The sequence below is a fragment of the Halomonas ventosae genome, from assembly GCF_004361885.1.
Lineage (GTDB): Bacteria > Pseudomonadota > Gammaproteobacteria > Pseudomonadales > Halomonadaceae > Halomonas > Halomonas ventosae_C.
The window spans coordinates 1-48,152 of record NZ_SNWH01000019.1 but is presented as its reverse complement, the minus strand read 5'-3'; the positions used below and the strand labels follow the sequence as shown (position 1 = coordinate 48,152).

Annotated in this window: 38 protein-coding genes and 1 pseudogene; 6 read left to right on the top strand and 33 right to left on the bottom strand. The window is 57.0% G+C overall.

All coding sequences use genetic code 11. The features are described 5' to 3' along the window. Positions 1-137: 137 nt before the first annotated feature. Complete coding sequence (locus DFO68_RS12520) at positions 138-1,208, bottom strand: IS3 family transposase (RefSeq protein WP_243726512.1); 1,071 nt, start codon at positions 1,206-1,208, stop codon at positions 138-140. Here DFO68_RS12520 and DFO68_RS15530 point away from each other — a divergent pair. Then, a pseudogene (locus DFO68_RS15530) lies at positions 1,179-1,388 on the top strand (IS3 family transposase); the annotation flags it as partial. The gene DFO68_RS12520 and the pseudogene DFO68_RS15530 overlap by 30 nt on opposite strands. Before the next feature lie 158 nt (positions 1,389-1,546). Here DFO68_RS15530 and DFO68_RS12515 read toward each other — a convergent pair. The 15 genes from DFO68_RS12515 to DFO68_RS12445 all read right to left on the bottom strand — a co-directional run bounded on the left by DFO68_RS12515 (position 1,547) and on the right by DFO68_RS12445 (position 18,239). Beyond that, entirely contained in the window at positions 1,547-2,341 is a 795-nt protein-coding gene (locus tag DFO68_RS12515; protein ID WP_133483975.1) for an enoyl-CoA hydratase/isomerase family protein, read from the bottom strand. Continuing rightward, positions 2,338-3,210, bottom strand: a complete 873-nt coding sequence (locus DFO68_RS12510; RefSeq protein WP_133483974.1) for a MaoC/PaaZ C-terminal domain-containing protein — start codon at positions 3,208-3,210, stop codon at positions 2,338-2,340. Before DFO68_RS12510 ends, DFO68_RS12515 begins: the two co-directional genes overlap by 4 nt. Positions 3,211-3,228: 18 nt before the next feature. Continuing rightward, positions 3,229-4,146: an SDR family NAD(P)-dependent oxidoreductase gene (locus DFO68_RS12505; RefSeq protein WP_133483973.1), complete on the bottom strand. Its 918-nt coding sequence runs from the start codon at positions 4,144-4,146 to the stop codon at positions 3,229-3,231. A gap of 30 nt (positions 4,147-4,176) precedes the next feature. After that, positions 4,177-5,151 (bottom strand): NAD(P)H-dependent flavin oxidoreductase, encoded by a 975-nt coding sequence (locus DFO68_RS12500; protein ID WP_208107425.1) that lies wholly within the window; start codon positions 5,149-5,151, stop codon positions 4,177-4,179. Between the two features lie 15 nt (positions 5,152-5,166). After that, a complete protein-coding gene (locus DFO68_RS12495) occupies positions 5,167-5,619 on the bottom strand; it encodes a MaoC/PaaZ C-terminal domain-containing protein (protein WP_133483972.1) in 453 nt (150 codons plus the stop codon). Between the two features lie 19 nt (positions 5,620-5,638). Next, entirely contained in the window at positions 5,639-7,246 is a 1,608-nt protein-coding gene (locus tag DFO68_RS12490) for an AMP-binding protein (protein ID WP_133483971.1), read from the bottom strand. Between the two features lie 15 nt (positions 7,247-7,261). Further along, positions 7,262-8,467 carry an acetyl-CoA C-acetyltransferase gene (locus tag DFO68_RS12485; protein WP_133483970.1) on the bottom strand — a complete coding sequence of 402 codons (1,206 nt, stop codon included), beginning with the start codon at positions 8,465-8,467 and terminating at the stop codon, positions 7,262-7,264. Between the two features lie 37 nt (positions 8,468-8,504). Next, positions 8,505-9,836: a short-chain fatty acid transporter gene (locus tag DFO68_RS12480; RefSeq protein WP_133483969.1), complete on the bottom strand. Its 1,332-nt coding sequence runs from the start codon at positions 9,834-9,836 to the stop codon at positions 8,505-8,507. A 279-nt stretch (positions 9,837-10,115) separates the two neighbouring features. Then, entirely contained in the window at positions 10,116-11,783 is a 1,668-nt protein-coding gene (locus DFO68_RS12475; protein WP_133483968.1) for an electron transfer flavoprotein-ubiquinone oxidoreductase, read from the bottom strand. A gap of 94 nt (positions 11,784-11,877) precedes the next feature. Next, positions 11,878-12,804, bottom strand: a complete 927-nt coding sequence (locus DFO68_RS12470; RefSeq protein WP_133483967.1) for an electron transfer flavoprotein subunit alpha/FixB family protein — start codon at positions 12,802-12,804, stop codon at positions 11,878-11,880. Between the two features lie 14 nt (positions 12,805-12,818). Continuing rightward, positions 12,819-13,568, bottom strand: a complete 750-nt coding sequence (locus DFO68_RS12465; protein WP_133483966.1) for an electron transfer flavoprotein subunit beta/FixA family protein — start codon at positions 13,566-13,568, stop codon at positions 12,819-12,821. 438 nt (positions 13,569-14,006) lie between these two features. Then, positions 14,007-14,822, bottom strand: coding sequence for an HpcH/HpaI aldolase/citrate lyase family protein (locus DFO68_RS12460; protein WP_133483965.1), 816 nt, complete (start codon positions 14,820-14,822; stop codon positions 14,007-14,009). 17 nt (positions 14,823-14,839) lie between these two features. Further along, complete coding sequence (locus tag DFO68_RS12455) at positions 14,840-16,045, bottom strand: CaiB/BaiF CoA transferase family protein (protein ID WP_133483964.1); 1,206 nt, start codon at positions 16,043-16,045, stop codon at positions 14,840-14,842. A 185-nt stretch (positions 16,046-16,230) separates the two neighbouring features. Beyond that, complete coding sequence (locus tag DFO68_RS12450) at positions 16,231-17,394, bottom strand: acyl-CoA dehydrogenase family protein (RefSeq protein ID WP_133483963.1); 1,164 nt, start codon at positions 17,392-17,394, stop codon at positions 16,231-16,233. Then, entirely contained in the window at positions 17,394-18,239 is an 846-nt protein-coding gene (locus DFO68_RS12445) for a hypothetical protein (protein ID WP_133483962.1), read from the bottom strand. The genes DFO68_RS12450 and DFO68_RS12445 overlap by 1 nt, the downstream gene beginning before the upstream one ends. Before the next feature lie 659 nt (positions 18,240-18,898). On the opposite strand from DFO68_RS12445, the gene istA reads away from it, so the two are divergent. Both istA and istB read left to right on the top strand, forming a co-directional pair. Then, on the top strand, positions 18,899-20,422 hold the full coding sequence (istA, locus tag DFO68_RS12440; protein ID WP_432206844.1) for an IS21 family transposase: 1,524 nt from the start codon (positions 18,899-18,901) through the stop codon (positions 20,420-20,422). After that, the gene (istB, locus tag DFO68_RS12435; protein WP_133483961.1) at positions 20,415-21,188 is read left to right on the top strand and encodes an IS21-like element helper ATPase IstB; all 774 of its coding nucleotides are present in this window, start codon (positions 20,415-20,417) and stop codon (positions 21,186-21,188) included. Before istA ends, istB begins: the two co-directional genes overlap by 8 nt. A 380-nt stretch (positions 21,189-21,568) precedes the next feature. On the opposite strand, the gene DFO68_RS12430 is transcribed toward istB, so the two are convergent. The 10 genes from DFO68_RS12430 to DFO68_RS12385 all read right to left on the bottom strand — a co-directional run bounded on the left by DFO68_RS12430 (position 21,569) and on the right by DFO68_RS12385 (position 39,361). Then, complete coding sequence (locus DFO68_RS12430; protein ID WP_133483960.1) at positions 21,569-22,459, bottom strand: LysR family transcriptional regulator; 891 nt, start codon at positions 22,457-22,459, stop codon at positions 21,569-21,571. 176 nt (positions 22,460-22,635) lie between these two features. Beyond that, positions 22,636-26,406 (bottom strand): helicase-related protein, encoded by a 3,771-nt coding sequence (locus tag DFO68_RS12425; protein WP_133483959.1) that lies wholly within the window; start codon positions 26,404-26,406, stop codon positions 22,636-22,638. A 15-nt stretch (positions 26,407-26,421) separates the two neighbouring features. Beyond that, positions 26,422-28,122: a DUF262 domain-containing protein gene (locus tag DFO68_RS12420; RefSeq protein ID WP_133483958.1), complete on the bottom strand. Its 1,701-nt coding sequence runs from the start codon at positions 28,120-28,122 to the stop codon at positions 26,422-26,424. 29 nt (positions 28,123-28,151) lie between these two features. Continuing rightward, a complete protein-coding gene (locus DFO68_RS12415; protein WP_133483957.1) occupies positions 28,152-28,838 on the bottom strand; it encodes an RNA ligase family protein in 687 nt (228 codons plus the stop codon). Then, positions 28,831-29,373, bottom strand: a complete 543-nt coding sequence (locus tag DFO68_RS12410) for a hypothetical protein (protein WP_133483956.1) — start codon at positions 29,371-29,373, stop codon at positions 28,831-28,833. Before DFO68_RS12410 ends, DFO68_RS12415 begins: the two co-directional genes overlap by 8 nt. Continuing rightward, a complete protein-coding gene (locus tag DFO68_RS12405) occupies positions 29,370-30,764 on the bottom strand; it encodes a DUF3696 domain-containing protein (protein WP_133483955.1) in 1,395 nt (464 codons plus the stop codon). Before DFO68_RS12405 ends, DFO68_RS12410 begins: the two co-directional genes overlap by 4 nt. A gap of 12 nt (positions 30,765-30,776) precedes the next feature. Continuing rightward, positions 30,777-33,968: a DUF1156 domain-containing protein gene (locus tag DFO68_RS12400; RefSeq protein ID WP_133483954.1), complete on the bottom strand. Its 3,192-nt coding sequence runs from the start codon at positions 33,966-33,968 to the stop codon at positions 30,777-30,779. Between the two features lie 122 nt (positions 33,969-34,090). Next, complete coding sequence (locus DFO68_RS12395; protein WP_133483953.1) at positions 34,091-34,723, bottom strand: DUF7680 family protein; 633 nt, start codon at positions 34,721-34,723, stop codon at positions 34,091-34,093. Positions 34,724-34,732: 9 nt separating this feature from the next. Continuing rightward, positions 34,733-37,999 (bottom strand): DUF499 domain-containing protein, encoded by a 3,267-nt coding sequence (locus tag DFO68_RS12390; RefSeq protein WP_133483952.1) that lies wholly within the window; start codon positions 37,997-37,999, stop codon positions 34,733-34,735. Positions 38,000-38,131: 132 nt separating this feature from the next. Further along, positions 38,132-39,361 (bottom strand): DUF4236 domain-containing protein, encoded by a 1,230-nt coding sequence (locus DFO68_RS12385; RefSeq protein ID WP_133483951.1) that lies wholly within the window; start codon positions 39,359-39,361, stop codon positions 38,132-38,134. Between the two features lie 423 nt (positions 39,362-39,784). Between DFO68_RS12385 and DFO68_RS12380 the strand changes: the two genes are divergently transcribed. Then, positions 39,785-40,099, top strand: a complete 315-nt coding sequence (locus tag DFO68_RS12380; RefSeq protein WP_133483950.1) for a helix-turn-helix domain-containing protein — start codon at positions 39,785-39,787, stop codon at positions 40,097-40,099. Between the two features lie 66 nt (positions 40,100-40,165). After that, positions 40,166-40,546 carry a hypothetical protein gene (locus DFO68_RS12375; RefSeq protein WP_133483949.1) on the top strand — a complete coding sequence of 127 codons (381 nt, stop codon included), beginning with the start codon at positions 40,166-40,168 and terminating at the stop codon, positions 40,544-40,546. A gap of 29 nt (positions 40,547-40,575) precedes the next feature. Here DFO68_RS12375 and DFO68_RS12370 read toward each other — a convergent pair whose 3' ends face one another. The 5 genes from DFO68_RS12370 to DFO68_RS12350 are packed head-to-tail and all read right to left on the bottom strand — an operon-like array spanning position 40,576 to position 45,382. Continuing rightward, positions 40,576-42,123, bottom strand: a complete 1,548-nt coding sequence (locus DFO68_RS12370) for a conjugal transfer protein TraG N-terminal domain-containing protein (protein ID WP_133483948.1) — start codon at positions 42,121-42,123, stop codon at positions 40,576-40,578. Further along, entirely contained in the window at positions 42,123-42,503 is a 381-nt protein-coding gene (locus DFO68_RS12365) for a hypothetical protein (protein WP_133483947.1), read from the bottom strand. Before DFO68_RS12365 ends, DFO68_RS12370 begins: the two co-directional genes overlap by 1 nt. Then, a complete protein-coding gene (locus DFO68_RS15950) occupies positions 42,503-43,987 on the bottom strand; it encodes an integrating conjugative element protein (RefSeq protein ID WP_279512837.1) in 1,485 nt (494 codons plus the stop codon). The genes DFO68_RS12365 and DFO68_RS15950 overlap by 1 nt, the downstream gene beginning before the upstream one ends. 13 nt (positions 43,988-44,000) lie before the next feature. Next, on the bottom strand, positions 44,001-44,951 hold the full coding sequence (locus tag DFO68_RS12355) for a TIGR03756 family integrating conjugative element protein (protein ID WP_432206843.1): 951 nt from the start codon (positions 44,949-44,951) through the stop codon (positions 44,001-44,003). Further along, entirely contained in the window at positions 44,948-45,382 is a 435-nt protein-coding gene (locus DFO68_RS12350) for a TIGR03757 family integrating conjugative element protein (RefSeq protein WP_133483946.1), read from the bottom strand. The genes DFO68_RS12355 and DFO68_RS12350 overlap by 4 nt, the downstream gene beginning before the upstream one ends. Positions 45,383-45,620: 238 nt before the next feature. Between DFO68_RS12350 and DFO68_RS12345 the strand changes: the two genes are divergently transcribed. Beyond that, positions 45,621-45,992 carry a histone-like nucleoid-structuring protein, MvaT/MvaU family gene (locus DFO68_RS12345; protein WP_133483945.1) on the top strand — a complete coding sequence of 124 codons (372 nt, stop codon included), beginning with the start codon at positions 45,621-45,623 and terminating at the stop codon, positions 45,990-45,992. 140 nt (positions 45,993-46,132) lie between these two features. Here the strand turns inward: DFO68_RS12345 and DFO68_RS12340 are convergent, their stop codons facing one another. Both DFO68_RS12340 and DFO68_RS12335 read right to left on the bottom strand, forming a co-directional pair. Then, the gene (locus DFO68_RS12340; protein ID WP_166637569.1) at positions 46,133-47,488 is read right to left on the bottom strand and encodes a TRAP transporter large permease; all 1,356 of its coding nucleotides are present in this window, start codon (positions 47,486-47,488) and stop codon (positions 46,133-46,135) included. A 12-nt stretch (positions 47,489-47,500) separates the two neighbouring features. Next, positions 47,501-47,992: a TRAP transporter small permease subunit gene (locus DFO68_RS12335; RefSeq protein ID WP_133483944.1), complete on the bottom strand. Its 492-nt coding sequence runs from the start codon at positions 47,990-47,992 to the stop codon at positions 47,501-47,503. Between the last annotated feature and the right edge of the window lie 160 nt (positions 47,993-48,152).

Genomic DNA, 48,152 nt, shown 5'->3' with positions numbered 1-48,152 from the left:
CGTCCTGGCAAGCGCCAGGCGCTGTGGACGCAGACCGTCTCGATCCACGACGACAACAAGACCGAATACGTCGTCCAACGCGTGATGCGCCTGGTCGAGCGCACCGCGATGCCTGTCAAGCTTGTTGGAACCTGGAATCAGGCGGCTTCTAATCGCTGATCGCGTTGAACCAGCGGGTCTTCCTGGTCCGGGTTCAGCCAGACCGTCCGGCGCGGTGTCCAGTTGCGAGTGGCGCCGCTCCACCGACCGGGATGTTGCCGTTTCGCCTCGGCATAGATGGCATCTCGCCTGGCCAGTACCTCATCATCCTGGCCAGCATGCCGCTCACCCGGGGTAACGAACCGAATGGCGCTGTGGCGGTGCTCGTGGTTGTACCAGTGAACGAAGCCGGTCACCCACTGCTGCGCCGCTGTCAGGTTCTCGTAGCCATCCACCGGGTAGTCGGGCCGGTACTTGCATGTCCGGAACAGCGACTCCGAGAAGGCGTTGTCATTGGAGACTCGGGGGCGGCTGTACGACGGGGTGATGTTCAGCCGCTGCAGCGTCGCCTGGAGCGTCGAGCCCTTCATGGCGGAGCCGTTGTCGGCATGCAACACCAGTGGCTGATTGATGCAGCCCTCGCGCAACACAGCGCGCTGGATGACCTCGCTGCTGTTGGCCATGGACTCTTGGTCAAAGACCTCGGCATCGACGATCTTGCGGCTGTAGATGTCGACGATCATGTAGAGGTAGTAGAACTGCCCACGCACCGGGGTCGGCAGGTATGTCACGTCCCAGCTCCAACAGGCATTTGGGCGCGTTACGCGGTGTCTTTGTGGATCACCCTTGGGGCGTGGGGCACGAGCCCGGCCACGATGGTGCTGCTCGCCATGCTCCCGGAGGATGCGGTAGTAGCTGGACTCTGACGCCACATAGAGGCCTTCCTCGTCCAGCAGCCGCGGCACGATCTGCCCCGGCGGCAGGCTGGCAAACTCGGGACGATGGCAGATCTCCAGCACCTGCTGACGCTCCTCAGGCGACAGCGCGTGGCGCGGCACAGGCCGCACGGCCTCAGGCCGGCGGTCCTGATCGCCCCGCACCCAGCGACGGTAGGTGTTGGTACCGATGCCGAGCTCTGCACAGGCGGCCTGTAGGCGGGCCCCTGCGGCGCGGGCTTCATCGATCAGCTGTACGGCGGCATTCGCCTGGTGACACCGGCACAGCGCCATGCGGGCGAAGACGCTGCGGTGTTGGCCAAGCGCCACGTCATCAATCAGGCGGCGCGTGACACCAACCCTGCGCGATGGAGCGGCAAGACTCGCAACTGGACGCCGATCGGTACCGTGTCACTCAACCCGGAGCGGGAGCTCCATGTCACCGTCGCCGAACCAGAAAAGCAGGTGGCGTGAATGATCTCAGAGGCGACAGATTCCTTGACAACTACCGCTGGCGGTGATAGGGGAAGTGTCGGCGCTGGCTTCACGGAATCAGGTAATAAATAAGCACCGGAGGCACCCATCTTAAAGACACAGCAAGATTGACGGTAAATAATGTGAAGCTGATGGGATTACAAGCCTAAAAAATTGGCCTTTCTTTTTTCTAAAAAAGATGAAACTCCTTCACGAAAATCATCTGTGCTGGCACACTCGGAAAAAGCAACAGCCTCATGATGCAATTGTTCCACCAGGCTGGAGCTTTCAGAATAAGCAGACAGGCTCTTGACCTTGCCAAAAGCATATGTAGGTCCATTGCAAAGCCTTGATACCAACTCCTCAGTTTTCCCAGACACCTCTGCATCATCAAAGACAAAATTTACCAGCCCATAATCCATGGCTTCACTGGCACTTATCGATCCTCCCAACAGCACTAACTCCATGTATTTTTTAATCCCAACAGCCCTAGGAAGGGAGAATGAAAGTCCACCATCAGGGCTTGCACCGACCTTTGAATATGAAATAATGAATTTGGCGTTATCTGAAGCAACAACCAAATCGCAAGCCAGCGCAAGACTTACTCCTGCACCAGCCACGCTCCCTTCTACGCAGGCGACAACAGGCTTCTTAAGGCTCATGACCATCATAATCAATTGATTGAGATCCTGAACCCTATTATAAAAAGAATGTTTAACTTCACAACTGGGGCGCTCAATCAGCTCAGCAAATTTTTTCAAGTCTCCCCCGGAGATGAAATTCCCTCCAGCACCCTTAATCACAACACATCGTATAGATTCGTCAGAATCAGCTTTAGTAAGAGCTTCTTTAAGTGACTCCCTCATTTCAGACGAAAATGCGTTCCTCACTTCAGGACGGTTTAGAATTACCCAGAGAGCCCCACCACTTTCATTGATTTCAACGTGCTTCATATCTCACCTTCTCGCACTACGACAAACCCATTATCAATTATTTTCGCTCCACTATCTTTAGAAAAGCACTGAAAGGAATAACCATAACTCACTTCCCATATTTTCGTAACAACAGTGTCACCTGGATAAACTGGAGATGTAAAGCTAGCCCCCATTTTCTTTACTGCCTTATCATCATAATCAAGCGCTGATCTTAAAATAGCATGACAGGAAACACCAAATGTACACAGACCATGCAAAATCGGCCCATCAAAACCAGCAGACTTAGCAACTTCAGGCGAAGCATGCAAAGGATTAAGGTCACCGGAAAGCCTATAAATCAAAGCCGAATTTGGAAAAGTATCCAGCTCTGATTCAATATCACACTCTCGGTCAGGTATTACGCTTTTTATTTTAGAACCAACCTTCCCACCCTCACTAAATCCACCATTCCCTCTGGCAAAGGAAGTTGTTCGAACGGTACATATCTTAGAATTTGTCTCAAAGTCTTTAACCACCCTTTCTGAAATTATAATCGCACCCTTATCTGCGCCTTTATCAAGAACATCAACCACACGCGTAACACTATAAACCTTCCCAGCCTCTGGCAATGACTCATGCAGCTCAAACTCCTGCCCAACATGAAGCAGTTTAACCCAGTCAATCCCAGTGTCAGGCTCCTTGGCCCAAAAGCCTGGATGGGCTAAAACAACAGCCATGCTTGGCATTGGCCTTAATCCATCTTCATATACAAACTTAAGCTGCGAACTATCTCGCGGATCAAACCCCACTCCCACGCCCAAGGAATATAAAATAGTATCCTTCAACGAGTACTCATGAACAACCTTCTTAAATTTTCTTGTCATGAGATGACGGCTAAAGGCATCCATATTAAACTCCTAGAGCAATTACATGGGATCCCAAGAAAAAACATCGCCACTTCTTTCAAGCGAGTAGAAGCTAGACTTAAGCGCGGGCATTGCATGTTCGTGAATTTCATCTGGAGTCCAACCATCTGACCTGTGTACACTCCTCAGCGGCCGACTTTGCCCCATCAAAAAAATCTCGTTATTCCTGACCGCAAATATCTGTCCATTTACTTCTGCCGCCAAGTCAGACCCAAGATAAACAGCCATATGAGCATTTTTATCGGGTGTCATAGCCTTCATTGCATCAACACGTTTTACTTGCTCTGGAGTATCAGTTGGAAGGGAATCTGTCATTCTGCTCCAAGCAAATGGAGCGATACAATTCGACCTGACGCCAAATCTATTCATATCAAGAGCAATTGACTTTGATAATGCCACAATACCCAGCTTTGCTGCCGAATAGTTTGATTGGCCAAAGTTACCAATAAGCCCGGAGGTACTTGTCATATGAACAAATGAACCTGACTCTTGCTTACGAAATATTTCAGCAGCAGCCCTGCTCACATAAAAAGTTCCATTCAAGTGAACATCAATGACCGTCCTCCAATCATCAACACTCATCTTATGAAAAATAGTATCCCTAAGTATCCCCGCATTATTTACTACAATATCCAACCTCCCATACTTATCTATTGCTGATTTAACAATTTTCTTTGCAGACTCCCAATCAGCAACGCTATCGGTATTAATATGAGCCTCACCACCAGCTTGCTCAATAATTCTTTTGGTTTCCTCGGCGGGGGTAGCCGACCCTCCTTCGCCTGTTAAAGACACTCCAATGTCGTTAATCACTACCTTTGCACCTGATGCTGCTAAGGCAATTGATATTTCACGCCCGATGCCATTCCCACCGCCGGTTACAATCGCCACTTTCCCACAGTTAATCGCGCTTGACATAAACCCTTTCCTCCTGGATAAAATACTATATTATTTGCTTTTCAAACAAATTTTAGACAGCGCTTCTTCATATTCAACTTTAAGTCTATCCACAATTTCACTAACATTTGGAACATCATCAATGACCGCCGCCCCCTGACCCGCACCCCATATGTCTTTCCATGCTTTAGCTTTGGAGCGGCCATCTTTGAAGCTCATAATAGACTTATCTGCCACTGGGAGATTATCAGGGTCAAGACCAACATTCTTCACACTTTCTTTAAGGTAGTTGCCATGAACACCTGAGAAATAGTTACTATAAACAATATCTGAGGCACCAGCATTCAATATGGAGCTTTTATACTCTTCGGAAGCATTCGCCTCTTTCGAGGCAATGAACCGAGTTCCCATATAGCCAAAATCAGCTCCCATCGCCTGAGCAGCAAGTATAGAGCTTCCATTTGCAATTGACCCGGATAGCACGACCGGCCCATTGAAACATTTCCTAACCTCTCCTACCAAAGCAAACGGAGACAAGGTGCCGGCATGACCACCTGCACCTGCGGCTACCAAAATCAGACCATCAACACCTGCTTCGAGGGCCTTCATCGCATGTCGCAAATTAATAACATCATGAAGGATTACCCCCCCATATGAGTGGACCTCATCTACTATTTCCTTTACCGGAGCACGAAGTGAGGAAATAATAATTGGGACACGATGCTTAATACATGTCTTAACATCTTGTTCAAGCCGAACATTTGAAGAGTGGGAAATTTGATTTACTGCAATCGGTCCGACAGTTTTTCCTGGATTACTTGAAGAAAACTCAGCGAGGTCCTCCTTTATTTGATACAACCAATCGTCTAGAATCTCTGGCTGTCTAGCATTTAGTGCTGGGAAAGAGCCCACGATTCCGCTCTTACACTGGGCCTTTACAAGCTCAGGATAACTCACGGTGAACATTGGAGCAGAGATCACAGGAAGCGTCAGCCCTTGCAGAACCTCAGGAATATATTTAGACATAAACAGCTCCATCAATTAACATTCTTTCTTTAAAACAAGCATATCAGACTCACCTTCCTGAATAATGCTTCCTGACTCGTCCACCAATTGTAGCAACCTGTTTACACGCCCAACCCTCTTACTCTCACCGGGATCTTTCTCTAATATAAACAACTTAAGCCGTAGAGTCATACCCAGAGTGATAGGCTTCCTGAACTTCCAATCTTTTAGTGACATCATTGCAACAGCGGATTTCTCAAAAATCCCTAATGAGTGAATCATACCTGTAGCCAATGCAATACCAAAAGCCCCATGCACAAGCCTTTCACCATATCGGGTTTTAGAACTGAACCCAATATCACAGTGGATTGGATTCCAGTCGCCAGAAAGCATCGAGAAAAATGTTAAATCACTTTCCGTAACCGTCCTTCCTGTTGACTCAAAAGACTGACCTTCCACAAGATCATCAAAATAAAGAGAAGTATCCACCTTTTCCTCCCACGCAAATTTAGTTACCTACCGCAGCTTCAGCCATATTTCTCAAGCTGCCACGCTGAATCTTTAAACCATTAGGTCCGCTAGTTGCAGGAAACTCCGAAACCTTAAAAACATACTTAGGGACTTTAAAAGGAGCCAAATTCAATTTGCATGCATCTATGACCTGATTTTCCAGGCCTTCAGACTCTTGAGACTCTTTCACAAAAGCAATTGCGACATTTGCCTCTTGATACTGTATAGCAACAACACATACATCCAATACATTAGGGACTTTTTTAATTACGTCTTCAATTTCAGAGGGATTAACAAGAAATCCGCCAAGCCTAATCGCATCCCCCATCCTGGACTCATATACCAGCGAGCCATCTTCTCGGATATATCCAAGATCTCCAGTTTTGAAAAATCCATCCTCCGTAAGAGCGTTACGGGTAGCTTCATCATTATCTAGGTAGCCGGTGAAATTGGTCGGAGATTGAATCTCAATCTCTCCAGACTCTCCTGCTGGAAGTATATTGCTTGTTGCAATATCTCTAATTCTGATTTTCGCCTCATCCCCGGCGGTGGGTTTTCCTCCTCCTTTAATCCTTTCTTTTAACGTCATGCTATCATCCTGGGCACTAAAAATTGCCATAACTTCACTTGATCCATACAAACCGAACAAAGGTATTCCTCGAGCCCAAGCATTAACTGCATACTCATGGAAACTAGAATTAAATGCTCCAAATCCAAAAAACCTGGCATCAGGGAAAGGCTTTTCTTCATCGCATGAATCAATGATTTTTCTGTACATATCGTCACTACCAAAGAGATGCGTGACTTTATATTTTTTCATCAAAAGAGCAGCTTCCTTACCATCCAGCGCATCAATGATGACGGTAGCAGCCCCACCAGAAAATGCAGCTAGAACTGCATTTAACCCGAAAGCCCCACAAAAAGGCAGAACAGCCAGCAAGGTCATTCCATGCTTATTTAGACCATAGAACTTTGCACAATTATTTGCATGCGTAACTAAATTCGATTGGGACTGCATTACAAGTTTTGGCCCGCTAGTAGTCCCCGACGTCGAAAAAAGAATTGATGTTAAAGAACCATTTGGCACAGGCGCATAGCTCGAAACCTCACTTTCACCACAACACTCCGATAGAGAATCATCAGAAAAAAACACCATCTCGTTTAATTCATCGGAGTCTGAAAAATTAAGCCCCGCGCAGTAGATGACATCAATACTTTCAACAGCATGCCTTTCCACAGATGAAAGCAAATTTAAGAAGTTCTTTGAACGAAACTCTTTCTGCATTATCAATGCTTTAGGAGAAGACTTAACCATCATGTCTTCAATTTCTTTTTTTCCATACCTTGTGTTAATCGGAACCACGGTGCAACCAAGCCTAGATAGGGAGAAATACCATGACAGCCATTCAACACCGTTCACAAGCCAAAGAGCTATAAAGTCCCCTTCTTTCACTCCTTTTCCGCTCAACCATTGGACTTTACGCTTACACATTTCCTCGAATTCTGAAAATGTATATGCCTGGCCTTTTTCATAGAATGCTATAGACCTAGGAAATTTTTGGCACGCAGTTTCCACAAGGCTGTAAAGGTGATTTTTCATAACCATAGCTACTGGTACTCCTCAGGCTTTTTCAAAAATCGCAGCTACACCCTGGCCGCCGCCAACACACATTGTTTCGAGGCCGAATTGGCAATGCGGCCTACGCTGCATTTCGTGCAGCATACTAACCATAATCCTAGACCCAGTAGCACCAATTGGATGCCCAAGTGAAATACCTGACCCATTAACGTTTAGCTTGCTAAAATCATCGAAATTCCATTCTTTCAAAACGGCCAAAACCTGGCAAGCAAATGCTTCATTTAGCTCAATTAAGCCCATATTACCTAACTTGAGAGACGTTTTTTTTAATAACTTTTCTACAGCAGGGACAGGCCCAATACCCATGTACGCCGGGTGGCATCCAGAAGCTGCCCACCCGACCATAAACCCTAAGGGATCACACTTAATCTCCCTAAGCTTATCTTCTGATATAACAATGCATGCAGCGGCTGCATCACTCTGTTGGCTCGCATTGCCTGCAGTGACAGTCCCGCCAGGAATTATTGGGTTTAGCTTTTCCAACCCCTCCATGGAAGCATTTTCGCGCACCCCCTCATCCCTTGAAAAAAGAAGTCTTTCCCCATTTTTCTTACTAACATGAATAGGCACAACCTCTTCATTAAACCTCCCACTCTCCCATGCGCGGAAAGCTCTTTCCTGGCTCATTAAAGCAAACCTATCCGACTCACCCCTACTAATACTATATTTTTTTGCAAGATTTTCTGCGGTTTCTATCATGCCCGAAATATAGCCAAACCGGCTCTCGGGCTGCGATCTCTCACGACCTCTATCAAGACGATCATGCATTGTGAATGAACCGGCTTTTTTTCCCCAGCGCATGTTTGTCGAGTAATACTCAATATTACTCATACTTTCTACTCCGCCAGCAACAACAACGTCGCAGGCGCCAGACTCCACCATCATTACAGCATTTATAATAGCTTGAAGTCCTCCCCCGCAGCGCCTATCAACTTGCATCCCAGGCACAGCTTCAGATAGTCCAGCCTCCAAGGCCGCCCACCGGCCAACACAAGGAACTTCACTATTTGAGTACGACTGAGCAAATATGACATCTTCTATAAGATCAGGGTCTATCCCCGATCGTGAAACAGTCTCTTTTACTACAGCCGACGCCAGATGCTCAACTTGTACATCTTTTAAACTTTTCCCAAATGCACCAACGGCTGTTCTGACTGGTGCAACAATAGCGGCTCTTCGCTTTTTCATTTCAACACCTCCATAACAATGTATTAAGATGCTGGGCTTAGGCCCCGCCCCAAACAAGCACTGCTCCGCCAAAGATAACACCAAGATAAACTAGTACTAGCACAAGGTAGCCCATAATTTCTTTGAGCTTCAGTCCAGAAATTGCAAGCGCCGGAAGCAGCCAGAATGGCTGTACCATGTTAGTCCATTGATCCCCGATCTGGACAGCTGTAGCAGTTGCTGCAAAAGAAGCTCCCAGCTCTCGTGCAGCCTCGATCATCACAGGACCTTGCACAGCCCATTGGCCACCACCAGATGGAGCTAGAATATTAATTACCCCTCCACTCACAAAGGACCAGAAAGGCAATGTTTCAGCCGTCGCATACCCTGTGAAGAAATCTGAAAAAGAGACCATCAGTCCAGACCCAACCAAGATACCCATTATCCCTGCGTAGAATGGGTACTGTATGATCACTCCAGCAACGGTTTTTACTGCATCATTTAGGGCTTGAAGAAACTTCGCGGGCGAGGCAAAAAGGATGATGCCAAGGAAAAGGAATCCAAAATTCAAAATATTAAGATTAAGAGCCCCCCCGTCTGCAATGTAGATATAAATATAGTAAAGCCCAAGAAGACCAATAGAGACCCCTAGCACCTTACTGTTATTCATTTTTTGAGAAAAAGTCGCAGGAGCTTGGAAGTCATTTTCTTTAAAATCAATTTTGTCGCTAATTTTACTCCTATCTATCTCATGAACTGACTCCTTATCTTTAGGGTGCATAAGTGCATTAAAAAAAGGAAGGGTAAGCAAAATTAGAACTGATGTGGCCAGCATCACCGGGGAGAAAATAGTTTCGCCTAGCGGAACGATCCCCATCGCAGACTCCATAAAGTGGCCGTCCGTTGAAATTACAAGAGGAACAGTGCCAGACAGGCCGATTCCATAAACAGAAAGCCCGGAGTAAGCAGCAGCTATAGCCAGAGGATAGTGCAGTCCTTTAACATTAATCGCAAGCTTCCTGGCCACAACGCTACCAACAATTAGCCCAAAACCCCAGTTAAACCAACAACCTAAAATCCCAACAACAGTAGCCACAACCACTGCCTGACGTGGCGTTTTAACTACTCCTGTTACCTTTTCTAAAGCACGATCCACTAAAGGCGTCTTTGCAAGAATGTAGCCCGTGACAAGTATCACAGTCATTTGCATTGTAAAGCTAAGTAACGCCCAGAATCCGTCGCCCCAATATTTAGTGGCCTCATGGACTGTGACTCCCTCACCTATAACGGCAAGCGCAACCGTCAAAATGGTGAGAGCAATTGCCACAACGAATGCATCTGGCATGTACTTATGCACAAGCCTAGTAAAAAAACTCACTATCACTGCCATAAATCACCTGTGATTTTTTGTTGATTGAAATGGTTTGTCTTGCTATGCGGTTATTATCCGAAAAAACCTTATCCCTTCCTCACTTTATACTCCCATTCTTGCAACATCCTTGCTCAGAAATGAATTTCAAATGTCAGAACCCCCCTTTCACACATACCAAATAGACCTTAGTCTTACTCACCTCAGAAGGGCAAAAAAACACTTGACACCGATGACGAGGAAAAAGTAGCACGCTCGTCATCAAGAGCCCGCGCATAACAGTGCTCGTGGCAATTGAATTCACATATTGGGATAGTTCGGTCCGCCACCGCCCTCCGGCGCCACCCAGGTGATGTTCTGGGCCGGGTCCTTGATATCGCAGGTCTTGCAGTGCACGCAGTTCTGGAAGTTGATCTGGAACCGCGGCTTGCCGTCGTCCCCCTCGACCACCTCGTAGACCCCGGCCGGGCAGTAGCGTTGGGCCGGCTCGGCGTACTCCGGCAGGTTGTCGCGAATCGGCAACTCCGGGTCGGCCAGCTTCAGGTGGCAGGGCTGGTCCTCCTCATGGTTGGTGTTGGAGAGGAACACCGAGGAGGGCTTGTCGAAGGAGAGCTTGCCGTCTGGCTTCGGGTAGTCGATCTTCTCGAATTCGCTGGCCGGCTTCAGTGCGGCATGGTCCGGAGTGGTGTCGTGGACGTTGGGCAGCTTGCCCCGCAACAGCTGGTCGGCGAAGTTGTAGGCGCCGCCAAGGACGGTGCCGTACTTGTGGATCGCTGGCCCGAAGCTGGCGCTCTCCTTGAGCTCGGCAAAGGCCCAGCTGGATTCCCACTTGTCGGTGAAGGCCGTCAGCTCCTGACCTCCTTCATCGCCTGCACTGATCGCCTCGAATACCGTCTCGGCGGCCACCAGGCCGGACTTCATGGCGGTGTGCAGCCCCTTGATCTTGGCGAAGTTGAGGGTGCCGGCGTCGCAGCCGATTAGCAGGCCGCCGGGGAAGGTCATCTTCGGCAGGCAGTTGAGGCCGCCCTTGGCGATGGCCCGAGCGCCGTAGGCGACCCGCTTGCCGCCCTCGAGATGTTTCGCCAGCACCGGGTGGTGCTTCATGCGCTGGAACTCGTCGAAGGGCGAGAGCCAGGGATTCTGGTAGGAGAGGTCCATGATCAGGCCCACCACCACCTGCTGGTTGTCGCCATGGTAGAGGAACCAGCCACCGTGGGTGTGCTTGTCCAGGGGCCAGCCGGAGCCATGCAGCACCAGTCCGGGTTCATGCTGCTCGGCGGGCACGTCCCACAGCTCCTTGAGGCCGATGCCGTAGTGCTGCGGGTCCTTGCCCGCGTCGAGGCGATACTCCTCGATCAGGCGCTTGCCAATATGGCCCCGGGCGCCCTCGGCGAACAGGGTGTACCTGGCGCGCAGTTCCATGCCCGGCATATGGCCATCCTTGGGCTGACCATCGGCGCCTACGCCCATGTCGCCGATCAGGATGCCCATGACCACGCCCTCCTCGACGATCGCCTCCTGCGCGGCGAAGCCGGGGAAGATCTCCACGCCCAGACCCTCGGCCTGCTCGGCCAGCCAGCGGCACAGGTTGCCGGCGCTGATCACGTAGCGGGTCAGGTCGCCGCCGGTGTTGTGCATTCTCTTGGGCACCAGGGCGTTGGGCAGCTTCTGCCCCTTCTCGGCGTCCTTGAGCAGGTAGACCTCGTCGCGGCTGGCCGGGGTGGTCAGCGGTGCGCCACGCTCGGCCCAGTCAGGGAACAGCTCCTGCAGGGCGCGGGGCTCGAAGATGGCGCCGGAGAGGATATGGGCGCCGACCTGGGACCCCTTCTCCACCACGCACACCGAGAGCTCCTGCTCGGCTTCATTGGCCTGCTGCATCAGCCGGCACGCCGCGGCCAGGCCCGAGGGCCCGGCGCCAACGATGACCACATCGAATTCCATGGACTCGCGTTCGCTTTCTGACGCCATGTTCTGCCCCTTAAAGAAGAAAAAAGTCGACGGAAACGGCAAACGCCACTGCCGCCGACAATCGGAGAGACCACTTCTGAATCAAGCCCAACTGCTACAGTTTGCTTTCCAGCTCCGGCAGCGCCTCGAAGAGATCCGCCACCAACCCGTAGTCGGCGACCTGGAAGATCGGCGCCTCCTCGTCCTTGTTGATGGCCACGATGACCTTGGAGTCCTTCATGCCGGCCAGATGCTGGATGGCCCCCGAGATGCCCACGGCAATGTAGAGGTCCGGGGCGACGATCTTGCCGGTCTGCCCCACCTGCATGTCGTTGGGCACGAAGCCGGCGTCCACCGCGGCGCGCGAGGCGCCGATGGCGGCCCCCAGCTTGTCGGCGATGCCGTCGAGGAGCGTGAAGTTGTCGCCGTTGCCCATGCCGCGACCACCGGAGATCACCACCTTGGCGGCACCCAGCTCGGGACGGTCGGACTGGGCCAGCGCCTCCTTGATGAAGGTGGACTGGGTGTTGTCGGCCACGACGTCCACGGCCTCGATGGCGGCACTGCCGCCCTCTGCTACCGCATCGAAGCCGGTGGTGCGCACGGTGATCACCTTGAGGGCGTCCTCGCTCTGCACCGTGGCGATGGCGTTGCCGGCGTAGATCGGGCGCTTGAAGGTATCGGCGCTCTCGACGGAGATGATCTCGGAGATCTGCGCCACGTCCTTGAGCGCCGCGACCCGGGGCAGCACGTTCTTGCCGGTGGTGGAGGCCACCGCCAGCACGTGGCTGTAGTCGCCGGCGAGCTCGGCGATCAGCGCCGCGGTGGGCTCGGCCAGCAGGTGGGCGTAGGCGGCGTGGTCGGCCACGCGCACCCGGCTGACGCCATCGAGTTTCGCGGCGGCCTCGGCGATGGCGGAAACGCCCTCGCCCGCCACCAGCACGTCGATATCGCCGCCGATGGCCTGGGCGGCCGCGACCACATGGGCGGTAGCGCCGGCCAGGGCGCCGTCGTGATGTTCTGCCAGAACCAGAATGCTCATGGGATCCGCTCCTTTCAAAGCACTTTGGCTTCGTTCTTGAGTTTGTCGACCAGCTCGTCCACCGAGCCCACCTTGACGCCACCCTGGCGCTCGGCCGGCGGCTCGACCTTGAGCAGCTTGACCTTCGAGGCCACCTCAACGCCGAGGTCTGCCGGGCTCTTGACGTCCAGCGGCTTCTTCTTGGCCTTCATGATGTCGGGCAGCTTGGCGTAGCGCGGCTCGTTGAGGCGCAGGTCGGTGGTGACGATGGCCGGCAGGGAAATCTCGACGGTCTGCAGGCCGCCGTCGATCTCACGGGTCACCTGCACCTTCTCTCCGTCCACATCCACGGCGGAGGCGAAGGTGCCCTGGGGCAGGCCGGTCAGCGCGGCGAGCATCTGGCCGGTCTGGTTGTTGTCGGTGTCGATGGCCTGCTTGCCGAGGATCACCAGGCCCGGCTGCTCCTCTTCCACCAGCTTGGCCAGCGCCTTGGCCGCCCCCAGCGACTCGACGCGCTCGTCGGTCTCGACATGGATGGCACGGTCGGCGCCCAGCGCCAGCGCGGTACGCAGCTGCTCCTGGGCGGCCTTGGGACCGACGGTGACGGCGACGATCTCGGTGGCCACACCCTTTTCCTTCAGGCGCACCGCCTCTTCCACGGCGATCTCGCAGAAGGGGTTCATGGCCATCTTGACGTTGGTGAGATCGACGTCGGAGTTATCCGGCTTGACGCGGATCTTGACGTTGTAGTCGATGACGCGTTTGACCGCGACGACGGTTTTCATATTGGAATCTCCCATGGAGGTGATATCTATGCCTCGTTATCTTAAAACGAGGAGGTCGAGCCCACATGCTGCTGCCGAAGGTATCCTGTTACAGTGGCAATGAGATGGGTTTTCGATAGCAGTCATGCTTCATCGAAGAATGTCTTTTTCCCGCTTCCGACAAGCAGCGCTTCGGTTAACTGGCACCCAGTCTCACCACTGTCGAGGTAGTAAATATTGAGTAACAAGATAAGTGCTCGATGCTCTAAGCGGCCGCTTTCGGCAAGCCCCACTGTAAGCACAGCACAGGACACTTCTAACCAAGGTCACAATGACATCGCCGGGGATATTACCCATAGGGTTGGTCAGCAGCTTTCCCCCTCAAGTTTCCAGGAGAAACAGCACTGCACCCAACGGATAAGGCGTACACCCAGCAACTCGGCACAGTTTAACCATGGGTTAGAGACGAACGCGTGCCAACAAGGACTTGGCGCGGTTTATCACTGGCTCATCCACCATCTGGCCATCGAGCTGGAAGGCACCGTCGACAGATTTAGCAGACTCGAGAACTCTGCGTGCCCATAACACCAGATTTTCACTAGGTGTAAATGCTTTATGGATACTCGGAATCTGCTTGGGATGAATGCTGAGCATACCGGCGAACCCCATCTCAACTGCCCTGCGCGCCACACTCTCCACCCGTTCAGTATCGTGGATTTCAGGCACCACGCTTTCGATCGGCGGTGGAAGCTTAGCTGCACGGGAACACACAACTAATTGATAACGGCACTGATCCAACAAGGTGGTCGCACCAGAAGTGCCCGGCTCAAGGTTTAGGTCCGTCGCTAAATCCAGCGCGCCGAGGGTGAGTCGCTCAATACCTTTGGTGAAAGCTAAGCTTTGCAGGGATACTAAGCCTCTCGCGGACTCGATGATCGGCCACACCGGCTTACCGCAGGCAGCTGCCTGTTCGATCTGCTGGTTAGTCTCAGCTTTAGGCAGCATGATGCCAGTGACACTCGGGAAGTGAGCGCACATAGCCAGATCCTTCTCGAACTCTGGACGCGTAGAATTGACGCGAACGAGAATTTCTGGGCCACATGTAGATGTAAGATAACCGTGCAGCAACCGGCGGGCTTCATCCTTGTCACCTGGAGCGACGGCGTCCTCGAGGTCGACGATGACCACATCCGCTTCGCTGGCGTGGGCTTTATTGATCCGCTCTGGTCGGGTCGCGGGCACGAACAGGAATGAGCGGTGCTGTTTTATGGGCATGGCATCTACCTCGTTTCTCAAATCACACCTCGGGACTTCAGGTCAGTAATGGCTTCATCACTGAAGCCCAGCTCTCCAAGCAGTTGCGCGCTATGTTCGCCAAGAGCAGGTACGGCGGCCATCTGCGGCGTGAAAGCATTGCTCCGCCCCGGGGGAAGCAACGCCGGGACCCTGCCAACAGAAGTCGCAACCTCGACCCATCGCTGGCGTGCCTTAAGCTGGGGGTGCTTCCACACGCCTTGCATATCGTTAATGTGGGCATTAGCAATATTGGCCTGTTCAAGCCGGGCGATGATCTGTTCGACACTGAGGGCTGCAAAGGTCGTGCAGATCAACGCACGCAGTTCATCACGGTTGGTCGAGCGCTTCGAATTACTTGTGAAGCGATCATCGTTGGCCAAGGCAGCATCTTCCAGGACAACCTCACAAAAAGCCTGCCATTCTCGTTCATTCTGCAATCCCAGCATCACGAAATGGCCATCACCGGCTGGGAAAGGACCATAAGGATAGATAGTGGCATGAGAAGCACCGGCACGTGCTGGAGGTTCGGCGCTATTGTAGGAGTAATACATCGGATAACTCATCCACTCGACAAGGCTCTCCAGCATCGAGATATCGATATGGCTGCCGATCCCGGTGCGCTCTCGAAGTAGCAGAGCTGAGAGAATGCTGGAGTAAGCGTACATGCCAGCCGAAATATCTGCGATGGAGCAGCCCGCCTTGGCCATGCCCTCTTCCCCAGGAAGGCCCGTCGTAGACAGGAAACCGGCCTCGCTCTGAATCATCAAATCGTAAGCCTTTTTGTCTCGATAAGGGCCGTCGTCACCATAGCCTGAAATGTCACAGACAATCAGCTGGGGAAAGCGCTCATGGAGGTCCTCGAATGACAGACCCAGACGGGCCGCGGCGCCAGGGGCGAGGTTCTGGACCAAAACGTCGGCGCGCACAAGTAATCTCTGCATGATGGCGCCAGCTTCTTCGGCCTTGACGTTTAGAGTCAGGCTCTCTTTCGAGCGATTAGTCCATACGAAATGAGATGCCAGGCCATCGACACGTTCGTCGTAACCGCGGGCGAAGTCTCCCACACCAGGCCGCTCAACCTTGATCACTCGGGCACCAAGGTCGGCCAATTGTCGGGTGCAAAAAGGAGCTGATATGGCATGTTCAAGACTGACTACAGTGATGCCGTCAAGGGGACGAGACGGGGGTTGTGAATGTTGCATACTGAATCCTCTCCTCGAGCTACGACCCGGGACAACTGGCGATATATCGTCACACTATAAACAATTAGCCTATCTATTTAACTGGTATTGCAAAATCTCCCGCGAGCCACACTGAGAACTTATCAGACTGCAAGCGCATTAACGTCAGAATACTGTCCCCTTGACCTACGGGAGTGAAACTTACTTCAGAAAGAGCGTGGCAATTCGAGCAGGTGCTCAGCTACGTAGGAGAGAATCAAGTTAGTGGAGATGGGTGCCACTTGGTAAAGACGTGTCTCACGGAACTTGCGCTCGACATCGTATTCTGAGGCGAAACCGAACCCACCATGTGTCTGGAGGCAAACGTTCGCCGCTTTCCAGGAAGCTTCAGCGGCCAAGTACTTGGCCATGTTAGCGCTCGCACCTGCATTCTGACCATGGTCGTATTCATAGCAGGCTCGCCAGCGCATCAAGTCGGCCGCTTCGACATCGATGTGTGCCTGGGCGATGGGGAACTGTACACCCTGGTTCTTGCCAATAGGGCGGCCAAACACCTCGCGGTCGCTGGCGTAGCGTCTTGCCTTATCGATGAACCAGCGACCATCGCCGATGCATTCGGCCGCGATCAGGGTCCGTTCGGCGTTGAGGCCATCGAGAATGTAGCGAAAGCCCATGCCTTCCTCACCGATCAGGCTATCAGTCGGTATTTCCAAGTTGTCGAAGAATAATTCGTTGGTCTCGTGGTTAACCATGTTAGGGATCGGCTGAACAGTCATCCCATTACCGATGGCCTGGTGAAGGTCGACGAGAAAGATCGACATACCAAGCGACTTACGGGACACCTGTTCGATGGGAGTGGTACGGGCCAGAAGAATCATTAAGTCCGAGTGTTGGATACGTGAAATCCAAACTTTTTGCCCATTAATGACGTACTTATCACCCTGACGTACCGCTGTAGTCTTGATCTTGGTGGTATCGGTTCCCGTAGTGGGCTCGGTAACCGCCATTGATTGCAGGCGTAGCTCGCCGGCGGCAATCTTGGGTAGATACTTTTTCTTCTGCTCCTCACTTCCGTGCCGCAGCAAGGTAAACATATTGTACATCTGGCCGTGCACAGTGCCAGAGTTCCCGCCACAACGGTTGACCTCTTCCAAAATTATAGAGGCTTCAGTTAGCCCGAGGCCTGAGCCACCATATTCCTCAGGTATCATAGCAGCTAGCCATCCCGCCTCAGTCAAGGCAGAAACAAATTCCTCTGGAAACTCTTTTCTTTCATCTACGGCGCGCCAATAAGCGTCGTCAAATTTTGCGCAAAGCCCCCGCACACCATCGCGAATAGCTTCGATAGATTCTTGGTCATGAGAAAACATTAGAACCCCTCCTGGTAGTAAATATCCGCCTGATGCGCCGGGCCATTATCATTAAAAGCCCAAAGCGTACATTGCTGACCGTCTTGCTCTGCACCTCCAACCTCGAATTCAACATCGGCAATGAGCGGTCTGAGGCCCCGATAAGAAAAGTATCGCGGCTTTCTATTGGGAAAGCGGCGAGTGAAGCTACGCAACAACAGCGTTGCGATCATGGGCCCCTGAACCACAAGGCCTGGGTAGCTTTCCTGCTCCGTTGCATAGGGGTAATCATAATGAATCCTGTGACTGTTAAAAGTCACTGCAGAATAACGAAATAGCATGATCGATGATGGATTCAGACTTTCTTTCCATTCAAGTTCAGGGATCGAATGAGGGACTTTTAACCTAGGAGGCCCAGGGCTTCTGTAAACAATATCTTGTTCTTCTCGCACGCACACAGTCTCACCTTGGGATATGACATGCTCAATTGTAACAAACAAAAGATCGCCAGATTTTCCCCGCTTTTCCTTAACTGACAAAACTGTTGAGCTTCGTCTTGCAGGCAGACCCACTCTTATCGGCTCTAAAAAATTTACTCTCCCGCCTGCCCACATGCGATTTTTCCCTGTAACAGCGGGAAAAAGTTTACCTTTTGAAAGATGACCATCTGCATTTAATTCGCTTTCTTCTACAGGCTCCTGGAAAAATGCCCAATGCCAAAGATAAGGTAGGCTCTCCCCTTCATGGACACCTCCCTCACCAAAGGTTTTTTCTATTCGCTTAACAAGCGAAGGAGAAATATCATCGAAACTAACTTCTTTTTTTCCCACAAACATTTCGTGAGCATTATTTTCCGCCAATTCCATAACACCCTCAATTTTTATAACAACCTTGAGCTATAGCATGCTAAAACTTTTCACAGAGGTAAATTTATAAATTTGTAACGGGGCTTTTCGATTTCCCTAACCCCCTTACCCTTAATCATTCACCTGGATTTTATCCTTGTTTATCAACAACCTATGCGATTTAAGCCTACCCATGGCAGCACCCACCCTCTCGACATAAGCCCTGCATTCAAGCAAAAATCATGCTCATGAAATGTCAAAAATTACTGGTAATGACCTTGCGCTTAGCTCCCGGACAATGCGCTCGGAAGGAATTCTCGGCCGGGTTGCCAATATCAATCAGAAGTTACCCACTCAGTCTATATTCATCGGAACAGGTTCAGTGCGTGTAAAGTCTCGTCCTCCTTCGTCGTCGGCGTAATCACCATATCGTGTAGAGCTTAACTTCACCAAGCGACTGGAGGAGATGCTCAAGAAGGAGCCCAGGAGCTAGTGACCGATCAGAGCGCCAACTCCGATTCTGGATAATCAAGGAGAAACTACGCTGGATAGAAACCGCAAGCTGCTTGTCAAAGGCGCACCAAAATATAGAGCGACAATTACTCTGGCCGGCCGACGACAACTACTGTGACCGGTTGCCCTAAGCTTGACCGCTTGTCCCGACCCACCAGGGAGCCGGTATGGCGGTCACCAGCCAACAGGTCACGCTCTATATGTCGCAACGTCAACAAGGCCAGACCCAGGAGGTCGCCGCCGCCAAGGCCGGCCTCTCCGTCAGAACCGCTCGCCGCCTCGAACGCCGGGCCGAGTCCTCCGAGCCGCCGGCATCACGGCACTGGCGAACCCGGCCCGACCCCTTCGCCGATGTGTGGGAGACCACGCTCGTCCCCCAGCTGGCCGCCGCCCCGGGCTTGCAGGCACTGACCCTGCTGGAGTGGTTGCAGGAGCAGCACCCCGGCCAGTACCCGGACAGCCTGCTGCGAACCCTGCAGCGCCGGGTCAAGGGCTGGCGAGCCGCGCATGGCCCGGAGAAAGAGGTAATGTTCCCGCAAACCCATGGCCCCGGGCTGCGCGGCCTCTCCGACTTCACCGAGCTCAAGGGGATTGTCATTACCGTGGCAGGGGAGCTGCTTGATCACCGGCTCTACCACTTCCGCCTGGCCTACAGCGGCTGGTGTTATGTCCGGGTGGTGCTCGGTGGCGAGAGCTACCCGGCGCTGGCTGAAGGCCTGACCCGTGCGCTGGAGCGGCTTGGCGGTGTCCCCGCGGAGCACCGCACCGACAGCTTGTCGGCGGCCTTCCGCAACCTCGGCCGGGAGGCGGAAGCCGACCTCACCGAGCGTTATGCTGCCCTGTGCGCTCACTACGGCATGACGGCCACCCGTAATAACCCAGGGCGCGGCCATGAAAACGCCAGCATCGAGTCGCCGCATGGCCACTTCAAGCGGCGCCTGCAACAGCGCCTGACGCTGCGCGGCTCCCAGGACTTCGCTAGCCTCGATGACTACCAGGCCTTCCTCGATGAGGTGACCACCGCGATCAACCGCCGCAACGCGGCCCGGATCACCGTCGAGCGTGGCGCGCTGCAGCCACTGCCCAGCCGGCCCGGTACCGACTACAGCGAGGTGACGGTGCGCGTCACTACCTCCAGCACCATCCAGGTGCGCAAGGTGCTCTACTCGGTGCCGTCCCGGCTGATCGGCGAGAACCTGCGGGTGCACCTTTACGATGATCGCTTGGTGCTGCATCACGCACAGCAAGCATTGCTGACGCTGAGGCGGCTGCATGCCACGCCGGAAAGCGGCCGGTTGCGGGTCATCGATTACCGCCATGTGATCGGCTGGCTGGTCCGCAAGCCCCGGGCGCTGGCGGGGCTGACGTTCCGCGACGACCTGCTGCCGAGTGCGGAGTGGCGCGAGCTGTACGCCCGGCTGACCGCCGCCTTGCCGGTCGCCGAGGCCTGCAAGCGCATCGTTGGCGCTCTGGCGTTGGCCGCCGAGCAGGACCAGGCCGGGGCGATCGCCAGTTACTGGCTGAGCGCCCTGGCGCGCGGGAAGAGCCCGACGCTGGCCGAGCTCCAGGCCCGCTTCGCCGCCACGCCGAGCGCCACGCTGGTTTTCCCCCAGGTGACTCAGCATGACATCGCCAGCTACAACCATCTGGTGCCCAGCGTGCCGACCACAGAGGTGGGCTGCCATGCCTGATGCCCAGACGCTGCCGCTGCTACTGCGACAGCTCCGCCTGCCCACCATGGCCGCCTGCTGGCCCCAGCTGGAAACCCGCGCCCGAGCCGAAAACTGGAGCCTGCCACAAACACTGGCCGCCCTATGCGAGCACGAGCTGGCCGAGCGTGAGCGACGCCGGCTGGCCCGGCACCTCAAGGAGGCCCGGCTGCCGGTGGGCAAGACGCTGGAGTCCTTCGAGTTCGACGCCATCGCGGCCGAGCAGCGCCGGCAACTGAGCGCCTTGGCCGGCGACACGCAGTGGGTCGACCAGGCTCACAACCTGCTGCTGTTTGGGCCCTCCGGCGTCGGCAAGAGCCACGTGGCGGCCGGGCTCGGGCATACGCTGGTCGACCAGGGTTACCGGGTGCGCTACGCCACCGCCTCAAGCCTGGTCCAGGAGCTCCAGGCTGCCAAGCAGGCACTGCGCCTGAGCGACGCCCTGATCAAGCTCGACAAGTACGCCGTGCTGGTGATCGACGATATCGGCTACGTCCAACGCAGCGAGGCCGAGACGTCAGTGCTGTTCGAGCTGATCGCCCATCGCTACGAGTCGGCCAGCCTGATCATCACCGCCAACCAGCCGTTCAGCGCCTGGGACAGTATCTTCCCCGACAGCATGATGGCAGTGGCTGCCATCGACCGGTTGGTGCACCACGCCACGCTGATGGAGCTGAGCGGGGAGAGCTACCGTAAGCGTGCTTATCAACGACAATTACAAGGAGGAAAAGCTGGGTCGTCGGACTGACGACAACTACCCCACCCAACCGGCCATTTTAATTGTCGCCAAGCGGCCAAAGTAGTTGACGTCGCATACACCAAAAACCATTTCAAGGTCAGGAAGGAAGACAGGAGCCCGAAGAGGTCTCTCCTGAAGCCGATGGGGAAGGCCCTGGAGATTCTGATGCGTCACGCCGACCGATGGTCAGGCGCTAGATACCATCTCTGACGAGCGCACGACTGGAAGGGATGAAATGCCTGTTCCAGGTGGCAAGGTCACGCGCACGCATCTACCGGAACGAAGCCAATTTCATTGTTATGATCTACCTGACTGGCGGTCCGGTGGGCCGCCTGTTCGTTCAGTCAAAATCCATATGAACTTACGAAAAACCAAAAAAACAACCAAAATTATGAAAAATAATCTTTTATCTCTTTAATTAGCTCCTTGCTAGCTTCTGGGAGTGACTCATACTCACGGACTACAATAGATCTTTCCCTAGAGGCCCAATCGTTGCTTAGGTGGACAATCTGTACGTCCATTGTCTTTTGATAGCGAGCTGCACTTGATTCTGGAAGGATGCCAATCCCCACACCAGCTTCAATCATCCGGCAAGCTGGCTCGAATCCATACACCTGGATTCTTAATGGAAGTGAAACACCCACCTCCTTGACTTGAGCCTTCATAAATTGAAGCAACGTACTCCCCTCATGCAAACCCACATAGGGATGGTGGAGAGTATCAAAAAAATCTACTATGCTATAATTTGAGAGTTCATGCCCCACAGGAACAACGACCACCAACCTATCAAAACTAAAGGGCAGAACCTCCAAGTCTTTTATTTTTATCTCTCCCGAAGTTAATCCAAAGTCTGCCGCTCCATCAAGCACACCTCGAAATATATCGTTTGTAAGCTTTTCTTGAAGATCAATACTTATTGCAGGACGCTCACCTAGAAACTTTGCCAACACCTCTGGCATGAAATCAGTAACTGCAGTCGTATTAGCAAATATCTTTATATGCCCAACATTGGAATTAGAATAGGCAGAAAAATCACTTTTAACATACTCCACTTGCCGCATAATTGCTCGCGCGTGCTTGAGAAGCTTCTCACCGGCAGGTGTTAGCTCTACACCTTGACTACCTCTATAAAAAAGTCGGCTCCCAAGCTGACCTTCTAATGACTTAATGCGCGTACTTGCAGCAGCAGTAGAAATACTAGCCTTCCTAGCTCCACCAGTAAGGCTAAGCTCTTCTGCCACAAAAATAAAAAGCCTAAGGTCAGGAATATCAAAGTGCATAAAATTGCTCCATTTTTAAAAAACCTCAATGTCTCTCAAAAAATTAATAAATAGCATATACACTCTACCCCTTCAACAGGCTAGCACTCCAGCCATTTATTAATAATATTTCAAACTTGCAATCGCCATAGGTAGACATGTATACCAAAACCCATAATCGCCTAGAAATACTCGGCTCACACCATTCTGGCGGCAGACTCTTTCAGCCTCCTCGCCACTTCATGCCCCGTGCGACTGTCCTTCTTCATATCACCCAGCTGACGGTAGATCAGATCTCGCGTTGCAGTGAGCAGCAGAGGGTCGGCATCGACCTGTAGACCGGCAGCCTTCTCACGAACGGGCCAGAGCAACGTGTCCTTCAAGGCAAGCATGCCATTGCGATCCGGCGCATCGAACTTGAGATGCACCCGTTGGCCATGGCGGTGGCTGACATCGCCTCGGAACCGGTCGAGCTCCGCAATCTGGTTGTTGGGCGTATCGGGGGTGGGTTTGAGCTTCTGCTCGGCCAGGCTGGCAGCCGCGGCATCCAGCATTACCTTCTGCTGTCGTCCGATGCGATCATCCTGACGCCCCGGCTGTCGGTGAGCACGAGCCACCAGTTCGATCTCCCCACCCTCAGGCAGCTCGCTTTCCAGAAAATCATCCGCCGTCGTCCACCGCTGGCCACCGAGCTGCAGTGCCGAGAGTGGCTTGCGCTCTTGCCATGCCGCCAGCACGGCCGCGAAGGGCTGCAACATGTAGTCAAGCAACTTCTCGAAGACGGGGTCACCGTAGGTGGCGAAATGCAGGCGTCGCCGGTCGTCGGCACCCAGTCCATGCTCGAATAGTTCACGGGAGGTTGTCAGCAGCACGTCGCGCGGTACGCCTGGAACGTCCACCAGACGGAAGGCATCACCATGAGCGAAGCTCTCGATCCCACCACCCAATGCCTTCAGGTAGTCACTCTCGCTGATGATACGCCAGATACTTTCCAGTGAAGCCGGCAGCGGCTCACGCCGCTGTTGTGCCTCCAGGTGCTCGTAGGCGGCCTTCTGCTCCTCGGCCTTGAACTCGGTGAGCTGTTGGCGCTCCTGGATCCGCTTCGCGTGCTCCTGCGCGCGGCGAATCAGCTCCTCCTCGTCTATCTTGCCCTCTTCCCCCTCGGCCTTGGCGTAGTCCTCGAAATCCTCGGGCTGGATGGGCAAAAGCGAGAATTGCAACTCACCCGAGACGGTCAGCGCCTCTCGGAAGCGTTTGACCAAGCGTGAGTAGACCACCTCCTCCACACTGCCCTGATAGAGGTAGTTCAGCACCTGGATCTGCGTATGATGCTGGCCGATGCGGTCGATACGGCCGATTCGCTGTTCCAGCATCATCGGGTTCCAGGGCAGGTCGAAGTTGATCAGCAGATCGGCACTCTGCAGGTTGAGACCCTCGGCGGCCGCATCGGTACACAGCAAGATATCGATGTTGCCCGCCACGAAGCGCTGCTTGATGGTTGTTCGGTCCATCCGTTCCGGCCGAAACTCACCGGGCCGACGCAATGTGCCACCGGCGCCGGAGAAGGTCCCGATCGGGCAACCCGGCAGCCTTCGGCGTAGCTCCCCATGCAGGTACTCCATGGTGTCGGTGTAGCGTGTAAACAGCACCAGCTGACGGACTCGGTCGCTGCTATTGATGCGCCGCTGTTCGATATGCTCTAGCAGCTGACGCATCTTGCGTGGCGTGGAGGGTAGCTTGTCCATGGTGGCAATCAGCCGCGACACGGCACCCTGCTCCCAGGTCAGGTCACTCTCTGTGCGATGCTTGAGCACCAACCCTTCCACCTCATCGTCTCTCAGCTCTTCGAGTTCTTCACGTGAGCCATCCGAGGTCGCGACCTGCTGCGCCTTGTGGTCGAGCGTCTGCTGGATCTTGTCCAGGCGCCGCTTCAGTGAGCAGTGCAGCGCATGGAAGGACGAGGCGAAGCGTAGCCGCAAGAAGCTCAGGTAGAAGCCGATAGCGGCACGCTGTCGGCCCTCCTCCATGTTGGCAGCCATATGACTTGCCAGGTCGGCGCAGTACTCCTGCAGCTGGTCATAGACCTCCCGCTCGACGCCGCCAAGCGGAATGATGCTGGGGGCAACCTCACGCCAGGCAAGGTTGGCGTTAAGCAGCCCCTCACGCTGATAGGCGCGCAGCAGCGAGCGTGTGTGCCGCAGCATGCTGCGCCCCAGCGGTGCCAACAGGCTCAGCGCCGGCTGCACCTCATCCCAGATCATCGGCTCCAATGAACGATCAGTGAAGTCCTCCAGTCCAGTTTTACCGAACGGGCTCAGCACATGCTCATTGACGAAGTGCCACTGCTCCGGAGAAGAGCTCCGCACATTGTTCAGGTAGCGACACAGCCATTCGCCTTCATAATGAGCCATCGGCTCCTGGTGGAGCAGCTTGTCGCGCACCCGGTAGAAGATTTCACACAGATCCTCGGAGAACTGGACAGCCCCGGCGGAAGGCATCAGCTTCAGCAGATCGAAGGCTTCCACGCGGTTGAGCTGCATCGGCGTGGCGGTGGCCAGCAGCAGAGTACGCGACTTTCCATATAGCGCACCCTCCAGCTCCTGGTAGAGCTTGTTGAAGCGCGGCATGACGGTCTGGTTGTCAGGCGTCTGGCGCCGGGCCTTGTGGGCCTCGTCCACCAGCACCAGATCGGTCTCGGGAAGATTGGCCAGCAGCCTACCGCCGTGGCGGTTGATCACCAATCCAGTCGAGATGATCTCCAGCGGTGCATCGAACATCTGGCCCTGCCCTTGCTCCGGCTCGCCATCCAGCAGGTCGATACGCTCCCAGCGCCCCTTGCGGCTAGTGCGCCTGACAAAAGGCAGATAGAACTTCTCGGCCATCTCCACCAGCCACTGCGAGGTCAGCGAGGCCGGCGCAAACACCCGGATGGTGCTGGCACGGCCACTCAGCCACAGAGCCCGGAAGGCCAGCCCGGCTTCGATGGTCTTGCCAAGGCCTACCTCGTCACACAGCAGATGGTTGCGGGGGTAGGTCTCCAGCAGGCGATTGGCAACGAAGCGCTGATGCGGCCAGGGCTCGATGGGCGTGGTTTCGATGGCGACACGCTCCCCGCCCGGCAGCAGGGGCGCGAGTCGCAGCATGGCGAAGCGAAGCCTCTCGGCAAAGCTCGGTGTGAGCTCATCCTTCTCTCTCACCTGCCTCGGGTGAGTACTCATCGGCGTGCCATCAATCTCGAACAGGCTGCCGGCGTTGCGGGCAATCTTCACCAGTTCGGCCTCGACCGCCTCGGGCAGTGAAAAGGTCCTGATCGCCGGATGGTTGCCCTGCCACAGCGCCTTGAAGTTACGGTGCTTCTGAGGGATCGCCTTTCTCCCCCAGTCTTCCCATGACGGATGCACATTAATGTTCTCGGCATTGATAGCCAGCGCCGTCCTGGACTCGTTGAGCGAGCCGGAAATGTAAAGCTCATCCTGGCCATCGCCGAGAATCGCCCACTTCTCATGGAGGTAGCCATCCTGGGCGTAATCCAGAGGTTGCGGTGATCCATCCTTGGCATGCACCCGCAGGCCAACGCGAATGCTGAGGTAGCCATTGGCCACCATCCACGCCAGCAGCTCGACACCATGTCGCATGGCAGAAGGCCACTGTTGACTCGATGCCAGCTCTGCCAGCATGGCCTGGCTGGCACGCTGCTCGTCGCCTTGCAGGATCGCTGCCGCATCATCGGGATCGAGCTGCATCCCGACCACGAAGCGCGCCTCCCCACCGTTCTCGATGAAACGCGAAAAACCCTGAGACGCGGCCGCCAGTGACGAAGAGCTGAAGTAGCCGGCGACACGGTCGTAGCGCATCGCCCGGTTCAGCGCCGGGATATAGAAGTCGTGCAGCACATCCACCTGCTTGCCATCGTCTCGGATATCAGAGGTGGCGTAGCTGGGCTCCCAGGGGTAGTCGCGTAATGGCATGGTGGCCTCCTTGCGCTAGCGGGTGACGAGATCCAGACCTTTGAGCTTCCAGTTGCTGGAAAAGACATTCAGCAAGTCGTGCTGTCTTGTCTTCACTTCTTTTTCAGTCCAGCGCTGGTGGTTCAAGACCTGCGTCGAACAGGCATAGAGTGAGACCCCATTGCGCGTCTGGAAGTACTTCTGCTTCTTGAGATCAAAGTCGTAATTCGATGCTTCCGAATTCTTCTGACGTGACAGAAGAACCAGATTTCCCAGCCTGTTAGTCCACTCCTCACGCTCCTCCTCGGGCCAATTCTCCAACCATTGGGAACCTTCGCTCGGATTCTGAGGCAACACATGCTCGATCGTCGTGGTCTTGTGTTTGTAGCTGACGGTCGTTGCCGCAAGGAAAGAGTCCATCCTCAGCATGATGTACATGCGCAACAGTGCCGGGTAGTCATAGACGTTGCCATTCAGCCGCTCAAGGGTCTCCCTCTGCGCCTGAGGGGTGAGGTCAAGGGAAGAGCCTTCATCTAGGAGGTTCACTCCAGCCTCTAGCTCAGTCAGCACCCGCCCGTAGCGTTCAACCCTGGGAGTCACATAAACGCCGCGAATAAACATGCTGGCCGCCAAGCGCTCTAGCATGACCAGGTGCTTTTCTAGAGCCTCAGTATCACCCTCATAGCGACGCACAAATTCCATGGCAACCGGAACCCAGTCCATGTTGTTGACGCGATGAAGCCAACTGAACAGCTCATTGATGCTCTCAGCCCTCTCTGAGCTGACAAACGACTGGTTTCTGATCACCTCGAAAGCATCGGCATAGGGAAGGATGACTTCATCCATCAGGGTCTTGCTGCCAGGAACCGCCTTCACCACATAGTCATTGAACTCATCAAGCACTGAACGACGATATTTCTCTTTTCGGAATATCATTCGAATATGAGCTATCAGGTCATTGAAGCCTCGGCGGCTCAAACGGATCTCAGCATCTTCCCAGCGTTCGGTATACTGAGTTCTCTCACGCTCCCCGATACCGCTGATAATATTGGCTTTGAGGATGTCCGAGGGCTCGAGGTCCAGCCCTCGATCATTCATTACCGAGAAGATCCGATAGGCTGACTTGAAGCTCTCCGTTGAGACGAGGACAAGGATGCAGTTTCTTATAATAAACTGACCGAAGCGACCCACCTGCTCCTCCTCGAGGTTGGCAAGTCGATCAATATAGTAGCTACCGTTCTGAATGATGTTCAGCTGAGAATCCTGATAGCGACTGACATCAAGACTGGTCAGTTCGGCCATCCCGCCCGGGTTTTGCACATAGCGGCTGAAGAATTCGCTGTCCCGGGAACGCAGGCATAACCGAGGCTTCTCTTCGAGATCCAATGTAATATCGCCAGGCTCCATGATGTACTTGTCGAAGGCGGCTCCCCACTTACCATTACCTTGAAGCCGATCCCGAATAGCCGAAAGCAGGATTGTCAACGTGGTTAGCCGCTGCTGGCCGTCGACAACATCAGCACGATTGGTCTTGTCATCCTTGACCAGCACAATGCTACCCAGGAAGTACTCTTCTGACTTGTCCTCCTGTTCCATGAAGGTCCATAGGTCCTCGAAAAGCTCCTCTGCCTGCTCTACTTCCCAGGCATAGGGTCGCTGATACTCCGGAATATGAAACTCATAGTCACTAGACAAGACCTTGTGCAGCTTTAGGTCGCTTCCCTTGATTGTGCTCATCCCTTGCGTACTCCTTATCCAATTATTAACTATTGTTGTGCTGCCAATTCATTCCACTCCAGCGCCCGGGAGCGCCAGTGCTCCTCGATCTGCTGGACAAAGTCAGGGTGCACCAGCTTCGCGCGACGCTCGCACCACTCGGGGCCATCCTGACGGATGACGATGCCTTCCAGCTTGCCGTCCCGGTAACCGCTGCGGCCAGTGCGCACCAGCGATTCCAGCGCCTTGGCAGTAAAGCGCCCGCTCTTCAACAGGGGTACCGTGGCCAGGCCGAGCCGCGCGGCCAGCTCATTGCGCCGCTCCCTGTTCCAGAAGCGCTGGGCCTGGCGGTCGTAGACATCGAAGACCAGGAACCAGTCCGGCAGGTTGGCGTAGTCGAGGGAGTGGCGTGCGGCACACCACTCCCCGAAGAGGATGACATACTCGGGCAGGTGAGCCTGGAAACTGGCCAGGTGCTGCATGAGCCACTGGTTGAGTCGCGAGAACTGTCCGCGAAACGGGGGCTCCAGATAGGCCCCGCGGTTTTGGGCACGCAGCAGGCCGTTCTCTCCCCAGGAGATCCCCAGGTTCGCGCCATCCAGCTTCTCCTCCACCAGCACCTCGCCCGCGAGCAGTGCCTCTACCTCGGGAAGGTCCAGCAGCTTGTCGTCGCGGGGCTCTCCCTCTCCCAGCCAGGCAAGGTGCGGGGTGTGGGGGAAACGGAAGAAGTCACTCATCTGGCGGAAACTCGGGCATGGTCTGGTTGGGAAACTTCTGCGCGTAGAAGCGCCCCACGTCATCGGGGCAGACAAAGCGGAAGTGCACGCCAGCCTGAGACAGCGGCTCCCACCAGTTCAGCCATTTGCAGTCCGCGGCCTGGAGGATGGGCGGATTCTCAGCATCGGCCGCCGCCACAGCGATAAACTTGCGATCCGGCGGGTCGAATTCACGCTGAAGCGCATGGTCGGGGAATTCCTCGAACCAGTCATCGGCGCTCTCGGTAACCGACACCTCGGCGACGTGCTTGGGATTAGCCTGCTGCCGCAGCAGATGCTTGAGAAAGACATCGCCAGGCCCAGGCTGGCCCCGGTTCGGGTTTAGCTTGTGATGGTACTCGCTCAGAATGTACCACTCGTCATCGATCACCGTGACCCCACTCTGGCGCAGGCTATCGAGCGCCTCGATGCAGGTGATCACGCACTCCTCAGAGATATCCGCATGGTCACGGTTTGCTACCAACAGCACGTTGGTATCGACCACGGCTCGCCTCATTCACCTGCCTCCTGTGCCTTCTTGGCCTTGCGCTTCTTCGCGGCCGCCAGCGCCCGCTGGGTGATGTCCTCCATGTCATCGCCGAAGAAGTCATCCGGCCAGTTCTCGATATCCCCGTACTCGTTGAGCCGCAGCGGCTCCAGGTGGGCACCCTGACGATTGCGCGTCACGAAGTAGACCGCCACCTCATCGGGTGTCACCTCGCCTTCGGCGATGCGTCGCTGCAGGCGGTTGAGGAAGTGCTCGGAGTGGCTTTCGATGATCAGCTGGGTGTTACGGTTCTCGCCGTTCTCTCGCGCATGGATCGCGCTGATGAAGGCATCCGCCAGATTGGCCTGAACGCGCGGATGGAGGTGAATATCCGGCTGCTCCATCCACAGCACCGAGTGCGGGGGCGCATAGAAGGCCTGCACCAGGGCCGGAAGGATTTGTGAGACACCAAAACCGACGTCAGTCAGCTTCACCCAGGGTGCACCGGTATGGGCCTGGATCAGCACCTCATACTCCTTGCGCCCTTTCGCGATGGGCTCGACCTTGAACTCATGGATGATGCCCAGGTTCTTGAGCCAGCCGGCGATAAAGGCGTCGAAGGGTTGATACTTCTGTTTGGGCCCGCGGTTGAGCTGCCGCCCCTGCTGAGTGGCAGCCAGTATCGCCGGAATGGTCAGCTCACCTTCGGCCCCCACATCGGGCGGGGTATCACCCGACCAGGGGTAGACACGCTTGGGCGGGCTGCGCAGTGGACCGAGGTGGTAGAAGTTCTCCAGCAGCTGCTCGGCTTCCAGCACGAAGTCGGTCAGGAAGTGCGCGTTCTGGTAACGCGACAGCGTCTTGTCCGAGAAGCGGTAGAACTTCTCCGGCGATTCGACGCCCCAGTTCCGGCCCTGGGCATGCACCAGCCGCAGCGGATCGCACTTGAGAAATGCCTTGCCGTCACGGCGCCCATGCCGAACCTTGAGCACCTCGTCATCACCTTGGCCCAGGGAGTAGGAGAACTGTCGCGTCTCGGGCTGCTGTGCCTTGCTGGCCGCGATCTCCGCCTCCAGTGTGAGCTCATCGCCACAAAAGGTCTGGTCAGGATTGAGGATGTCGTTCAGCTCAAGTGGCTTGCGGCTCTTCCAGCTCAGCGAGAAGCCCAGCGCCTGGTTCAGATCGTGGTCATGCAGGCAGTCCTCGAAGGTGCCCAGATCGATTAGCGAGTTGTCGTCGCCCAGGTGCAGGGAGCGCTTGCGATCGGTCAGCAGCGCCGTCTGCTTAAGAGCCATCAGCAGATGGCCCAAGCTCGACTTGCCTGAGCTATTGGTACCGAAAATGACCGTCAGCGGCGCCAGGCGCATAGGCCCGGTATCCCGCCAGGCCTTGAAGTTCTGCAGTCGCAGCTCAGTGAGCATGGGCCTCTCTCCTTACAGCTCGTAGTCGATCAGCTGGGCTTCGCGCTTGAGCTCATCGTCGCGGCACTCCTTGGCCCACACCTTGAGCAGGCCGCGCAGGGCGTCGCTATCGCGCTTGCCATGCTCGCTGAGGTAGTTACGCGCGGCGACGATGCCACCTTCACGATGCGTCACGATCAGCCCACCGAGCACGTCCCACAGCGTCTGTGGGCTCTCCAGGCGGGCCGCGGCGCGTTCTTCCGGCTTGAGCAAGCGCAACTTGTTGCCGCGGATGGCCAGCGGGGCGGCACGCTCGTCTTCGCCGACGTTGGCATAGGCCACCATGTCGTCGCTGACGCGGTAGTTGCCGTTGCGATTCTGCAGGCGGAAGTTGAGCGAGCGGCTCATCTGCAGCGCGTCATCGAAGGCGAAGTCGCCGAGGCCGTTGATGCCGAGGGCGATCACAGCCAGGCGAGATTCGGCGTCCAGGTCGTCGACGGTGACCAAGCCACCGGAAAGGCGGCTGACCTCTTCTTCTGCCACCACGCGAGCCGCTTCCTGCATGGCGCGGGTGGGCGGCACCTCATCGTCGCCATCCTGTACCGGCCAGTGGGCGGAGTAGACACGCAGGGCACGGCCCCAGGAGGCGATCATACGGTCCACGGGGTTGAGCTTGAGGCGCTCGAATTCGCCCAGACCTTCACGTACCGCAGCTTCCAGCTTGCCCTTGACCTCGTAGGCCCAACTGGAGGGTTCACGATCACCGCGATCCGCTGGGCGGCAGGCGATAAAGATGGTGGAGGCCGCAGCGGCGAGATTGAGTTGGTGAGTAGACGCGCCGAATTCGGAATCGACAGGATAAGTCCCCGTGATATCCCAACCAGCTTGAATCAGGGAGTTGGTCAGAGTTTCCCAGGCATCGGAGCTCTTGTGGGTAAACATCAGCGTCATGATGCCATCCTGCTTGAGCACCCGCTTGCTCTCGGCAAAGATGCCCTGCATCAGCTCCTCGTAGCGAGCCTTGGCACTTTTGGCTGAACCATCACGCGCAGGATTGGCTACAGCTTCAGAAGCTTTATCGGTCACTTCATCATCGAACCATTCCGGGTAGAGATCGGCTAGTGAGCGCTTCTGCCAAACATAATAAAAGTCGGAAAGCTCACTATACTGGACATTATCATAATACGGAGGGTCCATTACAACAGCATCGACTGAAGAGCATTCCAATCCACTAATGTCAGCTGCAGTTCCCTTAAACTGTATCAGGCCGCCAGCAGTATCGCCACCATGAATTTTATGGACAGGATCAACCAGCCTTATTATCTCACTCAAAGCCTCATAAACTGATTTCTGCGCCCAAGAAAAACCCGATGACGGCCCCGAAAAAACCATCTCTCCAAACGTCCACTTTAGTGAAAAGTCATGACGCCCAAAAGTCCCGGAGACCTGGCCGCGCTGCTGAATCCAACGTGTCTGCCGGCTATTATAATCAACAAACTTGTCGATACCGAGCTGCAAATATGTAATAACTGCACACCCTCGCTCCTTGCCAAGCTCCTCTAAAATCCTCGGCTTCGCATCCTGTAGCGCCTCCATCGCAGTCAGATGGCCAAGCAGCTGGCGCGGGGTAAACATATCCGCCCATGTTGGCATCCCATAGTTAATTGGACGCATATCGTTACCTTGGGGAAAAGGCTCATTAGGCACAAGCCCTTTCATCTCAAAATCCACGCGCCGCTCTTCAAGCTCACACTCTGCCGACTGCAGTGCCTGTAGATCTATTTCGGTCGGTGCACGGAAGTAGCGTACTTTCTGGGTCTTGATCTCTCCCTTACGCTCGCCTGAGGCAAAGCGCTGCAAATTGCCATGCTTGTCCAGCTTAGGTTCAATGCGCACGCCCACTACAGCATAGAGAATATCCTGCCACTTACCATGTTCAGACTCGCCACGTGCCTGGCGTTTGATTTCATCACCCGAGATCGCCTGATGACAGTGAACACATTGGCCTACACCGCGGGTTACGGTACCAGCATCCAGGTCTTCTCCGTTGGGTCCACGGTTGCCTGCTGTCACCTCAAAGGGCTCGAAGCGCACTGTCTTGTCGGGCTGAGGCTTGATCGCCACCCCACATGACTCCCCTTTCTTGGACAGCCATAAGGAATTAAGCAGCGGCGCATCACCTCCGCAGTGAGGACAGGCTACCTGTCTGCAATAAAGCAGCCCTTGCTGATCATATTCATCCGTATACTCCCCAACTAGTTCTGGGTTTTTTTGCAAACACACTTCCAGCTTGGAGATTTCATTGCCAGGAATTTTCCCAAACGGGGTAAATGGAGCCATCTTGGACTCTACTATTTTTTTCAGCTCGCCTCCCCACTTCTCAAGATCACCGAGCAGGCTTTCACCAAAGCGAGCAGGGTAATCCAACGTAGCCTTGAGAATAACGCTGGCAACTGGATTGAGCTCATTGGCGATGACCTTATGGCCGAGGCGCAGTGCCTCGAAGGGAATGGACCCCCCACCCGAGGTGGGGTCCAGCACCACCTTGCGCTCACTCTCTGGCAGCGGCTGAATCGGCGTGGCAAAGGCACGGGAATAGCCGTAGGAGTCTTCCGGGTCCCAGCGAATGGCTTTACCAAGGGCTTTCTTGACGTCAGCTCGCTTGGCAAATTCAAGCTTTTCAGTAACGCCAGCTGGATCAGCTGTAACTGGCAAAACTTCAAGCTTGGCTCCAACATAGACGCCCATGGTGGGCAGCTCCTGGATATCTAATTTCCAGCCCTGTACCACGGGGTCTTGCTGAAATTCGGGGCTAGCCTGCTCCAGCTGATCGACCATTTCGCGGCAGGCCTCACGGCGCTGCTGCTCCTTTTCCACTGCCTTGAGCACAGTCTTGTCGACGGGCAATACCCAACTGCCATTATCCTCCTGATGGATGCGCGTGGTTATGGTTTCACTCGCCAGAGTCCAGCGCTGCTCGCCTAACTTTGCCTGCCACCGCACGATCCCCAAATCACGAATAAACTGCTCGGGGTCAGCATCGGCAGGCAGCAGGGACGCCAAGATGGCTGCGCGGCTAGGGGTTAAAGGACGACGCGCCCACCAGACATGTAGTCTAGAAGTAGGTGGTTGCTTACCAGTATCGCGCTCACGGCGCGTCTCCGCCCCCACCTGGTGGCAGGGAAAGCCGGCTTCGATCAGGCGCTGGTCGTTGCTGAAATCCATGGTGCTGCTTCCTTGTAAAGCGACAGCCAGGCGGCTGGCCTGGCTGATGATGTCGGCGGCGCAAAGCGCCCAGTTACCTTGCTTGCCTGGCGACACCCGCCAAGCAGCTGCTGTGTCAGTGCTCAGCCACGGGCACGCACTTTCTCCAGGATGCGTGGCACCCGCTTGTCGCCGGCCTCGCCACACAGCAGCATGCGCAGCCCGCTGGTGGCCCAGCTGCGCAGCGCGGGGTCGGCGGTGGTGACGTTGGCCAGCCAGTAGACGGCCTCCTCCCGGGAGAACATCGCTACCCGGCGGCCGATCAGCTCGATGCGGTCGACGTCCTTCACCTTGCTCTGCAGGCGGAAAAATAGCGCCAGGCGGGCGCCGGCGGCCTCATCCAGGGGGAAGTTTAGATCACTCCGTTTGAGCCCCTGGGCAGACATATAGCTCTCCAGGCCCAGAGGAATTCCTTGCTCATCCTTCACCTCCTCCAGGATACGCTTGAGCACCGGCAGGCAGGCGCGCACGCTATCACCATGCAGGGTGCCGCGCTCCACGTGCTTGGCGCGCGGGTTGGTGAGCCCTTCGATGTCGTCGCGGTCCTCCGGGGCGATGCGCTCCTTGATGATCAGCACCGGCGGCGGCAGGTCCTTGTGGCGCGTCAGGCGCAGCACATAGGGTGAGCGTTTGGCCAATTTAGCCAGCTGCGCCTCATCGGCCTGGTGACTCTTGCGGCGCGCGCGGGGGGCCGCCTTCTTTGCGGTAGTGGCCATCGGCGGTGATTATCCTTCCAGTTGCTCTAGCATCTTGGTGAACTTGCAGTTCGGGTCCAGCTCACCCAGCGTCAGGCGTACCTGATGCTGCTCGGTGTTGAACTTCAGGCGGCTGTTCAACGCCGAAAAAAGCGCTCGGCTCTCGACCAGGGCGCCTACTGTGGTCGGGCCGAGGATCAGCTGAAAGCGGCCCTTATCAGGGGTTTCCGCGCCGATCTGAACAGTCTGCACCTCGGTCTTCGACTGGGCCAGTCCAGTGCCGGAGAGCAGGTTGAACAGCTGCTTGATTTTCTCGGGCGTACGCAGCAGAAAGTTGCGCACCTCAACCTTGGGTTGGAGCAACCACCCCCTTTCTTGCGCGTATCGGTAGGTGACAGCAATCCCGTCTGACACGCCACCAAGAGGCACTGTATCGCCGGTCATTGCCTGCTCTGGGTCCGCATCCCCATTTTCATCGAAAGCTTCTTTGGGAAAAGCGACCAGCTTTTTCGTAGCGAGCAGGTTATTTAGCTGTTGCTGAAGCACTTGACCATCGACTCGGTCATGGTCCTGCTCCAGATATCGCTCCAATTGAGCGATATCTACCTGCTCACGGCTCTCGATGGTCTGCTCTACCCAAGGGCCTACGGTGTTGGGGTCGCGGACAATGCTCTCCAGCCAGCCCAGCTGCTTGGCATGCTCCTTGGTGCAGAGGATCCAGCCTTCCCCACCGTTCTCCAGCGGCTCCACCGTAAGAGGCGGCTGATTGTCCTTGTGGTAAAGGTCATCGGGTTTGTGACTGTTCTTGTCGGGCATATGGCCCAGGCACCAGCTGCTGCGCTTGGCACCCTCTACCAGCACGGTCGCCAATAGCGCCGGTCGCTGCAGGATCGGCCAGTTCCGGCGAGTCGCGAAGCGCTCGATCAAGTCGCTGACGTTGACTTGCTTGAGGCTATCGAAGAACAGCTTCCCCAAAAGAGTGATGGCCTCTGCCGTGGAGGCGCGCTCGTCGGTGATCAGCTCTCCCTCATCAGCCAGCTGCTTAAGAATGGCATCCTCCAGGTGCATACCGCCGGAGCCGCCCGCGGTCGGGCCCGTGCCCCGCTTACCGAGATCGCGGACCACCACGCGACCGCCCTCACGCCCCGGGTAGATCAGGAAGCGGTAGCTTTCATCGATGGCGGTGCGCAGCTCGGCCGGACTCTTGGCGGCGCGATCCTTGAACTCGCCCTTCTGCAGCTGCTCATGGCTGACGCCCCAGTTCTCGGGGTTCTCCTTGAGGCGCTCCAGGGAAATCGCCTTGCGCGCCAGGGTGAGGATGTTCTGCCGGGTTCGGTGCTCCTGGTGGGTGCGTGACTCTGTCCAGGTGGTACCCGCAATGTGGGTAGTGCTGGGGGCCAGCAGGAAGACCTGGTTCTGGTACTGACGCACCGCGTCACCGCGCCGCTCGATGAAGCGCGCCGGGTCCATCTCTTCCACCTCGAAGGCGAGGATGCCCAGCTGTGGCTTAGGGGTCTTGTCGGGGATGCCTTCGCTGTCATCGATGTTGGGGTGAACATCGAACACAGAGGAGCCCTTGATCAGGCTGCGCACCACCTGCTCGACCCGCGTCATCGCTTCGGCATGAGCGACGTTGCCTTCGATGCGGCGCAGAATGTTGTTGAGAGTCGGCACGGTATCGGCGTAGAGGCGCCCATTGCGCTCACGCAGGTAGTTAGCCTCTCGCTCGATGGTTTCCAGCGCCGAGCGCACGGTAGCGGGCTTGATGGCCGGCGAGGCCATTTCATAGACCGCCGAGGTGATGTCGATACCGAACTTCTCATCTTGCAGGCCTCCGCCGCGGCCGATCAGGCTGTGCAGGAAAACCGCACGCCAGGCCCACTCATGCACCGGGTAGCCATCCGGATGAGGGTTGGCGGCATCCAGCTCGCCAGCCACAGTGCGGCTGGTGGCTTGGGTGCCGGAGGCCTTGCTGATGTCGGAATCCAGCACGGGGACGAGATCGCTGTTCTCGGTCTTGCCCAGCAGCTCGTTGCGGATGGTGCTGTCCGAGAGGTCGATATGGCCGGTCTGGATCAGCGGAATCGCCAGCTTCGCCTCCCAGATACGGCGCACGGCGCGCGCCAGGGTACGCAGCAAGCCGCGGGTGCCCTGGAAGCTCTCCACCTGGGCCAGCTCCTCTGAGAGAAACTCGATCAGCGTGGGGTGGAACGGATAGTGCGCCACCAGACGATCATGCAGCTGCGGGTCATTGGCACCGGCAGGAAGATCGGTACCAGCCTGGCGGTAGGTCTCGATAAATGCCGAGGCCACTTCACTAGCTGCCGCATGATCCACGGAAACAAACAAGCGCTTGGCCATGATGCGAGAGAGATCCCCCTCCTGCACCGGGGTGGTGGCCTCCGAGGTTCGGTTGACCACGTCCAGCACGCCACGCTGCGCCTCGCGCACCACAGCCTCGGCCTCGGCCGAGCTCATGCTGTGGGTGGACTGCAGCTTGCGGATCAGTTTGTTGAAATCGCCGAAGGCATTGGTGGCAGAGGCCAGGCTCAGCACTACCGAGACATTGGCTCTGCCTGCCGCATAGGTGGAGAGCGACATCAGGAAGGCCGCCGACTGCTCGGCCCCTACACCCGGGAAGGCCGCCTCCATGCGCGAGAGGTACTGGGCGATTTCGTCAATGATGATCAGCGTCGGCCGGTCGCCGAACAGCGTATCGAAGAACTCATCTGAAGCCGGCGCCGAGGCGTCATCCAGGCGCGACTGGATGGAGGCCTGCTGCTCGGTGGAAAGCGTCTGCTGGGCGATCATCCACCACAGGGTGTTGGGCTTGGGCGAAGCGCCACCGGCGGTTTCTCGCAGGGTATCCACGGTGTCGCCGATAATGCCGACCACCTGCACCTGGCCCGGTGCCGGCAAGCGCTCGGGAGCGAGGATGCCGGTCATGTGCTCAGCCAGCGGCTGCCCCTGCATGGCGGCGTGGGCCAGAGCGATCAGGGTGTGGGTCTTGCCGCCCCCGAAGGCGGTATCGAGACGCTGCATGGCCGGGCGCGACAGGTCACCGTTGGTCAGCCTTGCCAAGGCGTTGTCCAGGATGGTGCACAACCCCTGGGTCGGGTGCGTGGCATCGCGGAAAAAGGCCACCGGATCGGAGTAGAGCGACACGGCTCCCTCACGAGCTTCCCCCTTACGATAGTCACCCAGCACCTTGCTCAGGCTGGCGGTGAAGATCTCAGGGTTGAAGGTGCCCGCCAGGATCTCGGGGCGTGGCTGACAGGTGGATAGAACGTCGCGCATCGGTTGCTCCCTGCAGTGGCGCCAGAGCTGCCTCCACGAGGCCTGGAGCCCTGGCCGGCTCGTTTATGGCTCTTTGCACGCCATGTTACGCCAGCCGCGACGGATGGGTAAGGGGAACTGAGAGTCGGGGTGCTACACCAGCTTGAAGGGCTCGATGTCGCGGAAGATGCCGGTCTTGGTCGTGTCGCGGCGCAGGGTAAAGGCCTCCATGGCCGCTACCGGATCAACCTGGTCCAGTCTGTCGAAGTGGATCCTGCTCCACTGCTCGCGAGTAACCTTCACGCTGAACAGGTACTGGTCGCGCTCACCGCCGGTGGCCTGGTCGGTGATCTGGCGATAGCCGGAGATTCTCGCCTCCTGCACGGCGGGCAGGCGTGCGAACACCGCGCCCAGCACGCGAAAGGCGATGCCGTGGACGTGATCTCGATAGAGCTCACGCTGCCGGGTGTCGCTGAGCCGGCGGGGCGTGAGCCTGATCTGCTTGGCGGGCATGGTCCAGTAGCGGTCGGGCATCTCGTCGCCACAGGGGAGGTCGATATCCACGGCAATGGTGCTGACGTCGCTGCCGAGGTCGAAGTCGATGGCGGTTTCACGGGGCCAGTTGATCTCCTCCAGACGTTCACGCAGCGTCTGCTCCATGGCGTCCGGGTCGTGAAGCACGCCTTCTCCCTCACGAAGGTGGCGTGCGAACTCCGCTTCGTCGTGCGTCGCCTTGCGCCACTCCCAGTCACGATAGGCCTCATCAAAGGCCGCTTGCCGGCGCAGGTTCTCCTCCTCGACGCGCCGCCTGGCGGGGGGCCACAGCCGCTGCCACACGGCGGGCTGACGCAGCGCCGGTGGCGCCGGCGGCGCCTCGGCGAAGTCTCGGGTGACGTAGCCGGTGATATCCGGGTGGGGCGTCTCCTCGTGGAGCCGCCCCAGGCGATCCAAGTCGGCGTTGAGGCGCTCGCAGTGCTGAGCCAGCTGCTCGCGCAGAGAGTCTCCGGCATGACGCCGCAGCACCCGGGCCTCGTCGTCGCTCATCGGCGTGCCGTCACCGTGGGCATAGTGGATGCCGCCATCACCGTCGATATCCAGCCGGATGGGCAGCGACTCGCCCTGAGCCAGCAGCGCCTCCAGGCTCCCCGCGGGGCTTGCGCGGCCGGCGCCGCTGCTTCCCCGCCCAGCCGAACGGCTCCGGGCGTTGAGCTTCTGGCGATAGGCGAGCCCGGTGCCGGGAATGCCCGCGTGGCCGTGCACGCCCCTTGGCCCCACGCTGAGGCTCGCGCCCCGCGGGCCCACCGAAAGCCCGAGGCCCCGCTTGCTCAGATTGAGGCGGATACCCGGCGCGAGGGTGATACGGCGCTGGAAGCGAAATCCCACGGCGACCTCCTTGTCGGTAGATGCAGACAGCGCTTCATTCTGCACAGGTGCGCCGACGTAGGGGAAGCGCATAGTGCAAAAACAGCAGAATCAGTGAGTTAGGTAGGAGGCTTTCTGCAAAAGCTGCGGTTTCTTTCTGCAGCGCCGCTTCAAGCAAGCGGCGCCACGACAGGGTGAGAAACGACCAGCGCCGGCAGCAACCCTTTGCCTTTGCCCTTTCCCTTTGTCGTCCGCACTCTCCCCGGCCTTTAGGGGCAAGCCCCTTCCCCTTGAGCCCCCTTCCCTTCCGGCTTTTTTGCCTTTCAGCCTTTGCCGCTCCGCTCCTGCTAAGGCTCTTGGCAACGAGCGAAGGCGGCAATGATCAGCAGCGAAATTCATACGCAAATTGCGTATACTTTTTGGTGTCGTTACGAGGACATGACCATGGACCGCAACATCTTTGACGAGCTCGTCGAGGGCTTCGACGCTTTGGCGGAGGAGCGCCAAGGCAAGCGCACGCTGCGCTCGCATCCTGTCGCTCTGGATGAGGTCCCTGACGTCACTGCCGATGAGCTCATCGCGCTGCGCGAGAAGCTGCATATGTCGCGACCGGTGTTTGCCATGTACCTGCGCACCAACCCCAGGACGCTGGAGAACTGGGAACAGGGCCGCGCCAAGCCCAACGCCCAAGCCAAGACCCTCATCCGGCTGGTCCAGAAGTACCCCGAGACCATCGAGCACCTCGCATCCCTCGGCTAAGCCCACTGGAGCTTCCCTCGCGCTACGTCTATGCTAAAAGGCTGATGTACCCAGGGAGGGACGCCCATGGCGCTGAAATCACTTCTCACCCGAGCCGCCAGCGCTGGCCGCCAGGCAGCGCGGAAGGCTCTCGACGGTGGACAGCAGGAAGGCTGGTCTGACGGCTGGCACACCCGGGCGAGCACGACAGAGTCGCTGCGCGTGCTGCGCGACTCCGCCGCTGGCATGGCCAAGTCCACTGCCCAAACGGCCACCACCCAGGAGGGGTGGCGGCGTATCGCCCGGGGAGCCGGCAAGGTAGCCGGAGGAGCGGCCGTAGTAGCAGGCGGTGTGGCTCAGGGGCTATCGGCCAGCATAGATGACAAAGCAGCCCAAGAAGCCTCAGCTAGCCTCAACGATGACGGCTATGGCACCGTCTACGATCAGGATGGCGAGTGGATGTACTGAGCCGAGCCAGCTGAGCTGGCTCGCTCTCATCACTTGAGCCTCCCTCCAGAACCCGAAGACTGTATCTGCCCGCCGCCTTTCTCTCCCGACTGTCGTGATGGATTACCGCCATCGCCGATGCCCTTGGCCACAGCAGCACCAGACTTCAGGCCAGCCCATCCCAGCACGGCCACCCAGATCGTCGGCAGCACCAGAAACATCATTCCTTCCACAAACTGCAACACCATGCGGTCGTAGAGGTTGTTGGCGGCGGAGAGCCAGCTCAGCTTGGCGGCGTCGCTGCGGTAGAGCAGATCCACCAGGTTGGCGTTGATCCAGCGGGCGAGCTCCCACCAGAAGGTCAGGAACCACATGGCGAATAGCCCGAAGGTGGCCATGCCGGCGACCTTGAAGCTGTAGCTGGAGATGACCATCACGAACGGCAGGCAAATGATGATGGCCATCACTAGGATGCCCTGCACCATCGGCAGCGCCTGCTTGAGCATATCCATGCCAGCCTGGAACGGCAGGATCGATAGGGTGCCGCCAATCGCCGAGCCGGCGGTGACGGTGGCATCCCAGAAGTTATTACCACCATCCAGCCCACGAAAGCCCACCACCGCCTGATCCAGGTTGCCGCTGGCCGCACCCGAGCGGGGGCTAACCAGGCGCCGTATCACGTAGTCCTCAGCGTCACTGCCGGTGAAGACGCTGCGGAAGTCATCCCAGAACCCCGTGCTCACCTCACCATGCAGCCGGGCCCTCAAGCCAACGCTCTCGGCTGACCACCACTCCTGGCAGGAGGGATAGCCCGGCATCCCCGGGCCGGTGTTGGGCCGGGAGACATCCCGGCTGGCATCGTAGGGGAAGCCGGCGATGGGGCGCCCGGCGTAGAAGCTGTCGTAGTAGCCGGGCGTTGTCTGGAAGTAGTTCGATCCGATCCAATCCACGTCCATGGCGCGGGTCGCCTCGATGGCGCCGCCCTCCTGTAGCAGCCGATTGCGCGCTGGGCCGAAGCACTGGCGCTGGAACTCTCCCACCTCCTGTTGCAGCCCCGGGTCTTCGATGCTGTGCAGGTCCAGCTCCATGCGGATGGACTCGAAGTCCGTCGAGCAGGGAATAGCGTGAACGGCCGCCGCGGTTACCCCATGCGAGACGGCATGCACGCCCGCCCACCACAGCGGCAGCCGCGCCTGACGGCCACCGATACTATTCTCGGTCGCACCGAAGGCTCCCTCGGACCAGCCGCCAGAGGCGAACTGTCGAGTACCGCACTCCATCGAGCGGTTCTCGTCGATATCGGCGGTGGCCAGCTGGACCTGCAGCAACGGCAAACAGGTGAATGCATAGGCCAGGATCATGGCGTAGAGCCGGGTCTCGATGCGGTTAACCGTCAAGATGCCCTTGGTCCCGGCCTCGTCGCCCTCCTGGCGGGCCTTGAACCATTCGGAGAGAACCAGGGTAATGAACGGCACCGCGGCGATGCCGGTGCCGACCATGACGTTCCAGATGGCGTTGTTGATGATCCAGCCGAGTAGCGTCATGGCATTCGAGAAGTAGTCGAACACCACCAGCGGCGCGGTGAGCAGGCCTCCCATCAGGCACCTCCCAGCCGATTGATCAGGTTGGTAACCTCGATGAGGGCCAGGATGCCCAGCGCCATCACCTCGAGTCGCCGGAGCTTGGCGAGCGCCTGCCGGCCGTCGTCATGATCCTGGCGCAGCCGTGCCACCGCCCGTGGGCGCAACTTGCGCCACCAGACCAGGGCTAGCGCCGCGTAGAGGCTCAGCCGCCAGGCCAGCAGCCACGGCCAGGCGGCCTGCCAGGCGCTATGGTGGGCCTCGAGCCCGCCCAGCAGGCGCACGCTGACGGCGAGAATGGCGCCGCTCAGCAGGAACATCACGACCAGCACCGCCATGGCGACCAGCAGCGACGGCCAGCGGGCCGGATTCAGCCAGGTGAAAGCACGTGGAGTCATCAGTCACCGCCCTCCTCGCCGGCTGGGCGGCCGCGGCCGTCCAGGGCCGCATCCGGCCTGAAGGTCTCGCCCTGCGAGGCGTCCTGGCTGCGCCGGGCGGCCCGCTCCAGGGCGATGCCGGCAGCGCTGTTGCCCAGCGCCTGGCGGATCTCCATCTCGGAGCGCAGCGACTCGATATCCCGATCCAGGGCCACCAGCTTGCGATCCAGCGCCGACATGCCCTGCTCGTTGTCGGCGATGCCCGGGTCACTGCTGCCGGCCAGCAGCAGCCGGCGCGCCCACAGCGCCTTGGTCAGGGTCCTGGCCAGGGCCATCTCACCGCTTAGGCGATGGATCAGCAGCGAGGCCTCGGGGTCGCTGCGCAGCGACTCGATCACCCCGCGGGAGACGGTAAGGCCGTCCCCGGCGGAGACCTGGCGCAGGTTCTCCGGGGTCAGCGGCTCGCTGCCGTCGACCAGCCCCTGCAGCAGCCCGTAGACCTCCTGCTGCTCACGCTCCAGCTCGCGGACCAGGCCACTGCCGGCCTGGGTCTCGCTGCGCTCGCAGCCGTCGCAGGTGCGAATCGACTGTTCGCCGATCACCGTCTGAGTCCACTCGGCGGCCTCCTCCGGGCTCTGCCAGACCGTGCACATGCCGCCCAGGCAGCTCCCAGCCCCGCTACCTGACCCTGCGCCGCCACCGCTCCCACCGGAGGCGCCGCCCAACCCACCGCCACCGATCCAGGAGCCCTCGTTGGTGGCTACCGACCCCCAGCCGCCACCGCCCCCGCCAATGGGGGCCGTGCTGGTGGTGTCGTCACGGCCGTGCAGCAGGTTGTAGCCGGCCCGGGCGGTGTCCTGCACCACGCGAATCGGCGCCTGATCCTGGCCGCCGCGGCGCTGGCCTCCCACCCAGGTCACGCCCTGGTTGCCGCCCGACTGGTCGACCTGCTCCTGAGCCGCGACGACGTCGGCGTTGGACTGGGCCGCGCTCTGCCAGCTCTCGGCCGCGGCCATCTGCTGCCACCCCTGCCCGGTGACCATGTCGGCCATGCGCTCGGACATCTGGCGGCAGGACATCGACGCCCGGTCGAAGTCGACACGCCCCTGCAGCACGCCGTTGCTTAGCAGGTCATAGAGCCCCGGGTTGGCCCGCTGGATGACCATGGCGGGCAGCGAGGCCACGGCACCCTGGGCGTTCTGAACCACCGTCCCCATCAGGTTCTGGAAGCCGTCGGTGACGCCGTTGAGCTGGTTGGAGACCGTGGCGCCAATATCAAAGTTGCCGCATGTGGCATTCATGTTCCAGCTGATGCCGATACCGCGAACGTTGGGGTTGTAGCCCCGTCCGGCGGAGACGCTGAAAGGCGAGGCGCCGCCGATCTGGTAGTAAAGGGCATCGGCGGATTGCGCCTGAGCCTGGGCAGCATGGGTAGACAGCAGCCCCACCACCAGGGCGCCGGCCAGCGGCGCAAGGGCGAAGCGTCGCATACGAATTCCTTTCATCGGCTTCTCTCCTTCAGGGGACTGCATACAGCAGGGTCTGGCCGCGACGCTTGCAGCAACGATAGGGGCGCCACAACGACCAGGCGTAGTCACCGCCGGTATCCAGGCGGTCACCGTAAGTGTCGGTGACGCCACGGTCCGGCCACACCCGACAGGATTTGCTCATGCCGGGCGTGAGGCGCTGCCAGCGGTGGGTCGAGGCATCGCCCTCCTTGACCGGCCCGGGCGGCCAGTAGCCGTCGCGGCTGGCGGCCACCAGCGGCGTGTAGACGTGGGGCTGTCCGGTGCGGGTGACGACATCGGCAGAGCGCTGGGCGGTGGTCGCCGCGGTCTTGTAGTCGTGTACCTGAGTCAGGAAGCCGCTGCGCGGGTAGATGTTGCCCCACAGGTCGCCGGGCTGGCCCAGCTCACGCATGCCGGGCGTGAGTGCCTCGGGGTAGAGCGACTCGGGAATGCCGCTGCGCCACGCCAGGGCGTCCAGGGTCGAGAGGTGGTAGGGCTGGAAGGGCGTCGCTGCCCCGGCGCAGGTCATGCCGAAGGCGCTGGCGAAGCTGCTGAAGGCCTCGCCGGCCGGGTGGCCGATGGCATCCACATTCTTGAAGCGCAGGTGCTCGTGCTGAGCCCGGCTGACATCCGAGGTGCTCTGCCCGCCTGCCAAGGCCTTACCCAAGGGTGGCGAGAGGGTGGCCACTTCCCACCACGGGTTGTCGCCAGTGTTCTCGTAACTGGAGACCACCAACTCGGGGATGTAATGACGCACCTGCACCGAGGTGCGTATCGAGCAGCCCGACCAGGAACAGTTGAGCCAGACACAGATGCCGATGACCTGATAGTCCAGGCATTGAGTAGTAATCGACGACGCCACAATCTCTGGTGTTGTTAGCGCCTGGGCGGGCCTCTCAATTACGCCCAGGCTCAGCACAGCGCCAATCAACAGAGCGCCCAAGGTCCTGTAGCGCATCATGGGCGGCTCTCCTGACTCAGCAGGCGATCGGCTTCGTTCAATGCCCCCGCGACGTCCGGCTGGCCGTAAATCACATGGCGACCATCGATCACCACGGCGGGCACTTTCTCGACACCCAGCTGCCAGGCCCTGGCCAGCCCGAGATAGCTATCGGCATAGCGGTCAGCAGTTTCCTGCCACGCGGGCGTGGTCATGCGCTCGCGCATCAAGGCTGCAGCAACGTCAGGATCCGCGGGCAACTGCTGAGACAGCAGGGCATCCAGTCGTCCAGGCACATCGAGTTCGATGACCGCTACGCCCGAGGGCACGTTGACGACCGGCTCACCAGCGGTGGTAAAGACTTCGATGGCTGGCTCAGCGAGTACGGGGCCTACCAGGCAGGCAGATAGGCCAAAGGCGGCCAGCCAGCGGCGCGGGTGGTGTCTCTCCATGCTTGCCACTCCAGTAGAACAAGGAACTGGCACAGCATTACGAAGTCAGCTTTGAGCTGCATCAGGAAATGTTAACTCGGCCGCGGGGTGTTTTCTTAAGCAGCACCCATCAATATCTCAGCGCACCCACTACCCTGCTGGCAACCGTCACTGCCACGGTTAATTGAAGAGATCCATTGATTCAAATCACGGAAGCCACCATACTTGCCTCCAACACTCACCCAATGCGAGGAGACGCATGTCCATTCTCAACACCTATATCCAGAAGGAACAGCAGCTCAAGCAGCTCCAGGAAGAGCTCGACAAGCTGAAGAACGACGACCGCCTCAAGGCCGAGTTGGAGTTCAAGGACAAGCTTGAGGCGCTGATGCGTGAGTTCGACAAGTCAGCCGCTGACGTCATCAAACTGCTGGACCCAAAGCCGGCCACCGCCAAGGCCGCCAGCACCACGAGCACCGGCCGCGCCAAGCGCAAGCTGAAGATCTACAAGAACCCCAACACCGGCGAAATCGTCGAGACCCGCGGTGGCAACCAGAAAACGCTGAAGGCGTGGAAGGAGGAGTACGGAGCCGAGACCGTTGAGGGTTGGCTGGTGAGGACTGAGGACTGAGGACTGAGGACTGAGGACTGAGGACCAATAACTCACTAAAAATTGCCGAGCTTCACCATGCTCTAAGAATCATTTTTTAGTGGCCGCACTTAAAGTAAAAACTTGAGCCCGCCCTAAGTGGCGGGCTCAAGTTTGTCAGCTCAGATGAGCCCTGGAAGCCAAAGAATAATAGCAGGAAAAGCTATACATGCAATCAAACCCACAAGCTGAAGCCCAACAAACGGAATTATGGATTTATAAATTGTACCTACACCAATCTCTCCCTTGGTTATCCCCTTGAGATAAAAAAGTGCATAACCAAAAGGTGGCGTTAAAAAACTTGTCTGGAGGTTTATAGCCACCAAGATAGCAAACCAAATCAAGACTGCCTGAGAAGAAAGCCCTAAGCCAAAATCAAGAGCCTGAACAACCGGCGCAACAAGTGGCAAGATCACATAACTAATCTCAATCCACTCCAAGAAAAAGCCCAGAACAAATATCATTGCCATTATTACCAGCAAAAGCCCATATGGACCAAGCCCTGTGCTCGCCACCAAGTCAGCAATCATGTAGTCACCACCAAGCCTTTTGAAAACTACTGAAAAGCATGTGGCGCCTACAACAACAAAAAGAATCATTGCCGAAGTTTTTGAAGTATCCCGAACAGCAGACTGCAAAATATTAAACTTAAGACTCCGCGTAGAAGCCGCTAATAAAAGGCTTCCTGCGGCGCCGATCGCTGCTGCCTCAGTTGGAGTCGCAATGCCCGCCATAATTGAACCCAACACAATAACCATCAACATGACAGGGCCAAACAAATCTCTCATAAGTGCGAGCCAAAGGGGTGAGCCGTCATGATCGAGAGAATCTGGATCAGCTAACGGAGCCCACTCAGGGCGCACCTTAGAAACAACAAGCAAATACAACACATACAGAATACCAAGAAGCAAACCCGGCAACAGAGCAGCCTTAAAAAGAGCACCAACTGAAACCTGAAGTATTGAACCCATAAGCACCAGCATAATAGATGGAGGTATCAAAACACCAAGAGTTCCCGATGCAGCAATAACCCCGCATGCCAGCTCGGCTTTATACCCCTGCTTCATCATTACGGGCAGGGCAAGAAGCCCAAGCATTACAACTGAAGCACCAATTATCCCGGTGCTAGCAGCCATCACAATACCTAGAAGAGCTACTGATATAGCCAAGCCACCATGAGTTCTTCCAAACAGCCGCTGCAATGTCAAAAGGAGTCTCTTAGCAACGCCTGAGACCTCGAGCATAATACCCATAAACACAAATAGAGGGATGGCAATCATGAGCCAGTTTTCTATGACCTGACCAAATATCCTTGAACCTACCACACCTAAAAAAGGAAAAGGAATATCGCCAATAAAAGCAAACAATATTCCCAACCCCCCAAGCAAAAAGGCAACTGGGTACCCTGTGAAAATTCCGGCAAGCAACGCCACCACCATCGCAATGGGAAGCGAGTACTGTACAAAAAATTCAACCATTATCATCGACTCCTAATTGCGCGGGGGATCACTATCAATTGACGGATCAAGGATTACGCCGATGTTTCTAATGACTTGCCCCAGCGCCCCGAGTGCCAAAAACATCATCCCAAATGGGAGCATGGCTTTAATGAGATATCTATCTGTAAGGCCACCATAATTCGACTGCTCACCTGAAATGTAGGACATTTCCACAAAACTTTTCGACAGCCAGGATATGATCAAACAGAAGGGAACAAGCATCACACAATGCCCAACAACATTAACGACAGCCCTGCTTCTCAAGCTCAAGTTACTGTAAACAACATCAACGCGAACATGATTGTCTAGATGGAGGGCATAGGTTGCGCCAAACAGAGTCAGCACGCCAAAGATATGCCACTGCAACTCTGTGACGCTATTTATGGTTATGCCTCTCCCAAAAAGTAGAACTCTTTCGTCCCACCGAGCGATTACATTTACCCCAAAAAAATTCATTAACACAGTGATGAGCACGGCAGCCATAACCAACAACACAAGCCAGCTTGTTAGTCTTCCTACCACGAGCCCTAGCCCGACCAAAGGCCGGGCTAGGGTGCGTTAACAATTGCTGATGGAGATCGGGCTGATTTAGAATATCAGCATTTTTCGGTGATCTATGCCTCGGCTAATGCTACGTGATGAC

Bases quoted from the DNA above. Each gene is read 5' to 3' on its own strand.
- DFO68_RS12380 (WP_133483950.1), top strand. From the start codon at position 39,785: ATGGACCGCAACATCTTTGACGAGCTCGTCGAGGGCTTCGACGCTTTG.
- DFO68_RS12345 (WP_133483945.1), top strand. From the start codon at position 45,621: ATGTCCATTCTCAACACCTATATCCAGAAGGAACAGCAGCTCAAGCAG.
- DFO68_RS12490 (WP_133483971.1), bottom strand. From the start codon at position 7,246: ATGGTTATGAAAAATCACCTTTACAGCCTTGTGGAAACTGCGTGCCAA.
- DFO68_RS12390 (WP_133483952.1), bottom strand. From the start codon at position 37,999: ATGCGCGACGTTCTATCCACCTGTCAGCCACGCCCCGAGATCCTGGCG.
- DFO68_RS12475 (WP_133483968.1), bottom strand. From the start codon at position 11,783: ATGGCGTCAGAAAGCGAACGCGAGTCCATGGAATTCGATGTGGTCATC.
- DFO68_RS12420 (WP_133483958.1), bottom strand. From the start codon at position 28,122: ATGAGCACAATCAAGGGAAGCGACCTAAAGCTGCACAAGGTCTTGTCT.
- DFO68_RS12480 (WP_133483969.1), bottom strand. From the start codon at position 9,836: ATGGCAGTGATAGTGAGTTTTTTTACTAGGCTTGTGCATAAGTACATG.
- DFO68_RS12415 (WP_133483957.1), bottom strand. From the start codon at position 28,838: ATGAGTGACTTCTTCCGTTTCCCCCACACCCCGCACCTTGCCTGGCTG.
- DFO68_RS12410 (WP_133483956.1), bottom strand. From the start codon at position 29,373: ATGAGGCGAGCCGTGGTCGATACCAACGTGCTGTTGGTAGCAAACCGT.
- DFO68_RS12515 (WP_133483975.1), bottom strand. From the start codon at position 2,341: ATGAAGCACGTTGAAATCAATGAAAGTGGTGGGGCTCTCTGGGTAATT.
- DFO68_RS12350 (WP_133483946.1), bottom strand. From the start codon at position 45,382: ATGGAGAGACACCACCCGCGCCGCTGGCTGGCCGCCTTTGGCCTATCT.
- DFO68_RS12520 (WP_243726512.1), bottom strand. From the start codon at position 1,208: ATGGCGCTGTGCCGGTGTCACCAGGCGAATGCCGCCGTACAGCTGATC.
- DFO68_RS12460 (WP_133483965.1), bottom strand. From the start codon at position 14,822: ATGCCCATAAAACAGCACCGCTCATTCCTGTTCGTGCCCGCGACCCGA.
- DFO68_RS12430 (WP_133483960.1), bottom strand. From the start codon at position 22,459: ATGCACTTTGATATTCCTGACCTTAGGCTTTTTATTTTTGTGGCAGAA.
- DFO68_RS12485 (WP_133483970.1), bottom strand. From the start codon at position 8,467: ATGAAAAAGCGAAGAGCCGCTATTGTTGCACCAGTCAGAACAGCCGTT.
- istB (WP_133483961.1), top strand. From the start codon at position 20,415: ATGCCTGATGCCCAGACGCTGCCGCTGCTACTGCGACAGCTCCGCCTG.
- DFO68_RS12405 (WP_133483955.1), bottom strand. From the start codon at position 30,764: ATGCTCACTGAGCTGCGACTGCAGAACTTCAAGGCCTGGCGGGATACC.
- DFO68_RS12445 (WP_133483962.1), bottom strand. From the start codon at position 18,239: ATGGAATTGGCGGAAAATAATGCTCACGAAATGTTTGTGGGAAAAAAA.
- DFO68_RS12340 (WP_166637569.1), bottom strand. From the start codon at position 47,488: ATGGTTGAATTTTTTGTACAGTACTCGCTTCCCATTGCGATGGTGGTG.
- istA (WP_432206844.1), top strand. From the start codon at position 18,899: ATGGCGGTCACCAGCCAACAGGTCACGCTCTATATGTCGCAACGTCAA.
- DFO68_RS15950 (WP_279512837.1), bottom strand. From the start codon at position 43,987: ATGAAAGGAATTCGTATGCGACGCTTCGCCCTTGCGCCGCTGGCCGGC.
- DFO68_RS12400 (WP_133483954.1), bottom strand. From the start codon at position 33,968: ATGGATTTCAGCAACGACCAGCGCCTGATCGAAGCCGGCTTTCCCTGC.
- DFO68_RS12335 (WP_133483944.1), bottom strand. From the start codon at position 47,992: ATGGCTGCCGTGCTCATCACTGTGTTAATGAATTTTTTTGGGGTAAAT.
- DFO68_RS12365 (WP_133483947.1), bottom strand. From the start codon at position 42,503: ATGACTCCACGTGCTTTCACCTGGCTGAATCCGGCCCGCTGGCCGTCG.
- DFO68_RS12425 (WP_133483959.1), bottom strand. From the start codon at position 26,406: ATGCCATTACGCGACTACCCCTGGGAGCCCAGCTACGCCACCTCTGAT.
- DFO68_RS12500 (WP_208107425.1), bottom strand. From the start codon at position 5,151: ATGTCTAAATATATTCCTGAGGTTCTGCAAGGGCTGACGCTTCCTGTG.
- DFO68_RS12505 (WP_133483973.1), bottom strand. From the start codon at position 4,146: ATGTCAAGCGCGATTAACTGTGGGAAAGTGGCGATTGTAACCGGCGGT.
- DFO68_RS12470 (WP_133483967.1), bottom strand. From the start codon at position 12,804: ATGAGCATTCTGGTTCTGGCAGAACATCACGACGGCGCCCTGGCCGGC.
- DFO68_RS12375 (WP_133483949.1), top strand. From the start codon at position 40,166: ATGGCGCTGAAATCACTTCTCACCCGAGCCGCCAGCGCTGGCCGCCAG.
- DFO68_RS12355 (WP_432206843.1), bottom strand. From the start codon at position 44,951: ATGATGCGCTACAGGACCTTGGGCGCTCTGTTGATTGGCGCTGTGCTG.
- DFO68_RS12465 (WP_133483966.1), bottom strand. From the start codon at position 13,568: ATGAAAACCGTCGTCGCGGTCAAACGCGTCATCGACTACAACGTCAAG.
- DFO68_RS12510 (WP_133483974.1), bottom strand. From the start codon at position 3,210: ATGGATGCCTTTAGCCGTCATCTCATGACAAGAAAATTTAAGAAGGTT.
- DFO68_RS12395 (WP_133483953.1), bottom strand. From the start codon at position 34,723: ATGGCCACTACCGCAAAGAAGGCGGCCCCCCGCGCGCGCCGCAAGAGT.
- DFO68_RS12370 (WP_133483948.1), bottom strand. From the start codon at position 42,123: ATGGGAGGCCTGCTCACCGCGCCGCTGGTGGTGTTCGACTACTTCTCG.
- DFO68_RS12455 (WP_133483964.1), bottom strand. From the start codon at position 16,045: ATGCAACATTCACAACCCCCGTCTCGTCCCCTTGACGGCATCACTGTA.
- DFO68_RS12450 (WP_133483963.1), bottom strand. From the start codon at position 17,394: ATGTTTTCTCATGACCAAGAATCTATCGAAGCTATTCGCGATGGTGTG.